The organism is Curtobacterium sp. MMLR14_010, assembly GCF_001865015.1.
Taxonomy (GTDB): Bacteria; Actinomycetota; Actinomycetes; order Actinomycetales; family Microbacteriaceae; genus Curtobacterium.
Map to the genome: position 1 here is coordinate 286492 of NZ_MJGV01000046.1, position 56462 is coordinate 342953.

At 72.4% G+C, this 56462-nt stretch carries 54 protein-coding genes and 1 tRNA gene (1 of these 55 running past the window's edge); 21 read left to right on the forward strand and 34 right to left on the reverse strand.

Annotated elements, in window-relative coordinates:
• The first annotated feature begins 288 nt into the window (after window positions 1–288).
• Window positions 289–837, forward strand: a complete 549-nt coding sequence (locus BIU98_RS09855) for a hypothetical protein (protein WP_071275417.1) — start codon at window positions 289–291, stop codon at window positions 835–837.
• 43 nt (window positions 838–880) lie between these two features.
• Here the strand turns inward: BIU98_RS09855 and BIU98_RS09860 are convergent, their stop codons facing one another.
• From BIU98_RS09860 to BIU98_RS09925, 14 genes are all read right to left on the reverse strand, one after another.
• A complete protein-coding gene (locus BIU98_RS09860; RefSeq protein ID WP_254787844.1) occupies window positions 881–3217 on the reverse strand; it encodes a bifunctional (p)ppGpp synthetase/guanosine-3',5'-bis(diphosphate) 3'-pyrophosphohydrolase in 2337 nt (778 codons plus the stop codon).
• A 45-nt stretch (window positions 3218–3262) separates the two neighbouring features.
• Window positions 3263–3613 carry a rhodanese-like domain-containing protein gene (locus BIU98_RS09865; protein WP_071275419.1) on the reverse strand — a complete coding sequence of 117 codons (351 nt, stop codon included), beginning with the start codon at window positions 3611–3613 and terminating at the stop codon, window positions 3263–3265.
• A gap of 5 nt (window positions 3614–3618) precedes the next feature.
• The gene (secF, locus tag BIU98_RS09870; protein WP_071275421.1) at window positions 3619–4632 is read right to left on the reverse strand and encodes a protein translocase subunit SecF; all 1014 of its coding nucleotides are present in this window, start codon (window positions 4630–4632) and stop codon (window positions 3619–3621) included.
• Window positions 4632–6368 carry a protein translocase subunit SecD gene (secD, locus tag BIU98_RS09875; protein WP_071275423.1) on the reverse strand — a complete coding sequence of 579 codons (1737 nt, stop codon included), beginning with the start codon at window positions 6366–6368 and terminating at the stop codon, window positions 4632–4634. The genes secF and secD overlap by 1 nt, the downstream gene beginning before the upstream one ends.
• Window positions 6369–6463: 95 nt before the next feature.
• Window positions 6464–6850 carry a preprotein translocase subunit YajC gene (gene yajC, locus BIU98_RS09880; RefSeq protein WP_071275425.1) on the reverse strand — a complete coding sequence of 129 codons (387 nt, stop codon included), beginning with the start codon at window positions 6848–6850 and terminating at the stop codon, window positions 6464–6466.
• A 94-nt stretch (window positions 6851–6944) separates the two neighbouring features.
• Entirely contained in the window at window positions 6945–7982 is a 1038-nt protein-coding gene (ruvB, locus tag BIU98_RS09885; protein WP_071275427.1) for a Holliday junction branch migration DNA helicase RuvB, read from the reverse strand.
• Complete coding sequence (ruvA, locus tag BIU98_RS09890) at window positions 7979–8599, reverse strand: Holliday junction branch migration protein RuvA (RefSeq protein ID WP_071275429.1); 621 nt, start codon at window positions 8597–8599, stop codon at window positions 7979–7981. The genes ruvB and ruvA overlap by 4 nt, the downstream gene beginning before the upstream one ends.
• The gene (gene ruvC, locus BIU98_RS09895) at window positions 8596–9261 is read right to left on the reverse strand and encodes a crossover junction endodeoxyribonuclease RuvC (RefSeq protein WP_071275431.1); all 666 of its coding nucleotides are present in this window, start codon (window positions 9259–9261) and stop codon (window positions 8596–8598) included. Before ruvC ends, ruvA begins: the two co-directional genes overlap by 4 nt.
• Before the next feature lie 4 nt (window positions 9262–9265).
• A complete protein-coding gene (locus tag BIU98_RS09900; protein WP_071275433.1) occupies window positions 9266–10030 on the reverse strand; it encodes a YebC/PmpR family DNA-binding transcriptional regulator in 765 nt (254 codons plus the stop codon).
• Between the two features lie 485 nt (window positions 10031–10515).
• Window positions 10516–11127, reverse strand: coding sequence for a pyridoxal 5'-phosphate synthase glutaminase subunit PdxT (pdxT, locus tag BIU98_RS09905; protein ID WP_071275435.1), 612 nt, complete (start codon window positions 11125–11127; stop codon window positions 10516–10518).
• Entirely contained in the window at window positions 11117–12043 is a 927-nt protein-coding gene (gene pdxS / locus BIU98_RS09910; RefSeq protein WP_071275437.1) for a pyridoxal 5'-phosphate synthase lyase subunit PdxS, read from the reverse strand. The genes pdxT and pdxS overlap by 11 nt, the downstream gene beginning before the upstream one ends.
• A 26-nt stretch (window positions 12044–12069) precedes the next feature.
• Window positions 12070–12645 carry an HIT domain-containing protein gene (locus tag BIU98_RS09915; protein ID WP_071275439.1) on the reverse strand — a complete coding sequence of 192 codons (576 nt, stop codon included), beginning with the start codon at window positions 12643–12645 and terminating at the stop codon, window positions 12070–12072.
• Window positions 12645–14567, reverse strand: coding sequence for a threonine--tRNA ligase (gene thrS, locus BIU98_RS09920; RefSeq protein WP_254787889.1), 1923 nt, complete (start codon window positions 14565–14567; stop codon window positions 12645–12647). The genes BIU98_RS09915 and thrS overlap by 1 nt, the downstream gene beginning before the upstream one ends.
• Window positions 14568–14732: 165 nt before the next feature.
• On the reverse strand, window positions 14733–15275 hold the full coding sequence (locus BIU98_RS09925) for an adenine phosphoribosyltransferase (RefSeq protein ID WP_071275441.1): 543 nt from the start codon (window positions 15273–15275) through the stop codon (window positions 14733–14735).
• A gap of 159 nt (window positions 15276–15434) precedes the next feature.
• On the opposite strand from BIU98_RS09925, the gene BIU98_RS09935 reads away from it, so the two are divergent.
• Complete coding sequence (locus BIU98_RS09935) at window positions 15435–16502, forward strand: glycoside hydrolase family 6 protein (RefSeq protein ID WP_083393151.1); 1068 nt, start codon at window positions 15435–15437, stop codon at window positions 16500–16502.
• 67 nt (window positions 16503–16569) lie between these two features.
• On the opposite strand, the gene BIU98_RS09940 is transcribed toward BIU98_RS09935, so the two are convergent.
• From BIU98_RS09940 to ybaK, 3 genes are all read right to left on the reverse strand, one after another.
• The gene (locus tag BIU98_RS09940) at window positions 16570–16812 is read right to left on the reverse strand and encodes a hypothetical protein (protein WP_071275447.1); all 243 of its coding nucleotides are present in this window, start codon (window positions 16810–16812) and stop codon (window positions 16570–16572) included.
• 695 nt (window positions 16813–17507) lie between these two features.
• Window positions 17508–20099, reverse strand: a complete 2592-nt coding sequence (locus BIU98_RS09945) for an ATP-dependent Clp protease ATP-binding subunit (RefSeq protein WP_071276439.1) — start codon at window positions 20097–20099, stop codon at window positions 17508–17510.
• A gap of 97 nt (window positions 20100–20196) precedes the next feature.
• The gene (gene ybaK / locus BIU98_RS09950; protein ID WP_071275449.1) at window positions 20197–20676 is read right to left on the reverse strand and encodes a Cys-tRNA(Pro) deacylase; all 480 of its coding nucleotides are present in this window, start codon (window positions 20674–20676) and stop codon (window positions 20197–20199) included.
• Window positions 20677–20742: 66 nt separating this feature from the next.
• Here ybaK and BIU98_RS09955 point away from each other — a divergent pair, with 66 nt between their 5' ends.
• Window positions 20743–21027 (forward strand): DUF6412 domain-containing protein, encoded by a 285-nt coding sequence (locus BIU98_RS09955; protein ID WP_071275451.1) that lies wholly within the window; start codon window positions 20743–20745, stop codon window positions 21025–21027.
• A gap of 63 nt (window positions 21028–21090) precedes the next feature.
• Entirely contained in the window at window positions 21091–21828 is a 738-nt protein-coding gene (yidC, locus tag BIU98_RS09960; RefSeq protein WP_071275453.1) for a membrane protein insertase YidC, read from the forward strand.
• Window positions 21829–21834: 6 nt separating this feature from the next.
• On the opposite strand, the gene BIU98_RS09965 is transcribed toward yidC, so the two are convergent.
• Window positions 21835–22029 (reverse strand): hypothetical protein, encoded by a 195-nt coding sequence (locus BIU98_RS09965; protein WP_071275455.1) that lies wholly within the window; start codon window positions 22027–22029, stop codon window positions 21835–21837.
• A 98-nt stretch (window positions 22030–22127) separates the two neighbouring features.
• Between BIU98_RS09965 and BIU98_RS09970 the strand changes: the two genes are divergently transcribed.
• Window positions 22128–23003 carry a hypothetical protein gene (locus tag BIU98_RS09970; RefSeq protein WP_071275457.1) on the forward strand — a complete coding sequence of 292 codons (876 nt, stop codon included), beginning with the start codon at window positions 22128–22130 and terminating at the stop codon, window positions 23001–23003.
• Between the two features lie 212 nt (window positions 23004–23215).
• Window positions 23216–24595, forward strand: coding sequence for an MFS transporter (locus BIU98_RS09975; RefSeq protein WP_071275459.1), 1380 nt, complete (start codon window positions 23216–23218; stop codon window positions 24593–24595).
• 196 nt (window positions 24596–24791) lie between these two features.
• Here the strand turns inward: BIU98_RS09975 and BIU98_RS09980 are convergent, their stop codons facing one another.
• The 5 genes from BIU98_RS09980 to BIU98_RS10000 all read right to left on the reverse strand — a co-directional run bounded on the left by BIU98_RS09980 (window position 24792) and on the right by BIU98_RS10000 (window position 30034).
• Entirely contained in the window at window positions 24792–26912 is a 2121-nt protein-coding gene (locus BIU98_RS09980; RefSeq protein ID WP_139200650.1) for a collagen binding domain-containing protein, read from the reverse strand.
• Between the two features lie 76 nt (window positions 26913–26988).
• The gene (locus BIU98_RS09985; protein WP_071275463.1) at window positions 26989–27459 is read right to left on the reverse strand and encodes an NUDIX domain-containing protein; all 471 of its coding nucleotides are present in this window, start codon (window positions 27457–27459) and stop codon (window positions 26989–26991) included.
• A 68-nt stretch (window positions 27460–27527) separates the two neighbouring features.
• Window positions 27528–28556, reverse strand: a complete 1029-nt coding sequence (locus BIU98_RS09990; protein WP_071275465.1) for an SGNH/GDSL hydrolase family protein — start codon at window positions 28554–28556, stop codon at window positions 27528–27530.
• Window positions 28557–28639: 83 nt separating this feature from the next.
• The gene (locus tag BIU98_RS09995; RefSeq protein WP_071275467.1) at window positions 28640–28996 is read right to left on the reverse strand and encodes a PRC-barrel domain-containing protein; all 357 of its coding nucleotides are present in this window, start codon (window positions 28994–28996) and stop codon (window positions 28640–28642) included.
• Between the two features lie 48 nt (window positions 28997–29044).
• Window positions 29045–30034 (reverse strand): glycosyltransferase family 9 protein, encoded by a 990-nt coding sequence (locus tag BIU98_RS10000; RefSeq protein ID WP_071275469.1) that lies wholly within the window; start codon window positions 30032–30034, stop codon window positions 29045–29047.
• A gap of 98 nt (window positions 30035–30132) precedes the next feature.
• Here BIU98_RS10000 and BIU98_RS10005 point away from each other — a divergent pair, with 98 nt between their 5' ends.
• From BIU98_RS10005 to BIU98_RS10035, 7 genes are all read left to right on the forward strand, one after another.
• Window positions 30133–30684: an HAD-IIIA family hydrolase gene (locus tag BIU98_RS10005; RefSeq protein ID WP_071275471.1), complete on the forward strand. Its 552-nt coding sequence runs from the start codon at window positions 30133–30135 to the stop codon at window positions 30682–30684.
• A 23-nt stretch (window positions 30685–30707) separates the two neighbouring features.
• Window positions 30708–31826: a glycosyltransferase family 9 protein gene (locus BIU98_RS10010; RefSeq protein WP_071275473.1), complete on the forward strand. Its 1119-nt coding sequence runs from the start codon at window positions 30708–30710 to the stop codon at window positions 31824–31826.
• A gap of 72 nt (window positions 31827–31898) precedes the next feature.
• On the forward strand, window positions 31899–32894 hold the full coding sequence (locus BIU98_RS10015) for a glycosyltransferase (protein ID WP_071275475.1): 996 nt from the start codon (window positions 31899–31901) through the stop codon (window positions 32892–32894).
• Window positions 32891–34198, forward strand: a complete 1308-nt coding sequence (locus BIU98_RS10020; RefSeq protein ID WP_071275477.1) for a glycosyltransferase — start codon at window positions 32891–32893, stop codon at window positions 34196–34198. Before BIU98_RS10015 ends, BIU98_RS10020 begins: the two co-directional genes overlap by 4 nt.
• Window positions 34195–34818, forward strand: a complete 624-nt coding sequence (locus tag BIU98_RS10025; RefSeq protein ID WP_071275479.1) for an SIS domain-containing protein — start codon at window positions 34195–34197, stop codon at window positions 34816–34818. Before BIU98_RS10020 ends, BIU98_RS10025 begins: the two co-directional genes overlap by 4 nt.
• A complete protein-coding gene (locus BIU98_RS10030; protein ID WP_071275481.1) occupies window positions 34815–36200 on the forward strand; it encodes a PfkB family carbohydrate kinase in 1386 nt (461 codons plus the stop codon). Before BIU98_RS10025 ends, BIU98_RS10030 begins: the two co-directional genes overlap by 4 nt.
• A gap of 53 nt (window positions 36201–36253) precedes the next feature.
• Window positions 36254–36958, forward strand: a complete 705-nt coding sequence (locus tag BIU98_RS10035; RefSeq protein ID WP_071275483.1) for an SDR family oxidoreductase — start codon at window positions 36254–36256, stop codon at window positions 36956–36958.
• Window positions 36959–37137: 179 nt separating this feature from the next.
• Here the strand turns inward: BIU98_RS10035 and BIU98_RS10040 are convergent, their stop codons facing one another.
• Window positions 37138–38241 (reverse strand): glycosyltransferase family 9 protein, encoded by a 1104-nt coding sequence (locus BIU98_RS10040; RefSeq protein ID WP_071275486.1) that lies wholly within the window; start codon window positions 38239–38241, stop codon window positions 37138–37140.
• A 256-nt stretch (window positions 38242–38497) separates the two neighbouring features.
• On the opposite strand from BIU98_RS10040, the gene BIU98_RS10045 reads away from it, so the two are divergent.
• Genes BIU98_RS10045 through BIU98_RS10055 form a run of 3 tightly spaced genes read left to right on the forward strand, consistent with a single transcriptional unit; the run spans window position 38498 to window position 42338 of the window.
• The gene (locus BIU98_RS10045) at window positions 38498–39985 is read left to right on the forward strand and encodes an aldehyde dehydrogenase (RefSeq protein ID WP_083393153.1); all 1488 of its coding nucleotides are present in this window, start codon (window positions 38498–38500) and stop codon (window positions 39983–39985) included.
• Window positions 39982–41475, forward strand: coding sequence for a D-glycero-beta-D-manno-heptose 1-phosphate adenylyltransferase (rfaE2, locus tag BIU98_RS10050; protein ID WP_071275488.1), 1494 nt, complete (start codon window positions 39982–39984; stop codon window positions 41473–41475). The genes BIU98_RS10045 and rfaE2 overlap by 4 nt, the downstream gene beginning before the upstream one ends.
• On the forward strand, window positions 41472–42338 hold the full coding sequence (locus BIU98_RS10055; RefSeq protein WP_071275490.1) for a glycosyltransferase family 2 protein: 867 nt from the start codon (window positions 41472–41474) through the stop codon (window positions 42336–42338). The genes rfaE2 and BIU98_RS10055 overlap by 4 nt, the downstream gene beginning before the upstream one ends.
• Window positions 42339–42354: 16 nt before the next feature.
• On the opposite strand, the gene BIU98_RS10060 is transcribed toward BIU98_RS10055, so the two are convergent.
• From BIU98_RS10060 to BIU98_RS10090, 7 genes are read right to left on the reverse strand one after another with little or no spacing between them, the layout of a single operon-like run.
• Window positions 42355–42777 (reverse strand): SIP domain-containing protein, encoded by a 423-nt coding sequence (locus BIU98_RS10060; RefSeq protein WP_071275492.1) that lies wholly within the window; start codon window positions 42775–42777, stop codon window positions 42355–42357.
• A 21-nt stretch (window positions 42778–42798) separates the two neighbouring features.
• Window positions 42799–43449 (reverse strand): TetR/AcrR family transcriptional regulator, encoded by a 651-nt coding sequence (locus BIU98_RS10065; protein ID WP_254787846.1) that lies wholly within the window; start codon window positions 43447–43449, stop codon window positions 42799–42801.
• Window positions 43446–45494 (reverse strand): CocE/NonD family hydrolase, encoded by a 2049-nt coding sequence (locus tag BIU98_RS10070; RefSeq protein ID WP_071275496.1) that lies wholly within the window; start codon window positions 45492–45494, stop codon window positions 43446–43448. Before BIU98_RS10070 ends, BIU98_RS10065 begins: the two co-directional genes overlap by 4 nt.
• Window positions 45491–47260 carry an ABC transporter ATP-binding protein gene (locus BIU98_RS10075; protein WP_071275498.1) on the reverse strand — a complete coding sequence of 590 codons (1770 nt, stop codon included), beginning with the start codon at window positions 47258–47260 and terminating at the stop codon, window positions 45491–45493. The genes BIU98_RS10070 and BIU98_RS10075 overlap by 4 nt, the downstream gene beginning before the upstream one ends.
• Window positions 47257–48120: an ABC transporter permease gene (locus BIU98_RS10080; RefSeq protein WP_071275500.1), complete on the reverse strand. Its 864-nt coding sequence runs from the start codon at window positions 48118–48120 to the stop codon at window positions 47257–47259. Before BIU98_RS10080 ends, BIU98_RS10075 begins: the two co-directional genes overlap by 4 nt.
• Window positions 48117–49187: an ABC transporter permease gene (locus BIU98_RS10085; RefSeq protein ID WP_254787848.1), complete on the reverse strand. Its 1071-nt coding sequence runs from the start codon at window positions 49185–49187 to the stop codon at window positions 48117–48119. The genes BIU98_RS10080 and BIU98_RS10085 overlap by 4 nt, the downstream gene beginning before the upstream one ends.
• Window positions 49184–50800 (reverse strand): ABC transporter substrate-binding protein, encoded by a 1617-nt coding sequence (locus BIU98_RS10090; protein ID WP_071275502.1) that lies wholly within the window; start codon window positions 50798–50800, stop codon window positions 49184–49186. The genes BIU98_RS10085 and BIU98_RS10090 overlap by 4 nt, the downstream gene beginning before the upstream one ends.
• Window positions 50801–50961: 161 nt before the next feature.
• On the opposite strand from BIU98_RS10090, the gene BIU98_RS10095 reads away from it, so the two are divergent.
• Genes BIU98_RS10095 through BIU98_RS10105 form a run of 3 tightly spaced genes read left to right on the forward strand, consistent with a single transcriptional unit; the run spans window position 50962 to window position 52648 of the window.
• Window positions 50962–51555, forward strand: a complete 594-nt coding sequence (locus BIU98_RS10095; RefSeq protein WP_071275504.1) for a molybdopterin-dependent oxidoreductase — start codon at window positions 50962–50964, stop codon at window positions 51553–51555.
• Window positions 51552–52397 carry a ferredoxin reductase gene (locus BIU98_RS10100; protein WP_254787850.1) on the forward strand — a complete coding sequence of 282 codons (846 nt, stop codon included), beginning with the start codon at window positions 51552–51554 and terminating at the stop codon, window positions 52395–52397. The genes BIU98_RS10095 and BIU98_RS10100 overlap by 4 nt, the downstream gene beginning before the upstream one ends.
• On the forward strand, window positions 52397–52648 hold the full coding sequence (locus BIU98_RS10105) for a DUF6510 family protein (RefSeq protein WP_071275508.1): 252 nt from the start codon (window positions 52397–52399) through the stop codon (window positions 52646–52648). The genes BIU98_RS10100 and BIU98_RS10105 overlap by 1 nt, the downstream gene beginning before the upstream one ends.
• A 97-nt stretch (window positions 52649–52745) precedes the next feature.
• On the opposite strand, the gene BIU98_RS10110 is transcribed toward BIU98_RS10105, so the two are convergent.
• Window positions 52746–52817, reverse strand: a tRNA-Gly gene (locus BIU98_RS10110).
• A gap of 98 nt (window positions 52818–52915) precedes the next feature.
• Between BIU98_RS10110 and BIU98_RS10115 the strand changes: the two genes are divergently transcribed.
• Window positions 52916–53131 (forward strand): hypothetical protein, encoded by a 216-nt coding sequence (locus tag BIU98_RS10115; protein ID WP_139200651.1) that lies wholly within the window; start codon window positions 52916–52918, stop codon window positions 53129–53131.
• Window positions 53132–53182: 51 nt separating this feature from the next.
• On the opposite strand, the gene BIU98_RS10120 is transcribed toward BIU98_RS10115, so the two are convergent.
• Window positions 53183–53863: a hypothetical protein gene (locus BIU98_RS10120; protein ID WP_139200652.1), complete on the reverse strand. Its 681-nt coding sequence runs from the start codon at window positions 53861–53863 to the stop codon at window positions 53183–53185.
• 93 nt (window positions 53864–53956) lie between these two features.
• Here BIU98_RS10120 and BIU98_RS10125 point away from each other — a divergent pair, with 93 nt between their 5' ends.
• Window positions 53957–54754 carry a DNA-formamidopyrimidine glycosylase family protein gene (locus BIU98_RS10125; protein ID WP_071275514.1) on the forward strand — a complete coding sequence of 266 codons (798 nt, stop codon included), beginning with the start codon at window positions 53957–53959 and terminating at the stop codon, window positions 54752–54754.
• A 21-nt stretch (window positions 54755–54775) separates the two neighbouring features.
• Here BIU98_RS10125 and BIU98_RS10130 read toward each other — a convergent pair whose 3' ends face one another.
• Window positions 54776–56462, reverse strand: partial view of a family 43 glycosylhydrolase gene (locus BIU98_RS10130; RefSeq protein WP_083393154.1) — the 3' portion only. The gene runs 212 nt beyond the window's last position; 1687 of the gene's 1899 nt are visible here — the last part of the coding sequence; its start codon lies off the right edge, out of view; its stop codon occupies window positions 54776–54778.

Genomic DNA, 56462 nt, shown 5'->3' on the forward strand with positions numbered 1-56462 from the left:
CCAGTCGGGTGGTCGGGGTCGGGTGGCCGAGTGGTCACGACACCCCGCTCACGTGCGCCGAGTGGTCATCAGACGTCGCTGCGCGCCGTCGATGACGACGGTCTGTGGCCGGTCAGCGTCGCGCCGACGGGGTGTCGTGACCGGTCGGGAGGCTCGGGTGCGGTCTCCAGGGTGGGTTCGGGGAACTTCGGGGTCCCGTCGGACTGCCATCCGGCCGCTGCCCGGCCGCTGCCGGGCCGCTGTCCACAGCGTGCCGGATCGTCCTGGCCCGTGGGGCAGGATGTGCGAGTGCCCTCCTCGCGCCTGCTGACCACGGACGACTGGCCGGAGGCGGAGCTGCGTGCCGCGACGCTGGCCGGCGACCTGGTCGAGGTCGGCGCGTGCTGGGCGTCGATCGCGGAACCGCAGGACCCGGCGCTGCGAGCGGCGTCCTTCGCGTGGAGCACCGGCGACCCGAGGGTCATCGCCGCGGGACGGACGGCAACGTGGATCTGGGGCGCCCGGTCCCGACCACCGCTCCCCCACGACGCCTGCGTGCAAGCCGGGCAGCGCATCCACCGACGGGGCGGAGAGCGCATCCGGGAGGTCGCGATCACCCCAGAGGACCTCGTCCACCTGGCCGGTGTCCCGGTGACGCCGCCGGTGCGCACCGCTCTCGACCTGCTCCGAGTGCACGGACAGGACGCCTGGGCGGCATCTGCCGAGTCGGTCGCCGGGCTCATCGCGATCGGCGAAGTCGACCCGCAGGCCCTCCGGGACCGGCTGGAGCTGCTCGGCACCGTGCCCATGGTGCGGCAGGCCGAGCGCCGCCTCGCAGAACTGCTCGGGCGGAGCTGACGTCAGCCCGAACTGAGGCCGATCACGCCCGATCGGACGATGCTCAGCCGGCGCTGACGCGGTAGACGTCGTACACGGCGTCGATGCGTCGGACGGCGTTGAGCACGCGGTCCAGGTGCGTGGTGTCGCCCATCTCGAAGACGAACCGCGAGAGTGCCAGCCGGTCCGACGAGGTCGAGACCGTCGCGGACAGGATGTTGACGTGGTGGTCGGTCAGCACCCGGGTGACATCGCTGAGCAGGCCGGAGCGGTCGAGCGCCTCGATCTGGATCTGCACGAGGAACACCGACTTCGACGACGGGGCCCACTCGACCTCGATCATCCGGTCGGGTTCGTTCATGAGCGACTTCACGTTGGTGCACGCTGCCTGGTGCACGGACACGCCCTGGCCGCGGGTGATGAAGCCCACGATCTGGTCGCCGGGCACCGGGGTGCAGCACTTCGCGAGCTTGACGAGGATGTCCGGCGCACCACGGACGAGCACACCGCTGTCGCTGTTGCGCAGCTGTCGGCTCGTGACCTGGCGCGGGAAGGCGAGTTCGGGTTCGTCCGTCTCGGTCTCCGACTGGACGCCGGCCAGGACCTTCTCGATGACGGACTGCGTCGAGACGTGCCCCTCACCGATCGCGGCGTAGAGCGCGGAGACGTCGTCGTACCGCATCGCCGAGGCGACCTCGGAGATGGAGTCCTGGCTCATGATGCGCTGCAGGGGGAGGTTCTGCTTGCGCATTGCACGGGCTATGGCGTCGCGGCCCTGCTCGATGGCCTCTTCGCGGCGCTCCTTGGTGAACCACTGCTTGATCTTGTTGCGGGCCCGCGGGCTCCGGACGAACGTCAGCCAGTCCTGGCTCGGGCCGGAGTCGGGGTTCTTCGACGTGAAGATCTCGACGACGTCGCCGCTCGACAGCGAGCTCTCGAGCGGGACGAGCCGCCCGTTGACCTTCGCACCCATCGTGCGGTGCCCGATCTCGGTGTGCACGGCGTAGGCGAAGTCGACGGGGGTGGCGCCGGCGGGCAGGCCGATGACCTTGCCCTGCGGCGTGAAGACGTACGTCTCCTTGGCGCCGATCTCGTAGCGGAGCGAGTCGAGGAACTCGCCCGGGTCACTCGTCTCGGCCTGCCAGTCGGTGATGTGGGCCAGCCAGGCCATGTCCTGGTCGGTGGCACTCGACGTGTCGACGTCCCGGCCGGCGGCGCGCTGCTTGTACTTCCAGTGCGCGGCGACACCGAACTCGGCACGCTGGTGCATCTCGTGCGTGCGGATCTGGATCTCGACCGGACGCCCCTGGGGTCCGAGGACGCTGGTGTGCAGCGACTGGTACAGGTTGAACTTCGGCGTCGCGATGTAGTCCTTGAACCGCCCGGGCAGCGGGGTCCAGCGCGCGTGAACCGAGCCGAGCATGGCGTAGCAGTCGCGCACGGTCGGCACGAGGACGCGGATGCCGACCAGGTCGTAGATCTCGTCGAACTCACGACCGCGGACGATCATCTTCTGGTAGATCGAGTAGTACTGCTTCGGTCGGCCCATCACGTCGCCGCGAACCTTCGCGGCCTTGAGGTCCTTCTTCAGCGTGCCGATGACGTTCTGGACGAACTGCTCGCGCTTGGGCTGCCGTTCCTTGACCAGGCTGTCGATCTCGACGTAGAGCTTGGGGTGCAGGACCGCGAAGGAGAGGTCCTCGAGCTCGAGCTTGATCATCTGGATGCCCAGACGGTGCGCGAGCGGCGCGTAGATCTCGAGCGTCTCCTTGGCCTTGCGCGTCGCGGACGTGGACTCGACGAACCCCCACGTGCGGGCGTTGTGCAGGCGGTCGGCCAACTTGATCACGAGGACGCGGATGTCCTTCGACATCGCGATGACCATCTTGCGGACGGTCTCGGCCTGGGCACTGTCGCCGTACTTGACCTTGTCGAGCTTCGTGACGCCGTCGACGAGCATCGCGATCTCGTCGCCGAAGTCCTGCCGGAGCTGGTCGAGCTGGTAGTCGGTGTCCTCGACGGTGTCGTGGAGGAGGGCCGCGGCGATGGTGATCGGGCCGATGCCGAGGTCGGCGAGGATCTGCGCCACGGCGACCGGGTGGGTGATGTACGGCTCACCCGACTTGCGCTTCTGGCCGTCGTGCGCGCGTTCCGCCACGGAGTACGCCCGCTCGATGAGCGTGACGTCGCCCTTCGGGTGGTGCGACCGGACCGTGCGGATCAGGGTGTCGACGGCGCCTGCTGGCTGAGCCCGTGAGAACAGCCGTGGGAGCAGGGACCGGAGGGATCCGAGGTTGCCCGTGGTGTTCAGGCCGAGCGGCGGGCTGGTCGGCTCCGACGGCGATCCCGGGCGGCTGGGCGCCGAGTCGTCCTGCTTCGAGGATTCACGGGTGTCCGTCATGCTGCGCCTCCCAGGACGTGATCCGACAACACTACGCGCGTCGGGTCAGTGCCCGTGACCGTGTCCGCCGGAGGCGGTGGCGTCGGAGTCGTCCCGGACGACCGGAGCACCCGCGGACTCCCAGGCGACCATGCCGCCGGCGAGGTTGACCGCCGGGACGCCCGCCTGTTCGAGCGCGGCCACGACACGGGCCGAGCGCATGCCCGAGTGACAGACGATGATCGCCGGCTCGTCGGTCGGCTCGATCTCGCTCCACCGCTCGGTGAACTCGGACATCGGCACCAGGGTGGCCTGCGGGGCGTGGACCTCGGCCCACTCCCCCGGCTCGCGGACGTCGTACAAGCGAGAGCCGGATGCGATGCGGGCGAGGGCGTCCTCGACGGTGATCTCCTGCACGGCGATCAGGCCTCCGCCGCTGCGTCCGCGGGCACGCCGACCTCGGCGCGTCGCTTGGCGTTGGCGGCTTCCTTCTTGGCGTCCGCCTGCTTGATCTTCGGCTCGTTCTCGCGCAGGTGCGCGTACATGGGCGACGCGATGAAGATCGTCGAGTAGGTGCCCACGATGATGCCGATGAAGAGCGCGAGCGAGATGTCGCGCAGCGTGCCGGCGCCGAGGATGTACGACCCGATGAAGAGGATCGCCGCGACCGGCAGGAGCGCCACGATCGACGTGTTGATCGAGCGCACCAGCGTCTGGTTCACCGCGAGGTTGATCGACTGCACGAAGGTGCGGTGCGACTCCATCGCGGTGTTCTCGCGGACCTTGTCGAACACCACCACGGTGTCGTACAGCGAGTACCCGAGGATCGTGAGGAAGCCGATCACCGCCGCGGGCGTGACCTCGAGCCCCACGATGCCGTAGACGCCGGCCGTGATGAGCAGGTCGTGGACCAGCGCCACCATGGCGGACAGCGACATCTTCCAGGTGCGGAAGTACAGCGCCATGAACACGGCGGCCAGGGCGAGGAAGATCACCAGGCCGCGGATGGCCTGCGCGAGGACGTCAGCACCCCAGGTGGCGCCGATGAACGTCGAGGCGACCTCGGACTCGTCGACGTCGTACGCCTTCGCCAGTGCTGCCTGGACCTCGGTGGTCTCGCGGTCCGTCAGCTGGCCGGTCTGCACGCGGATGCCGTGCGTCCCGAGCTGCGAGACGCGCGGGATCTCGTCGGACACGATGTCCTCGACGGTGTTCGTCGCGAGGTTCTGGTCGACCGACTTGACGTCGGAGATCGTGAACTCGGACCCGCCGGTGAACTCGATGCCGAGCTGGTACCCGCCGCGGAGCCACGGCACGGCCAGCGACACCACGATCGCCACGACGGCGATGAGGTACCAGGTGCGGCGGCGGCCGACGATGTCGTACGACCGCTTGCCGGTGTAGAGGTCGTTGCCGAACTTGCTGAAGCTCGCCATCAGCTGTCCTTCCCGTTCGGCGCCCCGCCGTTGCCGGCCTTGCGCTCCGCGATGGTCTGTCGTCGCTGTGCCTCACCGGCACTGCGCTGGCGCTTGCCGTCCACGACCGGCGCGCGGAACTGCGCGCGACCGCGGTAGACCGCACCGAGGGCCGCCGGGTCGAGCCCGGAGAACCGGTGCCCCTCGTTGAAGAAGCGGCGGCGGGAGATGAGCTGGAGCATCGGGTGGGTGAAGAGGATCACGACCACGATGTCGATGAGCGTCGTGAGGAGCAGCGTGAACGCGAAGCCCTTCACGTCGCTGACCGCGAGCACGTAGAGCACGATCGCGGCGAGGAAGTTGATCGAGTCGGACGCGATGATCGTGCGGAAGGCACGCTTCCACCCGGACTCGACGGCACCCTCGAGGGCCCGTCCGTCGCGAAGTTCGTCGCGGATGCGCTCGAAGTACACGATGAAGGAGTCCGCCGTGATGCCGATCGCGACGATCAGGCCCGCGACACCCGCTAGTGACAGGCGGTAGTCGACGCGCCAGGACATGATCGCGATCACCAGGTACGTCAGGACCGCTGCGACCCCGAGCGACAGGACCGTCACGAACGCGAGCGCCCGGTACTGGATCACCGAGTAGATGATCACCAGGATCAGACCGATCAGCCCGGCGACGAGGCCGCCGATGAGCTGCGCGGTACCGAGCGTCGCCGAGATGTTCTCGTTCGACTGCACCTGGAAGTTGATCGGCAGCGCACCGTACTTGAGCTGGTCAGCCAGGGTCTTGGCGGACTCCGACGTGAAGTTGCCGCTGATCTGCGCCTTGCCGTTCGTGATCGCGACGTTCGTCGTCGGCGCGGTGATCACGTTGCCGTCGAGCACGATCGCGAACTGGTTCTGCGGCTGCTGGAGCGACACGAGACGGTTGGTGACCGTGCGGAAGTCCTTGGTGCCGGCGCCGTTGAACGTCAGGTTGACGGCCCACTCACCCGTGGTGGTGCCCTGCGAGCTCGTGGCGAGGCCGGAGGTGGCGTTCGAGATGTCCGCGCCGGAGACCTCGACCGGGCCGAGGATGTACTTGCCGGCACCGTCGGCGTCGCAGGTGACGAGCGGCTCGTCGTCCGGCGCCGTGGTGACGTCGTCCGGGGCCTTGCAGTTGTAGTTCGTGAAGAGGTCCTGCAGCTTCGGCGTGACCCAGGCCAGGTCGCTCGCGTTCGACGGCTTGGTGCTCGGTGTCGCGGCGAGGGACGCGGGCGGCGAGTACGGCGTCGGCGAGGCGCTCGACCCGGAGTCCCCTCCGACAGAGGTGTTCGCGGCGGCCTCGGTGTAGAGCACCGGGCGGAAGGTCAGCTTGGCCGCTGCCTCGATGCGCTGGATCGTCTGCTGGTCGGGCTTGCCCGGGATCGACACGACGATGTTGTTGGCGCCCTGGGTGTTGATCTCGGACTCCGAGACCCCGGTGGCGTCGATGCGCTGACGGATGATGTTCACCGCCTGCTGCAGCTGCTGCGAGGTGACGGATCCACCCTCGGTGTTCTGCGCCGCGAGGGTCAGCTGTGTGCCGCCCTGCAGGTCGAGGGCGAGCTCAGGGACCCAGCTCGCGCCCTCGTACCACTTGCCCGTGTCGTCCTTGTTGGTGGCCGCGAGGATCGACGCGGCCGTGTTCAGGCCGGCGAGGATCGCGATCAGGATCACCAACCAGGTGAGCGAGCGCAGCGCCTTCTTGACGGGTGTCGATCGTGCCACCGGTCGTCTCGTCTTTCTGTCAGGACCGTCGGCGCTTGACGCCGACGGAAGAGTGTCGCCACCGGGTCACGGTCGTGACCCGGTGCCCGAGGGGTCTAGTCCTCGGTCTTGCGCTTCGCCTGCTCGGCGTCGTCCGCACGCTCGCCGTAGATGGGCTCGCCGTTGAGTTCGGTGACGTGCTTCGGCTCGTCATCGGTGGTGGTCGTCGTCTCGATGTCCGAGGCGGTGTCGTCGACGACGCGGGAGAGCGTCTGACGGTGCACGGTGACGACGGTGCCGGGGGCGATCTCGACGTCGGCGGTGACCTTCTCGTCGTCGACGGAGAGCAGCGTGCCGTACAGGCCGAAGGACAGCATCACGCGAGCACCGGGCACCATCTTGGTGGCGAGCTCGCCCTGCTGCTTCTTGCGCTTGCGGCTGTTGTAGAACATGAAGGCCGCGAACGCCACGACGATGACGATGAGGATGACTTCTTGACCCATGGTTGCATTGCCTTCTCTGGTATTTCGGTTTCGGGCCGTAGCAGTCTAGGGCACCGGGCTGTGGCTGGCGTCGCGGCCGGTTGCTGGGGCGGGATCACTCGTCGTCGAAGAGCCCCGGCATCGCCGAGGCGCCCGGCTGCCCGGGCGTGAGACCGAGGTGACGCCAGGCCGACGGGGTCGCGATGCGCCCACGCGGCGTCCTGGTGACGAGGCCGATCCGGACGAGGAAGGGCTCCACGACCGACTCGATCGTCTCGGACTCCTCGCCCACGGAGACCGCCAGGGTGTTCAACCCGACCGGCCCGCCGTCGAAGCGGGTCAGCATGGTCTCGAGCACGGCGCGGTCGAGGCGGTCGAGGCCGAACTCGTCGACGTCGTACAGCTCGAGCGCACCCTGCACCGCGGCCATGCCGTCGCCTGTGGCGTGCACGAGCTCGTAGTCGCGGACACGGCGCAGCAGGCGGTTCGCGATGCGCGGTGTCCCCCGCGACCGCCCCGCGATCTCCCGGAGGGCGAATCGGTCGAAGTCGAGGCCGAGCAGGTGGGCCGCGCGGATGAGGACCTGTTCGAGCTCGTCCCGCTCGTAGAACTCGAGGTGCGCGGTGAAGCCGAACCGGTCCCGCAGCGGGTTCGGCAGCAGCCCGGCACGGGTGGTGGCGCCGACGAGCGTGAACGGTGCGAGGTCGAGCGGGATGCTCGTCGCCCCGGCACCCTTGCCCACCATGACGTCGATGCGGAAGTCCTCCATCGCCAGGTAGAGCATCTCCTCCGCCGAACGCGCCATGCGGTGAATCTCGTCGATGAACAGGACCTCGCCCGGCATCAGGGACGAGAGCACCGCCGCGAGGTCGCCGGCGTGCTGGATCGCCGGACCGCTCGACATCCGGAGCGGCCGACCGGACTCGTGGGCGACGATCATCGCCAGGGTGGTCTTGCCGAGTCCGGGCGGCCCCGCCATCAGGATGTGGTCCGGCGTGCGGTCCTGCATCGCCGCTGCCCTGAGCAGCAGGTCGAGCTGCCCGCGGACCTTGCGCTGCCCGACGAACTCGGCCAGGGACTTCGGTCGGAGGGCGCCCTCGAACGCGAGCTCCTCGGGTGACTCGGCGTCGGCCGCGGTGATCCCGCCGCTCATCGAGCGGCTCCGGAGGGCCGGAGGGCACCGAGCGCCGCGCGGAGGAGTGCCTGCGTGCCCATCGCCGCGACGCCCGGTTCGGTGGCGATCGTGTCATCGACGGCCGTGCGAGCGGTGTCCTCACGCCAGCCGAGCCCGACGAGCGCGGTGACGACGTCTTCCGATGCCGGGTGCGCGACCCCGCCACGGGCGCCGGTGGGGGCGGTGGACGTCTCGAACGCGACGAGCTTGCCCGAGAGCGCGACGATGATGAGCTTGGCGGTCTTGGGCCCGATGCCGGACACCTTGCGGAATGCGCCGTCGTCGTCCTTCGCCACGGCGTTCGCGATCTGTGCCGGGTCCATCTGCCCGAGCACGCCGAGCGCCGACTTCGGACCGACACCGGAGACGCTCCGGAGCAGGTCGAAGACGCGCAGCGCGTCGGTGGACTCGAAGCCGAAGAGCAGGTGCTCGTCCTCACGGACGATCATCGCGGTGCGCAGGAAGACCTCGGCTCCGTGGCGGAGCGTCAGCGCGTGCGCCGGCGTCACGGTGACCAGGTAGCCGACCCCCGCGCACTCGACCACGACGCTCGATCCGGCGATGTCGATGCAGGTTCCCCGGAGGCTGGCGATCATGCCCCGAGCCTAGGGGCAGCGGCCGACGACGCCGCACGCCGCGCTGCGGCCTCGGCACGCTGGAGCGGCGAGGTCGCGCGGCTGATCGGCGAGGCCGCGCTGCGGCCGGTCGTACCTGCCTGCGCGTCCCGCCACGCGCGCTGCGCCGGGGTGAGGGTCCCGGTGCCGGCGCTGACCGCATCGGGTGCACCGAGCCTCCAGGCATGGCAGACGGCCAACGCGAGCGCGTCGGCGGCGTCGGCCGGCTTCGGGGCCTCGGCGAGACCGAGCACGCGGGCGATCATCGCCTGCACCTGGCGCTTGTCGGCGTTGCCGTAGCCGGTGACGGCCGCCTTGACCTCGGACGGGGTGTGCAGACCGACCGGGATCCCGCGGACCGCCGCAGCGTGGAGTGCGAGTCCGGCGGCCTGGGCGGTCCCCATCACCGTGCGGACGTTCGCCTGGGCGAAGACGCGCTCGACGGCGACCGCGTCCGGGTGGTGGGCCTCGATCTGCTCCGCGATGCCCGAGGCGATCAGCACCAGGCGCTGCTCGAGCGCCATGTCCGCCGGCGTCCGAACGACCGTGACGTGCACGAGGCGGGCGCGACGGTCCGGGGTGACCTCGACCACCCCGACACCGCAGCGGGTGAGCCCGGGGTCCACCCCGAGCACGCGGAGCACCGGCTCAGTCCTCGTCCTCGTCGAGCTCGGCCTGGACGTCGGCGGGGACGTCGAAGTTCGCGTAGACGTTCTGGACGTCGTCGCTGTCCTCGAGGGCGTCGATCAGCCGGAACACCTTGCGGGCGGTCTCGGCGTCGACGGGGACCTTGAGGCCGGGGACGAACTCGGCGTCGGCGGAGTCGTAGTCGATGCCGGCGTCCTGCAGCGCGGTGCGGGCCGAGACGAGGTCGCTGGCCTCGGTGATGACCTCGAAGCCACCGCCCTGGTCGATGACGTCTTCGACGCCAGCGTCGAGCACGGCCGTCATGACGTCGTCCTCGGTCAGGCCGTCGGTCTTGGTGACCGAGATGACGCCCTTGCGTGCGAAGTTGTAGGCGACGCTGCCCGGGTCGGCCATGGTGCCGCCGTTCCGCGACATCGCGGTGCGGACCTCGGCTGCTGCGCGGTTCTTGTTGTCCGTCAGGCACTCGATGAGCATCGCGACGCCGTTGGGGGCGTAGCCCTCGTACATGATGGTCGTGTACTCGATCGACTCACCGGTCAGGCCGGCGCCACGCTTGACGGCGCGGTCGATGTTGTCGTTCGGCACCGAAGTCTTCTTGGCCTTCTGGATGGCGTCGACCAGCGTCGGGTTGCCCGACAGGTCAGCGCCGCCCATCTTGGCCGCGACCTCGATGTTCTTGATGAGCTTGGCGAACGACTTCGCACGGCGGCCGTCGATGACGGCCTTCTTGTGCTTGGTGGTCGCCCACTTGGAATGCCCGGACACGGTTCTCCTTGCGTCGTGCGGAAAGTCCCGATCAGTTTACCGGCCGGGAGGCTCGGCGTGCGCCCGGCGCGCAGGCCCTGTGGACAGGCGGTCGCCCCCGGCGGTCTGTGGAGTGTTGGAGGTGCGGCGAGACGCCGGTGTCTGGCGTGGGAGGTCCGGCGAGACGCCGGTGTCTGTGCGAAACGCCTCGGGCTTCGTGAGACGCCGCGGATTTCGGCGGCGTCTCGGACACGTCGAGGTGTCTCATCGAGACGCCGGTGTCTCGCGTGAATGGGGCGGCGAGACACCGGTGTGTGTGCGAAACGCCGGTGTCTGGCGTGGAAGGTGGGGCGAGACGCCGGTGTCTGTGCGAGACGCCTCGGGCTTCGTGAGACGCCGGGGATTTCGGCGGCGTCTCGGACACGTCGAGGTGTCTCGTCGAGACGCCGGTGTCTCGGACAGCACGCACAGCGACGCACGCGCGGCGAGGTCGTGGGACGCTCGGGTCAGGCGTGCCGGACGAGGTCGAGGAAGCGGCGGTGGAAGCGGTCCTCCCCCGCGACCTCCGGGTGGAAGGCGCTCGCGATGACGTTGCCCTGCTGCACCGCGACGACCTGGCCGTCGGACAGCGCCCCGAGGACGTGGACGCCGTCGCCGTGCTGCTCGACCACGGGCGCACGGATGAACACCGCGTGCACCGGGGCATCGCCGAGGTCGGGCATCGGGATGTCCGTCTCGAAGGAGTCGTTCTGGCTGCCGAAGGCGTTGCGACGGACCGTCGTGTCAAGCACACCGAGGGTCTGCTGCCCGCCGATCGCGTTCGTGATGCGCTCGCTCAGCATGATCATCCCGGCGCACGTGCCGTAGGTGGGCAGCCCGCTGCGGATGGCCTCGGCGAGGGGCTCAGCGACACCGAACGCACGGGACAGCTTGTCCATCACGCTCGACTCGCCGCCGGGGATCACGACACCGTGCAGTCCGGCGATCTCCTCGGGCCGACGGAGCGGCACCACCTCGGCGCCGAGCTCCGTCAGCGAGGCGATGTGCTCGCGGAAGTCACCCTGCAGCGCGAGCACCCCGATGCGGGGCGCCGCGCCCGTGGTCGGACTACCAGCCACGCTCGGCGAGGCGGTGCGGCGCGGGGACGTCGGCGACGTTGATGCCGACCATCGCCTCTCCGAGACCACGCGAGACCTCGGCGATGACCTTGGGGTCGTCGTGGAAGGTCACGGCCTTGACGATCGCGGCGGCGCGCTTGGCCGGGTCGCCCGACTTGAAGATGCCGGATCCGACGAAGACGCCGTCAGCGCCGAGCTGCATCATCATCGCGGCGTCGGCCGGGGTGGCGACGCCACCGGCGGTGAACAGGACGACGGGGAGCGTGCCGGTGCTGGCGACTTCCTTGACCACGTCGTACGGCGCCTGGAGCTCCTTGGCGGCGACGTAGAGCTCGTCGTCCTTGAGGTGACGGAGCGCCGCGATCTCCTTGGCGATGGTGCGGATGTGGCGGGTGGCCTCCGACACGTCACCGGTGCCGGCTTCGCCCTTGGAGCGGATCATGGCCGCACCCTCGGTGATGCGACGGAGCGCCTCGCCGAGGTTGGTGGCACCGCAGACGAAGGGGGTCGTGAAGTTCCACTTGTCGATGTGGTTGACGTAGTCGGCCGGCGAGAGGACCTCGGACTCGTCGATGTAGTCGACGCCGAGCTCCTGCAGGACCTGGGCCTCGACGAAGTGGCCGATGCGGGCCTTCGCCATGACGGGGATGGACACCGCGGCGATGATCTCCTCGATCATCGAGGGGTCCGACATGCGGGCGACACCACCCTGCGCACGGATGTCGGCGGGCACACGCTCGAGGGCCATGACCGCGGTGGCGCCGGCTTCCTCGGCGATGCGGGCCTGCTCGGCGTCGATGACGTCCATGATGACGCCGCCCTTGAGCATCTCTGCCAGACCGCGCTTCACGCGGGACGAGCCGGTGATGGAGGTGCCGAGAGTGCTGGTGCCGGGGGTGCTGGTGCTGTCGCTCATGATCCCCCCATCCTAGTGCCGAGCGCTCAGGACTGCTGGGCGGACCAACCGTCTGCGACCAGTCGTCGGGTGTCCCCGAGCATCTGGGACATCGACTTCGTCCTGGCGATGATCGGGAAGAAGTTGGAGTCCGACTCCCACCGCGGCACGACGTGCTGGTGCAGGTGCCCGGCGACGCCCGCGCCGGCGACCTCGCCCTGGTTCATGCCGATGTTGAAGCCGTCGCAGTGCGACACCTGCCGCAGGACCCGCATCGCCGTCTGGGTGAGCTCGCCGATCTCGCGGAGCTCCTCGGGGGTCGCCTCGTCGTAGAGCGGGACGTGGCGGTACGGGCACACGAGCAGGTGGCCGTTGTTGTACGGGTACAGGTTGAGCAGCACGTAGGCGTGCTCGCCCCTCGCCACGATGAGGGCGTCCTCGTCCGACTTCTGGGGAGCCTCGCAGAACGGGCAGTCGTCCTTGTGTCCGCGGCCCTCGCCGGCGCGGCCGGAGTCGATGTACGCCATCCGGTGCGGGTTCCACAGCCGCTGGAAGGCATCCGGGACCGCGGCCTGCGTGGCCGCGTCCCGGATGACCAGCGGGTCGTCCTCGGCGTCGTGCATCAGACCTGCGCGCGGTCGCGGATCGCGGTGAGGATGCGGTCGACGGCCTCGTCCACGGGCACGGCGTTGTCCTGGCGCCCGTCGCGGAAGCGGAAGCTCACGGCACCGGCGTCACGGTCGTCTCCGCCCGCGATGAGCTGGAACGGCACCTTCTGCTTGGTGTGCGTGCGGATCTTCTTCTGCATCCGGTCGTCGGAGTGGTCGACCTCGGCACGGACGCCCTCGGCGCGGAGCTTGGCGATGACCTCGTCGAGGTAGTCGCCGTACTCCTCGGCGACGGGGATGCCGACGACCTGGACCGGGGCGAGCCAGGCGGGGAACGCACCGGCGTAGTGCTCGGTCAGGACGCCGAAGAAGCGCTCGATGGAGCCGAACAGCGCGCGGTGGATCATCACGGGGCGCTGACGGGTGCCGTCGGCCGCCGCGTACTCGATGCCGAAGCGCTCGGGCAGGTTGAAGTCGAGCTGCACGGTCGACATCTGCCAGGTGCGGCCGATGGCGTCTCGGGCCTGCACGGAGATCTTCGGGCCGTAGAAGGCCGCACCGGCGGGGTCGGGCACGAGTTCCAGCCCGGACTCCTCGGCGACCTCGCGCAGGGTGTTCGTGGCCTCGTCCCAGACGTCGTCGTCACCGACGTACTTCTCCGGGTCCTTCGTGGAGAGCTCGAGGTAGAAGTCGTCGAGCCCGTAGTCGCGGAGCAGCGACAGCACGAACTCGAGGGTCGTGGTCAGCTCCTCCTTCATCTTCTCCTTGGTGGTGAAGATGTGGGCGTCGTCCTGGGTCATGCCGCGGACACGGGTGAGGCCGTGGATCACGCCGGACTTCTCGTTGCGGTAGACCGTGCCGAACTCGAACATCCGGAGCGGCAGGTCACGGTAGGACCGGGGCTGCGAGCGGTACGCCAGGATGTGCATCGGGCAGTTCATCGGCTTGAGGTAGTAGTCAGCGCCCTGCCGGGTGACGTTGCCGTCCTCGTCCGTCGCCTGGTCCATGTGCATGGCCGGGAACATGCCGTCCTTGTACCAGCCGAGGTGCCCGGACTGCTCGAACAGGTCGCCCTTGGTGATGTGCGGCGTGTAGACGAACGAGTAGCCGTTCTGCTCGTGCCGACGGCGCGAGTAGTCCTCCATCTCACGACGGATGATGCCGCCCTTGGGGTGGAAGATCGCCAGCCCCGACCCGATCTCGTCGGGGAACGAGAAGAGGTCGAGCTCGGCACCGAGCTTGCGGTGGTCGCGCTTGGCCGCTTCCTCGAGCCGCACCAGGTACGCCTTGAGCTGGTCCTTGTCGGGCCACGCGGTGCCGTAGATACGCTGCAGCTGGGGGTTCTTCTCCGAACCACGCCAGTACGCGGCCGCGACGCGCATCAGCTTGGCGGCGTTGCCGATCCAGCGGGTGTGTGGCACGTGCGGGCCGCGGCAGAGGTCCTGCCACACGACGTCGCCGGACTTCGCGTCGACGTTCTCGTACACGGTGAGCTCACCGGCGCCGACCTCGACGCTCTCGCCCGAGTCGCCGTCGGACGCTGCGCCCTTGAGCCCGATGAGCTCCTGCTTGTAGGGCTCCCCCGCCATCAGCTCGCGGGCTTCGTCGTCCGACACGACCCGGCGACGGAAGCGCTGGGCCTGCTTGACGATGCGGTCCATGCCCTTCTCGATGGCCTTGAGGTCCTCGGGCGTGAAGGGCTCCGCGACGTCGAAGTCGTAGTAGAAGCCGTCGGTGACGGGCGGGCCGATCCCGAGCTTGGCGTCGGGGTTGATCTGCTGCACGGCCTGCGCGAGCACGTGCGCGGCCGAGTGGCGGAGGATGTCGAGGCCGTCCTGCTCGTCGAGGGTGACGGGCTCGGCGGTCTCGCCGTCCTGCACCTCGGCGGCGAGGTCCTTGAGCACGCCGTCGACACGGATCGCGACCACACCGCGCACGCCGTCGAAGAGCTCGGTGCCCGTCGTGGTCGTCGTCGCGGTGCGGGGCTCGGGTGCCTGGGGCACGTCTGCGGGCTGGCCGGCTTCCGGCGATGCGACTGACTCGGTCACGATGGTGGGACTCCTCGATCGAAATGGTGCGTCAAGACTAGTGCGCGGGCGTGCTCAGGCGGGGACGGCGCCGAGCGTGGTGACGGGCAGGCGGGACTCCAGACGTTCCCGGCCGGAGAGCCCGTCGAGCTCGAGCAGGGCGGCGAACCCGATCGCCTCGTACCCGGCTCGTTCGAGCAGCGTGATGGTCGCGGCACCGGTGCCGCCGGTCGCGAGCACGTCGTCGACGACCAGGACGCGGGTGCCCGCCGGGAGCTGGGCGGGACGGAGCTCGAGCTCGGCCTCGCCGTACTCGAGCGCGTACTGCTCGCTGAGCACCTCGCCGGGGAGCTTGCCGGCCTTGCGGACCGTCAGCACGCCGACCTGGTGCTGCGCCGCGATCCCGCCGGCGAGGGCGAACCCGCGGGCCTCGATCCCGGCGACCGCGGCGAACCCACCGCCGACGGCGAACGGCGCCGCGAGCGCTTCGCAGACCCGGCCGAACGCGACGGCGTCGGCGAACACCGGGGTGACGTCGCGGAACAGGATGCCCGGCTTCGGGAAGTCCGGCACGATCGCCGTGAGTCGCTGGACGAGGTCGGACGCGGTTTCGGTCATGCACCAACCGTACGGTCCAGCAGACCCCCGGACGGACACCACCGACACGGTCAACCCCTCGTTCTGGTCCTGGCAGGCGACGCCTCCGGCGGGTTCCCCTGGAGGGGTCGGGACACGGGCGTACAGGGCGCCCGCCGCCACGGACAGGGGACGCACACCATGCAGGAACGCACCAGGACGAAGACCAGCACCAGGACCAGGACCAGGACCAGGACCACGACCAGGACGACGACCAGGACCGCCCTCGCCGCGCTGCTCACCGCGGTCGCAGCCGTCACCAGCGTCGTCGCCACGGTGCCGGCCCACGCAGCTCCGACGACCACGCCCGTGACGACCGACACCATCCGCACCGCGACCACCGGCCAGGTCTTCGCCGGTGGTCTCTTCGTCCAGCCGGACAGCCAGGCGGCGCAGGCTGCCACCGCACTCTCCGCGTCCGGCGACACCGCGGGTGTGGCGGCAGCGCGCACGATCGCCGCGCAACCGGTCGCGATCTGGCTCGGCGAGTGGTTCCGGGGCGACATGCTCGACCGGTACCTGGCGCGCAACCTGGCAGCGGCCGAGGCGGCCGGTCGGACCCCGGTCTTCGTCACCTACGCCATCCCGAACCGGGACTGCGGCGGGTACTCGGCCGGTGGGCTCTCCGCAGCTGACTACGTCGCGTGGAACCAGCGGGTCGCGGACGGCCTCCGCGGCCACCGCGCCGTGGTCCTCGTCGAGCCGGACTCGCTCTCGGCGCTCCCCCGGTGCACGAGCGAGGCCGCGACACGTCCACCGCTGCTCGCACAGGCCGTGTCGGCGCTGTCAGCAGCCGGGGTGCCCGCCTACCTCGACGGCGGCAACAGCACGTGGAACACCGCCGAGGCGCAGGCGACACTGCTGCGCTCCGCCGGCATCAGCCAGGCACGGGGGTTCTTCACGAACGTCGCGAACTTCCAGCGGGTGGACCAGGAGCGCGCCTACGGCGACCGCGTCAGCGCGCTGACCGGCGGGTCGCACTACGTCGTGGACGTCTCGCGGAACGGGCGCGGGTGGAAGGGCACCTGGTGCAACCCGACCGGTGCCGGGCTCGGGCAGACGCCGCACGTCAGTGCCGGCACGACCGCGATGGACGCACTCCTCTGGGTGAAGACGCCCGGGTCGAGCGACGGCACGTGCAACGGCGGTCCGGCTGCCGGCAAGTGGTGGTCCGCGTACGCCCAGGCGCTCGTCGCGAACCGACGGTAGCCGGACGGGGAACGGGTGGTCCGACCGTCGACACGGTCGGACCACCCGTCGGTGGGGTCTGGTGCGCTCATCGCCACAGGTGCATCGTGGCGCCGAGCAGCACCCACTCGGCCTCGCGGGCAGCACGCTCACGGCGGAGCTGCTGCTGCAGGGACGGGTCGAGGGGCGGCCGCTGGGTGCGGGTGCGCCGACTCCAGATGACGAGAGCCATCCCGAGGCGCATCGCGAGCCGGTCGGTCAGGGCGACCGAACGAGCTGCGGGGGGCGTCGGGGGACGGCGGAGGACGGACTTCGTGGGCATGGTGGTCACCGGTTCTTCGTGCAGGTCTGGCAGGGATCCGGGCGCGACGGAGCGTCACGACCGGACGGGATCCGGGCGCGACGGGGCGTCACGACCGGACGGGATCCGGGCACGACGGAACAGCCGCGCCCGGGCAGGGGAATCGACCGTCATCAGGTGCAGAGAATGCACACGAAAATGCGTCGAGAACGTGGTCCGACATTCCGTGGCGACGACCCGCCAGCACGGTTGATCGACATTCCTCGTCACGGAGCGGTCACCGCACGACGTCGGTCGTGGAGATGGGTGCCGTGCGAGGACACCGCCGGCCAGGGTCGGTCAGCGGCGGAGGACCACTGCGCGGGGCATCATCCCGGCGCGGGCGTGGTCATCAGGACCAGCGGCCCGTCGAGGAGACGGACCAGTGCGTGGCGGACGCGGTCGTGTCAGCGGGACCCGGCGACGGAGCCGGTGGTCCCACGGACTGCACGGAACGGCGTCTGCGTGGTGTTGGTGATGATGATCGGGATCATGGTCGGCCCCCTTTCGGCGCGGGTCAGGAATTCCACTGGTGTGAATCGCGAACTGTGTCCGCGACGTGAGAACAGTAGCGACATTCTCCCCGACCGCGCAACCCCTTTCACGGAATGACTCGGAATTGCAGGAATGAACACGCGAGAACGCCCCGGGACCGATCGGTCCCGGGGCGTTCTGCTCGGTGGTGGCTAGACGGCTGCCGGCGTGGTCGCCCGGGCCTCGAGCGACCCGTCGGCGACGGTGATCCGGACGGTGTCACCGGCCTGCACGGCACCCTCGACGACGAGCGTCGCGACGCGGTCGTCGACCTCGCGCTGGATCAGGCGACGGAGCGGTCGGGCGCCGTACTCGGGCTCGTACCCGTGCTCGGCGAGCCAGTCCACCGCGGCCTCGTCGACCGAGAGCACCATGTCCTGCGCGATGAGGCGCATCGAGCTCTCGGCCAGCAGCAGCGACACGATCGAGCGCAGTTGTGTCCGGTCGAGCTTGCGGAAGAGCACGATCTCGTCGATGCGGTTGATGAACTCGGGGCGCATCGACTCCCGCAGCTTGCCCATCACCCGGTTCCGGAGGTCGTCCTCGCCGTAGCCGCCGTCCGCCGACGCGGAGAACCCGAGGGCGCCGGAGCGCGACGCGAGGAACTCCGACCCGATGTTCGACGTCATGATGACGACCGTGTTCCGGAAGTCGACCGTGCGGCCCTGTCCGTCCGTGAGCCGACCGTCGTCGAGCACCTGGAGCAGCAGGTTGAACACGTCCGGGTGCGCCTTCTCGACCTCGTCGAGCAGGATCACCGAGTACGGGTTCCGACGGACACGCTCGGTCAGCTGGCCGGCCTCGTCGTAGCCGACGTACCCGGGAGGGGCACCGACCAGCCGCGACACGGTGTGCCGCTCGCCGAACTCGCTCATGTCGAAGCGGAGCATCGCCGACTCGTCCCCGAACAGCGACGACGCGAGGGCCTTCGCGAGTTCGGTCTTGCCGACACCGGTCGGTCCGAGGAACAGGAAGCTCCCGACCGGACGACGCGGGTCGCCCATCCCGGTCCGGCTGCGCCGCACCGCGGTCGCGATGGCGCGCACCGCATCCTCCTGTCCGACGACCCGCTGGTGCAGCTCGTCCTCCAGTCGGGCGAGACGGGTCCGGTCACCCTGGGTGAGCCGGGCCGCGGGGATGCCGGTGGCGCGGGACACGACGGCGGCGATGTCCGCCTCCGTGATCTCGTCCCCCGCCTGGTCCGGACTGGAGGCTCGCCCAGCGTCCGCCGATCCGGCGGCGGTGATCCGGGCCTCCAGGTCGGCGGTCTGGTCGCGGAGGCGAGACGCCTCCTCGTAGCGCTCCTCGGAGACTGCGCGGTCCTTCTCCGCCATCAGCTCGGCGAGCTGGTCGCGGAGCGCCTCGATGTCGACATCCCCCGATCGGAGGAGGCGACGCCGGGCACCGGCCTGGTCGATGAGGTCGATGGCCTTGTCGGGCAAGTGGCGGTCGGTGACGTAGCGGTGCGAGAGCTCGACCGCGGCGCGCAGTGCACCGTCCGTGTAGGTGACGCCGTGGTGGTCGGCGTACCGGGGGCTGAGGCCGGTGAGGATCGCGACGGCGTCCTCGACGCTCGGCTCCCCCACCGTGACCGGCTGGAAGCGGCGCTCGAGGGCGGCGTCCTTCTCGATCCGGCGGTACTCCGAGAGCGTGGTGGCGCCGACCATGTGCAGGTCGCCGCGGGCCAGGCGCGGCTTGAGGATGTTGCCGGCGTCCATCGAGCCGCCCTCACCGCCCCCGCCGGCTCCGACGACGGTGTGCAGCTCGTCGACGAACACGATGAGCTCGTCGGCGTGGGCCGTGATCTCGTCCATGGCCGTGGTCAGGCGTTCCTCGAAGTCGCCGCGGTAGCGGGTGCCGGCGAGCATGCCGGGCAGGTCGAGTGCGACGACGCGCTTGCCCTGCAGCAGGGCGGGGACGTCGCCGTCGACGATGCGCTGGGCGAGGCCCTCGACGATCGCGGTCTTGCCGACGCCGGGCTCACCGATCAGGACGGGATTGTTCTTGGAGCGTCGGAGCAGGATCTCGACCGTCTGCTCGATCTCGTCCGCACGGCCGATCACGGGGTCGATGTGGCCGTCGCGGGCGCGCTGGGTGAGGTCGGAGCCGAACTGGTCGAGGGTCGGCGTCTCGGAAGCGGTCTCGGTGGTGTCGGTGTCTGCGTGGGTCCCTGGCATGGGGCGCCCCTCTCGTGCCGCGTCGGCGGCCTGCTGTGCGTAGGACTGCATGACGGCCGGGGTGATCCCGGCGTTCGCGAGGAGCTGGCCGGTGACCGTCTCCTGGTCCATGACGAGCGCGAAGAAGACGTGCTCGGGGTCGGTGTAGGTGCTGCCGAAGCCCCGCGCGGCCTGGGTGGCCTCGACGAGGATCCGCTGCGCGGAGGGCGTCAATGCGGGACGGCCCTCGACGGGCTCGGACGACGGGGCGGGGAGGCGCTGTTCGACCTCGGCCGCGAGGCGTTCGGGGTCGACACCGGCGGACCGGACGACGGCGTCGAACGGCTGGGTGCGGACGAGCACGTGCAGGACGTGCAGGGCGTCGATCTCCCGCTGTCCCTGCTCGACCGCGTACTCGGCGGTGCGCTGGAGCATCTCGTGGGTCCGACGGCTGAGCAGTCGGGTGATGTCGACGGGACGGCCGAACGGCATGGAGCGCTGCTGGCTCGTGTCCTGGGCGGCGAGGAGGCGTGCGAGGAACTCGTCGAACGAGTCACGCCCGCCGATGGGGCCGGATGGTTCTGGCAACGGGACCTCCTGGGGGTACTTGAGTGCCTTCGACTCAATGCAACGCAGGAGGGACCGGGGCATTCCCGGTCGTGGGAAGAAGTTGCGCCGACCCGACTCAGGTCCGCGCGATGGCTGCCGTGGACGCTTCCGTGACGCGCAGGAGGTCCGCCGGCGCGATCTCGATGTCGAAACCGCGACGACCACCGGAGACGAAGATCGTCGGGTAGTCGGACGCCGACGCGTCGAGCACCGTGGGGATCTTCGAGCGCTGCCCGACGGGACTGATGCCACCGACGACGTACCCGGTGCGCTTCTCCGCCAGGGCAGGGTCGGCGAGGCTCGCCTTCTTGCCGCCGACCGCCGCGGCGATGGCCTTGAGGTCGAGCCGGTTCGCCACGGGGACGATCGCCACCGCCAGTGCGCCGTCGACGGACACGACGAGCGTCTTGAACACCTGCTCCTCGCGGAGTCCGAGCGCGGCGGCCGCCTCTTCGCCGAAGTTCGTCGCCGTCTCGTGGTGCTCGTACACGTGTGGGACGAACGGCACGCCCGCACGCTCCAGCGCCAGCGTCGCGGGGGTGCTCGGGGAGGTCATGCGGCGATCCTCCCGCGCCGGACCCACGAGCGGACCACGGCACGCGGGGCTTACGCTGAACGGACCATGACCGTCATCGAGGTGATCCTGCGCGCAGTCGCCGCGCTGCTCGCCGTCGACCCCGCCACCGGTGTCCTGCCGCTGTTCGCCGTGGCCGCGCTCGGCGTCGCGGCCGTCGCCGCCGCGGTGGTCGTCGCGCAGCTGGTCGCCCTGGCACTCGGGATCCGGGTCGGTCCCGGTCCGTCCGTGGTCGACCGCCCCGTGGACGCCGTCACGCGGATCGCGTGGAGCCACCCCGACGCCGCCGGACACGCGCGTCCACGGGCTCCCGGAGTCGTCCGCGCGACCTGACGCCGATCGATCGGTGGCGGGTCGCCCACATGACCCCGACCACCCCACTCGAACGGAACCGTCATGGACCTCTCCACCCTGCCCGTCATCGGCACGCTGCTGCAGCTCGGCGCCGACCTGCTCGCCACGCTCTCCGGAGCGCTCTCCCCCGTCGCCGGGACGCTCGCCGCGGCGCTGGCCGTCGTGCTCGTGACCCTGGCGGTGCGCGCCCTGCTCGTGCCGCTGTCCGTCCTGCAGGTCCGGGCCGAGCGGGACCGGCGCCGGCTCGCCCCGCAGCTGGCCGCCCTCCGGAAGCGCCACGGTGCCGACCGGGAGCGACTGCAGCGTGCCGTGCAGGAGCTGTACACCGCCGAGCGGGTGTCCCCGCTCGCCGGCTGCCTGCCCGTCCTCGCGCAGGCGCCGGTCGTCTCGCTGCTGTACACGCTCTTCACGCACACGACCATCGCGGGGGCGTCGAACGTCCTGCTCGAGGCCACGCTCGCCGGGGTGCCGCTCGGGCAGTCCCTCGTCGCGGTCGTCACCTCGCCGCTGTGGGTGCACGCATGGGTGGTGGTCGTGCTGCTCGTCGTGCTCGCCGTCGTGGTCGAGGCCACGCGCCGGTCGGCCCTGCACTGGAACCCGGTGGCGACACCGGACGCCGAGGTGCCCGGCGCCGCTGCCACGACGGCGATCGGACGGTGGGCACCGTTCCTGACGGTCGGGTTCGCGGCGATCGCCCCGCTCGCCGCCGCGCTCTACGTCGTGACGAGCGCCACGTGGACGTACGGCGAGCGGGCGGTGCTGCGGCGGCTGGCGCGCTGAGGCGGCTCAGCCCTCGTGCTTCGGGCCCTCGTCGACGGGGTCGTACTCGGTGTCGCGTCCCTGCTCCTCTGAGGGGAGCGGGACGTGGCGCTCGGTGCCGCTGCCGCCGGGGCTCGTCGCGACGTAGTCCGCCTCGCCGGACTGGGTGTCGTGGCTGAGCGGTTCGAGGGTCTCGGGGTCTGGCTCGCGTGCGTCGGTCATCCTCCCGGCGTACTCCCCCCGATCTGGGTGCGCGCCGGAGCAGTCCGAGTGCCAGCATGAGAACCGACGAGAGCAACGACCGGAGCCCGGGAGTGCGCATGGCCGACGACGACCGCGACACCGCGATCGAACGCGCGCGCCTCGAGGGCATCGCCTGGGGTGCCGGGTCGAGCGAGGCCGAGGCGGCTCGGGCACGTGTCGCGCTCGGGGACCTGCAGCGCGGGCGCGGACGGATCCGCGTCGCGGTGACCCCTGCGGCCACCGGTGCGGCGAAGGCGACCGGCGTCGTGGCGGCGGCCAGTGTCGCGGAGGCGCCCGGTGTCTTGGAGGGGCCCGGTGTCGTGCAGGCGGAGCGGCGGGACCAGGCCGACCCGAGCCTCCAGGCCGACCCTGGTGACGTGCCGGACCGCGAGCCGGTCGACCGAGGCGACCAGGACACCGAGCCAGCGGCAGCCGGACGCCCGTGGGCCAGGCCGCTCCGCCTGGCGCGGTGGGCGCTCGCACGGCCGTGGGTGGCGGGCGGGGTCGCGGCCGTCGTGGTCGTGGCGTTCGGGACGGGACTCGCCGTCGGCACCGCGCACCCGGCCACGCCCTCGTCCCCGTCGGTGACGCCGACCGCCGGGGCCGTGACGCTCGAGCAGCTGCTCGACGCTCCGCAGACCTACGCCGACCAGCTGCCGGGAGCGTTCGACGCGCCGGTCAGCCTGCACACGACGCGCCTCGTGTTCACGAACCGGTCCCTCAGCGGGGACGACGCCGCGACGCCCTGGACGGTGTGGGCCGGGGTCGGCACGGACCGGGCGACCATCTGCCTGGTCGCGACCGCCGACCGTCGACACGCGACCAGCGCCTGCTACCCCCGGCAGGACGCGCTGCACGGGTCGGTGTCGCTGTCGGCGTCGTCGCTGAGCGGCACGCTGACGGTCGACCTGGTCGGCGGCGGGGTGCGCGGCACGGTCACGAACGAGTTCTGACGCCGGGTGGGTTGGAGCGCTCCTTCGAAGTTCCTCCGTGCCCTCGCGGTCCCGCGTGGTCGCGTGCGACACTGGATGGATCGCACTCGCCGTGGAGTGACCAACACACAACCAACCACCGCGAGCGCGCACTGCCCGACCGACCAGGTCGTGGTGTCGTCGACGTGACGAACCCGTCGCGCGCTCCACCACGTCCCGAGGAGGTCAGCCCCGTGTCCACGAGCACCGCGTCCGTCACCACCACGTCGACCGCGTCGACCACGTCCGTCACGACGTCCGTCCTGACCTCGAAGGCCGTCGTCGGCATCGCCGTCCTCGGCCTCGCCACGTTCTTCGCCATCACCACCGAGCTGATGCCCGTCGGACTGCTCGGCACCATGAGCACCGACCTGGGCGTCACCGAGTCGCAGATGGGGATCGTCATCACCGTGTACGCCGCGGCCGTGGCGATCCTGGCACTGCCGCTGACGTCGTTCACCGCGCGGCTGCCGCGGAAGGCCGTGCTCGTCGCGACCCTGGTGGGCTACGCCGTGTCGAACCTCATGGTCGCGCTCGCGCCCTCGTTCGCCGTGGTCTGCGCGGGTCGTGTGGTCGGCGGCGTCGCGCACGCCCTCTTCTTCTCCGTCGCGTCGGCCTACGCCACCCGGATCGTCCCCCCGCGCCTCGCCGGCCGGGCGATCGCGTTCGTGTACTCGGGCAGCTCGCTCGGCTTCGTGATCGGTGTACCGCTCGCCACCGGGGTCGGGCAGTCGATCGGGTGGCGTCCGGCCGTCGGGTCGGTGGCCGTGTGCGCCGCGGCACTGGCCGTCGTCGCGGCCCTGTTCCTGCCGGCCGTCCGCGGCACGTCGTCGCCGCACATCGGGTCGCCGCGGGCGTGGGCGCGCACCGGGCTGCTCGCCGTGGTGGTCGCCGACCTGCTGCTCTTCGCCGGGCACTACATCGTCTACACGTACGTCGGCCCCTACGCGATCGACGCCGGGCTCGACACGGGCCTGGTCAGCGGGGCGCTGCTGGTCCTCGGCGGCACCGGCGTCATCGGGCTGTGGCTGGCCGGCGTGTTCGTCGACAGCGCGCCCCGGCAGACGCTCATCGTGGCCGTCGCGGTGATGGCGGCGTCGTTCGTGGCGCTGCCGTTCGTGCACGGCTCGATCGTCGGGACGATGGTCGTCGCCGGCGTCTGGATGGCGGCGAACGGCACCACGGGCACGCTCTTCATGGCGGCGGCGATCCGGGCCGGGGGCGTCTCCCCGGACATCGCCGGGGCCCTGGTCAACGGGGCGTCGAACATCGGCATCGCGGGCGGTGCGGCCATCGGCGGGCAGGTGCTCGGGATGACGGGCATGCAGACGCTGCCGATCGCCGGGGCCGTCGTGCTGCTCGGGTCCCTCGGCGTGGTGGTCGCGGCGCGTCGGGGCTTCCCGGTGCACTCGTCGCACCAGGAGCACCTGTCGACGTCGTCGATCGAGGCGATCACGTCCTCGCTCGCCGTCGTCACCACGTCGATCCCGACGATCAGCCGGGCGATCCAGACGATGACGGGCTCGGTCGCCACGGTGACCGGGTCGCAGCGGACGCGGCGCGTGCACGAGTAGCGAGGCCGCGGGCGCGGTGCGGACGCGGGCGTGGGCGGGTGCTACCCGTGCGCCGCCGTGCGCCGCCCGTGCCCGACCGGTCACGACACCCCGGGTGCGCTCCACCGACCGGTCACGAGTCGTAGCAGTCGAGCGGCCGAGGAGACGATCCTCGGCCGCTCGGCAGCAGTGAGCGGGGTGTCGGGACCCCTCGGCCTCAGTCCTGCAGGTGCTGCGTCCGGCGACGGTTGCGGACTGCGCGGAAGGTCAGCAGCCCTGCCCCGAGGAGCACGAGCACACCGGCCGCGATGGCCGCGGGGGTGATGTCCGCGCCGGTGTAGGCGAGCGGTCCGTTCGAGCCGCTGCCCCCGGTCGAGGACACCGGGGTTGACCCGGCTCCACCGCCGGCGGACGGCACCGGTGCGACGGTCGGCGTGGGCGACGGCGACGCGGTCGGGACCGGCGTCGGGGTCGGCGTCGGCGTCGGGGTGGGAGTCGGCACCGCGGCAGCCGGGACGACGAGCGCGAGCGGCGCGGCCGACCCGGTCTCTGGCGTCACGACGGTCTGCGGCTCCCCGGCGGTGTCACCCGCGCCGGCGACGACCTCGTAGGACGTGGTCGGCTCCAGGCCGGTCAGGTCGAAGGTGCCGTCCCTGCCCGTGGTCGCGGTGACCGCGGCGCCGGAGTCGGGCTCGGTCGGGGTGGCGACGACGGTGACGCCCGCGACGGGGTCGCCGTTCGTGTCCGTCACGGTGCCGGGCTGGTCGACGACCACCTCGGCGGGGGCCTGCGGCGTCGCGAACGGCAGGTCCGCCGTGACGTCACCGGCGGTCGAGTCCGCCGGGACCGTCGTCGGTCCGGTCGCACCGGGCACGGGCGTCGTCGTGCGCACCGAGTACGCGCCGGGCGCCGCGGCGAACAGGTAGGAGCCCGCGGCGTCGGTCTCGGTCGACCCGACGAGCACACCGTCGGCGTCGAGGAGCTCCACGACGACCCCGGCGGGCACGGAGGTGCCGTCGATGGTCACGGTGCCGGTGATGGTGTTCACGGCACTTGGCGCGGCGATCGGTGCCTGCGGGACCGGCTGGGTGTCGGCGGCGCCGGTCGTGATGGTGGTCGGCGCCTCGTCACCCACGGTGACGCTGAGGTCGGTCGACGCCGGCAGGTCGGATCCGGTGTAGACGCCGTCGCTGTTGGTGACGACCTCGACGGGCGGCTCGTCCGGCGCGGCCGGGTCGGTGATGACGACGGGGACGTTCGCGGCGGGGTGGCCCTCGCCGTCGGTCACGGTGCCGATCACCGACGTGGTCGCGGGAGGCGAGGTGAACGGGAAGTCCACGGTGCGGTCGACGCCGCCCGGCGTGGTGTTCAGCGAGACGTCGGGGACGGACGCGGTGCCGGTGGCCCCCGACGGCGCGGTGACGTCCACGCGGTAGCCGTTGATCACGGGCAGCTGCGGGAAGACGTAGCGTCCCTCTGCGTCGGTCGTCGTGGTGTAGCTCGTGCCGCGCAGCGCGGTGACGGTGACCGTCGCGCCCGGGATCGCCGCACCGTCGAGCGTCGCGACGCCCGAGATCGCGGCCGTGCGGTTCGCGAACCAGGTCTGGTACACGGGGAACCCGCTGCGCTGCTGGTAGGTGATCGTCAACGAGTCCAGCGGCACGGTCGGGGTGAACCAGGCCGTCGCGCCGGCGGTGTCGTTGGCGGCCGCGTTGCCCGTGAGCGTGCGGGTCGCCGGGTCCCATGTGGGGACGTCCTGGCCCGCCGTCACGCCGCCGGGGTCGGACGGGCAGGACCATCCGCCGGGCGAGACCGAGGAGCAGGAGTTGTAGCCGCTCTGGAACCCGAGCTGCGCCGCCGTCGCGGTCCCGCCGCCCTGGGTGGTGGCGGAGATCGTCGCCTGGTCGGCGTCGACGTCACCGAGCACGAAGGACCAGCTGGAGGCGCCCGGCGTCGGCGTGGCGAACGTGTAGGTGGTCGTCGACGACCCCGCGGCCGTCGGCGAGTCGGTGTTCGGACGCTGGTTCATGTACGTGGAGCCGCGGCTCGACCCGTACACCGCGCCGGGGGCCGTCGACGGTCCCTGCCAGGTCGAGGCACCGCTGATCACCGTGGACTGCCGCGAGTTCGACGTGAACGTCGTCTCCGGGAACCCCGGCAACGTCATCGTCCCCGTGTAGGCCTTGCTCGCCCCGCTGAGCGTGAACGTGCCCCAGTGCCCGTTCGGCTCAGCCGATGCGCTGGTCGCTCCCCCGAGTGCCAGCCCGGCTCCGAGCACGATCCCGGTCAACCCGGCTGTCATCATCCGCCAGCGGCGCATGCGTTCTCCCCTGTTCACGCGTCGAGCCGTCTGCCTTGACGCTCCCTCATGCTATCCGCGGAACGAACCTGCGGGACGGATCGAGACGTGTTCGTCACGTCTCGCGGCCACCGGCGAGCAGGTCGGCCACCGCGTCGAGCGCCGGGACCTGTCCGGCGACGAGCATCTCCCGCGCGTCCTCGCGGGCGACCCACCGGGCGTCGTCGACCTCCGGCACCTCGACGAACCGCCCGGAACCCCGCGGGAGCTCGAGCCGGACGGTGTTGCTCCGCACCACGTCGACGGAGAAGGACGGCGCCGCACCGGCGAACACGATGACGCGTTTGCCCGAGGCCTGCCGGAACTCCCCCAGCTCGGTCCACGGCACGTCGGGTGCCGGGACGCCGATCTCCTCGTGGAACTCCCGCAGCGCGGCCTCGAGCGGCGGCTCGTCGGTGTACTCGCCCTTCGGGATCGACCACGCCCGCTCCCGCCGCCGCCAGAACGGGCCGCCCATGTGCGCGATGAACAGCTCGGTCCCGGACGCGCCGGTCCGGTACAGCAACAGTCCCGCGCTCCGCACCACGGCCCGAGGCTACGCTCGCCGCGCGCGCGTGGAGAGAGGGGTGGGGTGGAGCGATCGGCTCGGAGCGCTCAGCCGGCGACGGTGCGCAGTTCGGCCGCGACCTGCCGTGCCAGGTACGCGACACCCCGGGTGTTCGGGTGCAGCGCGCCCGGCTCCAGGTCGATGCGTCGGAAGCCGCTCGTGGAGTCGAGCGTGACGCCGGACACGTACGCGCCGGACCGCGCGCAGCCCGACCGGCCCTGCGTCGCGCGGAAGACGTCGAGGTAGCGGACACCGGCGGCCGTGGCAGCAGACCGGGCGACGTCGTCCAGCTCCTCCTGCACCCCGTGCAGGTAGCGCACGTCCGTGTCGGTGAACGGGTAGGTGTCCTCCGGGAACGACCCGGTCAGCGTGCCGAGGTCGAGTCCGGCGCGGAAGCACCCCTTCGCCGGGGTGTGCTCGGCGTCCGGGAAGATCGCCGGGTACCCGAGGAACAGCACGCGGGCGTTCGGCGCGGCACGTCGGATCGCTGCGAGGGTGTCGGCGATGCCGAGCGCCACGCGGGACTGGATCTTGGCGCCGAGCTGGTCCTCGCCGTCGTGCACCAGGGTGCTGCGGCAGGAGGAGGCGTCGCGGCCGGAGAACACCGGGCCCTTCGCGGTCAGGGCCAGGCAGGACGCCGCCGTGCCGAACAGGTCGGCGTCGTTGCCGCCGATCGTGAGCGTGACGAGCCGGGTCCGCGTCGAGAGGGCCTCGATCTGCGGGGGGACACCTTTGAACTGGTGCCGGTCGGTGACGTCCTCGCTCGTGGCCCCGCCGCAGGTGACGTCGTGCAGCGCGAGGCCGAACCGGGCGGCGATCCGGTGGGGGTAGTCCCTGGCCGACTGGCCGCACGCGGAGGCCGGCAGCCGGGTGGGGTCGGGCAGGCCGTACCCGGCCGAGTACGAGTCTCCGAGGGCGACGTACTCGCTGCCGGGCGGCAGGCCGTCGAGCACCTCGGTGGGCGGGGACGACACCCGGTAGGGCTGCGGCACGGGCCAGGACGGGGCCGCCGAGGCCGGCGCCGGAGCGACCGCCCCGACCGCGAGCACACCGACGAGCGCCAGGGCGGCGAGCAACGTCGAGCGGGCGGAGCGGTACAGGGCGGGTCCCTCGGGTGCGGGTCGGGTGGTCGGGGACGATCACCCTACCCGTGGGGTCCTCAGCGTCGGCCGAGTCGCCGTTCGCCGCCGCTGCCCGTGCGGTACTCCATGCCGTAGTGCGCGAACACCTCGGGCTCGAGCTCCGCCGTGAGCTCGCCGTCCGTCGCGATCGTCGGGGCGTCCTTGATGAGCTTCTTGCCGAAGGTCACGCTGAGGTGCTTCGGGGTGACGGTCGCACCGACCAAGGGCACGAACACGAGCTTGGTGAAGCCCATCACACCGGTGGTGACCGAGCCGAACGCGGGCTCGGACGTCGCGGTGTCGTAGTAGATGCTCTCGAGGTTGCCGACCTTGTCGTCGCTCTCGTCGACGACCGGCAGGCCGATCCAGTCCCGGATGTTGGCCGCTTCGAACACGGGTGCTCCCTCCGCGGCCGCCGGACGATCCGGTGCCGCCCCTCGACGCTACCGGTCGGTCGTCGCCGTCGTCCGCAGGTCGGGCGCGACGCCGAGCTCGTCCACGGCACCGAGCACGTCGGCGGCGTGCACGGCGAGGATCGCGGGGTCGGGGTCCTCGGCGAAGACGTCACCACGGCGCACCGACGCGTCCGTGAGCACGATGTGCGGTCCCGTCGCCGGCGGCCCCCACGACTCGGGCGGGGCCGGGCCGAAGAGGACCACGGACGGGACGCCGTAGGCGGACGCCAGGTGCGCGGCGCCGGTGTCCACGGTGACGACGAGCCGCGCGGCGGCGACCACGGCGGCGAACGGCTGCAGGTCCAGAACGCCGGCCAGCACCGCCTCGGGTGCCAGGCCGACCGCGTCGGCGACGGCGGCCGCGCGCTCGACGTCCGCCGAGCCTCCCGTCAGGACGACGTGGAAGCCGCGCTCCTGGAGCCCGCGCACCACGTCGGCGAAGCGGTCGACGGGCCAGTGCCGCGCACCGTGGAAGGCGCCGACGTGCACGACGGCCGCGTCCTCGACGACGGCGGGCTCGGCCGGACGCGCGATGGCGACGTCGTCGGCGTCGGCGTCGTACCCGTGCGCGGTGAGCAGTCCGGCCCACCGCTCCCGCTCGTTGACCGGACCCGTCTCCCATGCCGGACCCTCGGCACCGCCGTGGGCGATGACGAGCCGGGCACCGAGCGCGTCGACGAGGTCCTGCGACTCCGGGCCGGCGCCGTGCAGGTTGACGGCGACGTCGGTGACCCCGGCAGGGACGCCGATCGGGTGGTCGAAGCCCTGCTGCGCGAGGTGCACGTCGACGTCCGGGATGAGTTCGACGACGGGTGCGAGCCAGGCGGTGGTGGCGAGGCTGATGCGGTGGTCGGGGAAGGCCCGGCGGATGGCGTGCAGCGCGGGGACCGCCACCAGGAGGTCGCCGAGTTTGATCGCGCGGAGCACGACGAGCTCGGGGCGGCCGTCGGACGGGGGCAGGGCTTCGAGGGCGGTCACGCGGTCGACGCTAGCGGCACGGCGGCAGCCACGCCCGGGACGCGCGGTCAGCGGCCTTCCTGCCGCCGGCGTCCGACGTCCTTGGTAGAACTCAGGGCATGGCTCTCTCCGTGGACCGTGTCGTGCGCGGTCTCCTCTTCGACCGCGACGACACCCTGGTCATCGACGTCCCCTACAACGCCGACCCGCACAAGGTGGTGCCCGTCCCCGGTGCGCACCGGGCGGTCGAGCGTGCCCGCGCCGCCGGGCTGCCGGTGGGGGTCGTCACGAACCAGTCGGTCATCGCCCGGGGCGGGGCCACCCGGGAGCAGGTGGACGCCACGAACGCCCGCGTGGACGAGCTCGTCGGGCCCTTCGACGTCTGGTGCGTCTGCCCGCACGGCTCCGCCGACGACTGCGTCTGCCGCAAGCCCCGACCCGGCCTGGTGCTCGAGGCCGCCGAGCGGCTCGGGGTGCCGGCGTCGGAGCTCGTCGTGATCGGCGACATCGGCGCGGACGTCGGTGCGGCTGCGGCTGCCGGTGCGCAGTCGATCCTGGTGCCGACTCCCAGGACCCGGCAGGAGGAGGTCGACGCGGCCCCCACCGTCGCGGACACCATCGAGGACGCCGTCGCGATGGCGCTCGCCCGCGCGGCTTCGGCCAGCACGTGAACCCGCGTGGCAGCGGCGCGCGCGTGAGCGACGAGGACCACCGCACCGGCCCCCGGGTGCTCGTCGCCCGGCTCGACTCGTTCGGGGACGTCCTGGTCACCGGTCCCGCCGTCCGCGCCGTCGCCGTCGGCGCGTCCCACGTCACGATGCTCTGCGGTCCGCAGGGCGCCCCGGCCGCCGACCTGCTGCCCGGCATCGACCGGGTCCGGGTCTGGGCGGCGCCGTGGGTGACGGAGACCGCCCGGCCGCTCGATGACGCCGTGCTCGCCGAGTTCCGCGCGATCGTCGCCGAGGAACGGATCGACGAGGCCGTCGTGCTCACCTCGTTCCACCAGTCGCCGCTCCCCCTGGCGATGCTGCTGCGCCTGGCCGGCGTCGCGCGCGTCTCCGGAGCGTCCGTCGACCACCCCGGCTCGCTGCTCGACGTCCGGCTCCGCCCCGGCGAGGACCTGCCCGAGGACGTGCCGGAACCCGAGCGCGCGCTCCGCATCGCCGAGGCGGCCGGGTTCGCGCTGCCGTCGGACGACGCCGGGAGGCTCGTGGTGCGTCACGACGCCGTCGCACCTGCCGAGGTGGCCGCGCTGGAGCGCTACGTGGTCGTCCACCCCGGCGCCAGCGTCGAGGCGCGGTCGTGGCCGCCGGAGGCCCACCGCGCGCTCGTGGCCGCGTACCGCGACCTCGGCGTGCCGGTCGTCGTCACCGGCTCCCCCGGGGAGCGCGAGCTGACGGCGTTCGTGGCCGGTCCCGACGGTGCCGCGGACCAGGCCACCCCCGTGCTCGACCTGGGCGGGCGGACCAGCCCGGCCGAGCTCGCAGCGGTGCTGGCGGGGGCCGAGGTCGTCGTCGTCGGCAACACCGGACCCGCCCACCTGGCCGCAGCGGTGGGCGCCAGGATCGTCAGCCTGTTCTCGCCGGTCGTGCCCGCCGTGAAGTGGGCGCCGTACGCCGAGCACGTCGAACTGCTCGGCGACCAGGACGCCCCCTGCCGCCTCAGCCGGGCCCGCGAGTGTCCCGTCCCGGGGCACCCGTGCCTGACCTCGGTGACCCCCGACGACGTCCTCCGAGCCCACGAGCGGCTCACCGGTTGCGCTCTGCGGACGAACCAGAGCACCCTGCGAACTGCTGCAGCCGACAAGCAGTAGCGTGCGGCACTGCTCCTCCTTCTCCTGCTCCTCCGGTCGACGGTCCACCCGCTCGACGAACGAAAGGCCTGCATGCGCATCCTCCTGTGGCACGTGCACGGCGGCTGGATGGACGCCTTCGTCCGCGGGCCGCACGAGTACCTCGTCCCGACCACCGCGGCCAGGGACGGCTGGGGCCTGGGAGCGGGCGGCCGGGAGTGGCCGAACGTCGTCGAGATCGCCCCGGAGGACGTCGCCGAGGCCGAGGTCGACCTGGTCGTGCTGCAGCGCACCGAGGAGGCAGCCGTCGCCGCGGAGCTGCTCGGCGGCCGCGACGTCCCCACGGTCTTCGTCGAGCACAACGCCCCGCGGGTGGACGTCCCGAACTCCGTGCACCCCCTCAAGGACCGCGACGACCTGACGATCGCGCACGTCACGCACTGGAACGCCCTGATGTGGGACTGCGGCACCACGAGGACCACCGTCGTCGAGCACGGCGTCGTCGACCCCGGGCCGCTGTACACGGGCACCCTCGAGCGCTTCGGCGCCGTCATCAACGAACCCGTCCGCCGCAACCGCGTCGTCGGCACGGACCTGCTCCCCCGGTTCGCCGAGGTCGCCCCCGTCGACGTGTTCGGCATGGGGACGGACAAGCTCGCCGACCTGGGGCTCGGCGACCGCCTGGTCGGGCTCGGCGACGTCAAGCCCGACCCGATGCACGCCGCCCTCGCGGAACGCCGCGCCTACCTGCACCCGAACCGCTGGACCTCGCTCGGCCTCTCCCTCATCGAGGCGATGCACATGGCCATGCCGGTGCTCGTCCTCGCGACGACCGACGCGTCGCGCACCGTGCCAGCGGAGGCCGGCGCGATCGCGACCGACGTGACGGAGCTGACCCGGGCCTCCCGGCTGCTCCTCGACGACCCGGACGAAGCGCGCCGACGCGGTGCCGTCGCCCGGGAGGCCGCGCTCACGCGGCACTCGCTCGCCCGGTTCCTCGGCGACTGGGACGAGCTCCTCGACGACGCCGTGACGCGCCACCGGCGCACGCGGGGCCAGAGCCCCGCCCTCGAAGGGAGCACCCGATGAAGATCGCGATGGTCTCCGAACACGCCAGCCCGCTCGCGGTGCTGGGCGGTGTCGACGCCGGCGGGCAGAACGTGCACGTCGCCGCCCTGTCCGGTGCCCTGGCCGACCGCGGCCACGAGGTCACGGTCTACACGCGTCGCGACGACCCCGAGCTCGCCGCCCGGGTGATGCTGCGTCCCGGAGTCGAGGTCGTGCACGTCGACGCCGGCCCCGCCCGCGCCGTGCCGAAGGACGACCTGTACCCGTACATGGCGACGTTCGCGCAGGTGCTGGCCGCCGAGTGGTTCCTCGACCGCCCCGACGTGGTCCACGGCCACTTCTGGATGTCCGGCCACGCCGCGCTCGAGGCCGTCACGCAGGTGCAGACGCGCACCGGTGGCACCAGGATCCCGATCGTGCAGACCTTCCACGCGCTCGGTGTCGTGAAGCGGCGCCACCAGGGCTCGGCGGACACCAGCCCGGCCGAGCGCGAGTGGCTCGAGCCCGCCGTCGGCCGCGGCGTCGACCAGGTCGTCGCGACCTGCTCCGACGAGGCCTTCGAGCTCAAGGCCCTCGGCGTCCCCCTGCAGGCGATCTCGGTCGTGCCGTGCGGGGTCGACGTCGACCGCTTCCGCCCGGACGGCCCCGTGGAGCAACGCGGACGGACCGAACGGGTGCTCACCGCGTCGCGCCTGGTGCGCCGCAAGGGCGTCGGCACGACGATCGCCGCGCTGGCTGCGCTCGTGGCGGCTGGTCGGGACGTCGAACTCGTCATCGTGGGCGGCGCCGGCACGGCTGGGGCCGACCTCGCCGACGACCCGGAGTACCAGCGCCTCGACGCCCTCGCCCGCTCGCTCGGCGTGCGGGACCACGTGTCCTTCCGCGGCCAGCTCGGCCAGGACGCCATGCCCTCGGTCTACCGGAGCGCCGACGTCGTCGTCTGCGCCCCCTGGTACGAGCCGTTCGGCATCGTGCCGCTCGAGGCGATGGCGTGCGGCCGCCCCGTCGTGGCGTCCCAGGTCGGCGGCCTCATCGACACCGTCGTCGAGGACGCGACCGGGCTGCACGTCCCGCCGCGGGACGAGGCCGCCGTCGCGGCGGCCGTGACGGCGCTGCTCGACGACCCCGAGCGCCGCGAGGCCTACGGCGCAGCAGGACGCGAGCGGGTCGAGTCCCGCTACGCGTGGACCCGGGTCGCCGCGGACACCGAGCGGGTGTACGAGCGACTCATCAGCGGAGGGGCCACCACGGCGCCGCGGACACGGACGACCACGACGTCGCGCGCCACCCGCGCCGTGCGTGCGACGGAGAGGACGGCACGATGACCATCGAACAGACCGGGATCGGCGCGACCGAACAGATGAGCGACAGCGCCAGGGCGGTGCTCGACCACGTCACGGCGTCGGTGCCCGTCATCGCCTCGCTCGTCGACCACCACGACCACATCGCGGCCTGGGCGGACGACATCGCGTCGCGGCTCGTCGCCGGACGTCGGCTCCTCGCCGCCGGCAACGGCGGTTCGGCTGCCGAGGCCCAGCACCTCACCTCCGAGCTGACCGGCCGCTTCGACGGCGACCGGCCCGCGTACTCGGCGATCTCCCTGCACGCCGAGACCTCCGCGGTAACGGCCATCGGCAACGACTACGGCTTCGAGGAGGTGTTCGCCCGGCAGGTCCGCGCGCACGCCAGGACCGGGGACGTCGTCGTGCTTCTCAGCACCAGCGGCAAGAGCCCGAACCTGCTCGCCGCCGCCGCTGCCGCACGGGCCGTCGGTGCCCGGGCGATCGCCCTGACCGGCGCCCGCCCGAACCCCCTCGCCGACGCCGTCGACGACGCCATCTGCATCGAGGGCCCGTCCGCGAACGTGCAGGAGGCCCAGCTGGTCCTCGTGCACGCGCTGTGCCGTGCGATGGAACCCGCGCTCCGGCACGGGGTGCGCCGATGAGCGCCCGGCTCCGCATCGCCGTCGTCGGCGACACGCTGCTCGACGTGGACGTCTCGGGCACCAGCGAACGCCTCAGCCCGGACGCCCCCGTCCCGGTCGTGGACGTCCGCACCGACGACCGTCGCGCCGGTGGTGCCGGACTCGTCGCGACGATGCTCGCCAAGGACGGCCACGACGTCACGCTCGTCACCGTGCTCGGGGACGACACCCGTGCGACCGAGATCCGCGACCTGCTCCCCGGTGTCCGCATCGTCGCCGGTCCCTCCGGTGTCGTCACGCCGGTGAAGACCCGCGTGCGCGTCGGCGACCACGCCCTCGTCCGGATCGACGAGGGCTGCGACACGCCCCCGGTGCCGTCCGCGACGGCCGAGATGACCGCGGCGCTCGACGACGTCGACGCCGTCATCGTGGCCGACTACGGGCGCGGGGTCGCCGCGGCACCCGCCGTCCGCGAGGCCATCGCCCGTGCCACCGAGCACACCCCGGTGGTGTGGGACCCGCACCCCAAGGGCGCCGTCCCCGTGGCGGGCATCACCGTCGCCACGCCCAACGCCTCCGAGGCCCGGCGCTTCACCGAGCTCGGCGGCGAGGGCGTGCCCTTCGCGACCGACGCGGCCGCAGCCCTGGTCGACGCCTGGGACGTCCGCGCCGTCGCCGTCACGCTCGGCGACCGCGGTGCGCTCGTCGGCCGCCGCACCGCCCGCGGCCTCGACTCCCGCTTCCTGCCGGCGCCCTCCGTCACCGCCGGTGACCCCTGCGGTGCCGGTGACCGGCTCGCCGCCGGTGTCGCCGTCGCGCTGGCCGGCGGGTCCGACGTCCCGGACGCCGTCGCGGCCGGGGTCGCCGACGCCTCCGCGTACCTCGCCGCCGGCGGGGTCACCTCGCTCCTCGCCGACGCGCCCGCGCCGGTCGAGGTCCCCGGCGTCGACCGGGACGCCCTGCGGCTCGTGCACCGCGTGCGGAGCGGCGGCGGGACCGTCGTCGCGACCGGCGGCTGCTTCGACCTGCTGCACGCGGGACACGCCAGGACGCTGTCGGCAGCGCGGGCGCTCGGCGACTGCCTGGTCGTGTGCCTCAACTCGGACAGCTCGGTGCGCCAGCTCAAGGGGCCCGAGCGGCCGTTCATGACGCAGGACGACCGCGTCGAGCTGCTGCTCGCGCTGGACTGCGTCGACGCCGTCGTGGTGTTCGACGAGACGACGCCCGACGAGGCGCTCCGCCGCTTCCGCCCCGACGTGTGGGCGAAGGGCGGCGACTACACCGCGGACGAACTGCCCGAGGCCGTCACGCTCGCCGAGTGGGGCGGGCGCGTCGTCACCGTGCCGTTCCACCCGGGCCGCTCCACCACCCGGCTCGCCGCCGCGATCGAACGCGTCAGCTGAACCGCTCCCTGCTCGTCCCTCCCCACACCAGCACCACAACGCAAAGGACATCCATGCCCGTCCCCACCACCCCCATCGGCCGCGTCCTCGTCACCGGCGGCGCATCCGGACTCGGCGCAGCCGTCGTGGCCGCCGTCACCGAGGCCGGCGGCACCCCGATCGTCCTCGACCTGCGCATCGACGCCGTCCCCGAGGGCGTCGACGCCGTCGCCGTGGACGTCTCGGACACCGACGCCGTCGAGCAGGCCGTGCGCGAGGCCGTCGAGCGTCACGGTGGCCTGGACGCCGTGGTCACCGCCGCCGGCATCGACACCCCTGCCCCGATCGACGCGATCTCGTCCGGCAACTGGGAGAAGATCGTCGGCGTCAACCTCATCGGCACCGCGTCGACGGTGCGCGCCGCACTCCCCGCACTCGAGGCGACGCACGGCCGCATCGTGACGATCTCCTCGTCGCTCGCCCTGCGCGGCGTCGGTCACGGCACCGCGTACTCGGCGTCGAAGTTCGGCGTCCGCGGGTTCTCGCAGGCCCTGGCCGCCGAGACGGCCGGGCGCGTCGGCGTCACGAACGTGATCCCCGCCGGCATGCGCACGAACTTCTTCGCCGACCGGACCGAGCAGTACAAGCCGGGCCCCGACGCGCAGCTCATCGAGCCCGAGTACGTCGCGAACTCGATCATCTTCGCGCTCTCGCAGCCGGCCGGCTGCGAGATCCGCGAGCTGTCGATCATGCCGGCCACGGAGCCCAGCTGGCCGTGACGCGCTGACGCGGACGGGAGGCTCGGTGCCAGCTGGCACCGGGCCTCCCGTCTGTCTCGGTGCGGGTCCGCACGCGCACGGTGCGCGGTCTGTCGGCTGGTGCGAGGTTGCCCACCCGGTGCGAGCCCGTGGCACCGCACGGAGTGGGCAACCTCGCACCGGGGTCGTCCGGCGCAGCGCTACCGGCGCGGCGCCGTGCGCAGCAGGTCCTCGACGTCGGCGAGCACCTGCTCCGGCGTGACGTGGTCGACGTAGGACGGGTCGTGCTCGCAGCGCTCGGCGGTCCAGCCGACCTGCGTGACGTCGATCCCGCACACGGGGCAGCGGGTGACGAAGGACATCAGGACGCGGTGCCGACCGCGGTCGAGCGGTCCGGCGTTGATGACGTTGCCGAACCAGAACACGCCGACCGTGCGGGTGCCGACGGCCAGGGCGAGGTGGCGCGGCCCGGAGTCGTCGCCGACCATGACGTCCGCGGCGCCGAGCACCGCGGGCAGCTCGCGCAGCGGGAGCGACCCGACGACGTCGTGCAGCCGCTCAGTCGAGCCGAGGGCGTCCTGCACGGCCGCGGTGATCCGGTCGGTCGCCGGACGGTCGGAGTCGTCGCCGACCACCACCACGTCGTCGCCGGCGCGGAGGCGGGCGATGGCCACGGCGGCGAAGTGCTCCGGGCTCCAGCGTCGGCGCGGGTCCGTGGCGCCCGGGTGCATCGCGACGAGGTGCCGCGTGACGCCGAAGCGGGCCCGCACGGCGGCGCGTTCGTCGTCGGTGACGGCGAGCCGGGGGTCGAGCGTGACGGGCTCCGCACCGGCGAGGGCGGCGACCTCGAGCCCGCGCAGGACCTCGTGCTGGTAGTAGACGTAGCGGACCCAGCGCTCCAGGACCTCGGCGTCCTCGGTGGCGGTCCCCACGGTGTGGCGGGCACCGAGGCGGAGCAGGAAGGGGTTCGAGTTGCGCCCGCCGCCGTGCAGCTGCACCGCGAGGTCGAACCGGCCGTGCAGGCGCTCGAAGAAGTCCTCCGCCGTCGGGGCGCCGTCGCCGGCGTCACGGACACCGGGCACGACGGGGAGTTCCTCGACCGCGTCCACGGCGTCGCTCCGGCCGTCGAGCAGGGCCGCCGCCGCGGGCGTGCCGAGCAGGGTCAGTCGGGCGTCGGGGTAGGCGGCAGCGAGTGCCTCGATCGCGGGCATCGCGAACATCAGGTCGCCGAGGCCACCGCCCCGCAGGACCGCGACCTCGCGGACCCCCTCGAACCGTTCGCCGCCCTCGCCGATGCGCACCACGTCCGCTGTCTCCTGTCGTCATGCCGACCAGGACGGTCAGCGTCGTGCCGGTCGAGATCGACCGACGTACGTCGTCCTGTCTACCGAGCATCGCTGGCAGGTGTGCTGCCTGACCGCGGAGCGCAGTGCCGCGACCACGTCCAGAGAAGAAGGAGCAGTGTCGTACTCCTCATGACCATCGGCCCGGGACACCGGCACCGATCCACGAGCACCGCCCCATCAGCACTGACCCATCAGCACCACCGGAAGGACGCGCATGACGCTCGAAGCCCCCACCGCCACGGACGAGGTCGTCGTCCTGGACCCCGTGACCGGCGACGTCGCCTCGACCACCCCGGTCGCAAGCCCCGACGCCGTGCACGACGCGGTGGCCCGGGCACGAGCGGCGTTCCCGGGCTGGGCCCGCACCGCCCCGGCCGAGCGCGGCTCGGCGCTGCGCGCGGCCGCCGAGCACCTCCGGGCGCACGCCGACGAGCTCGCCGAGCTGAACACCCGCGAGACCGGCAAGGTCCCCGGCGACGCGGCCGGCGGCGTCGAGGCCGGCATCGGCACGCTGCTGCAGTACGCCGAGCTCGGCCCGCTGCACCGCGGTGAGTCCCTCCGCGGCCAGCACGGCGCCGCGGACTGGACCGTGCCGCACCCCCGCGGCGTCGTCCTGGCACTCACGCCGTGGAACGACCCGGTCGCCGTGGCGCTCGGCATCATCGGCGCCGCCGTCGTCACCGGCAACACCGTGGTGCACAAGGGCAGCGAGCGGTGCCCCGCGACCTTCGCGCGGCTCAACGAGCTGCTCGCCGAGGCCCTGCCCGACGGCGTCTTCGTCGGGGTCGACGGTGACGCCTCCACCGGCGAAGCACTCCTCGCCGAGGACGGCATCGCCGTCTACGCGCACGTCGGCTCCACCGCGACCGGGGACCGGCTCAGCGAGGTCGCCGCCGGCACCCGCGCGCACGTCATCCGCGAGAACGGCGGCAACGACGCGCTCGTCGTCGACGCCGGCGTCGACCCCGTGTGGGCCGCCGGTCAAGCCGCGCTCGGGGCCTTCGCGAACACCGGCCAGATCTGCACGAGCGTGGAGCGCGTCTACGTGCACCGCGACGTCGCCGACGCCTTCGTCGAGGCCCTCGTCGCCGAGGCCGAGGCGAAGACAACCGCCCCTGCCGCCCAGTACGGCCCGCTCGTGGACGACCGCCTCCGTGCCCTCGTGCAGCAGCACGTGGACGACGCGGTCGCCAAGGGCGCCGAGATCCGCACCGGCGGCGCCGTGCCGGACGGCGCCGGGACCTTCTACCCCGCGACCGTGCTCACCGGCTGCACGGACGACGCGCTCGTGCTGACCGAGGAGACCTTCGGACCGATCGCCCCCGTCCGCGTGGTCGACTCCTTCGAGGAGGGCCTCGAGCTCGCCGCGGCCGACCGGTACGGCCTGGCCGCCTCGGTCCTGACGAACGACACCGCGCACGCGCTGCTCGCCGCCGCGACGCTCCCCGTGGGCACGGTCAAGGTGAACGCCGTGTTCGGTGGCGCTCCCGGTGGCAGCGCCGAGCCCCGCGGCGCCTCGGGCTCCGGGTTCGGGTACGGCCCGCACCTGCTCGACGAGATGACGACGACCACGGTCGTGCACCTCGAAGCGGCCCCCACCGCACCCGCTGCACCCGCGGCCCCGGCCGCACCGGCCGCAGCCGCAGCGTCGTCCGCGTCCGACGAGGGCGTCACCGCACCCGCCGAGGGCTTCGACCGATGACCGCCGACGTCCGCCTGGTGCGCGACCTGATCGGACGCATCGACGACCACGAGCCGCTCGTCGTCGTGATCGGCGACTGCATCTTGGACCGCTGGACGATCGGCGAGGCCGAACGCGTCTCCCGCGAGGCCCCGGCCCCCGTCGTCCGCGTCACCGAGACCATCGCGGTCCCCGGTGGCGCCGCGAACACCGCCGTGAACGCCCGCGCCCTCGGAGCCCGCGTCCGCATGGTCGGGCTGCTCGGGGACGACGAGGCCGGCGCGGTCCTCCGCCAGCGCCTCGACGCCGCCGGGGTGGACACGTCGTACATGGTGACGATCCCGGGCGCGACGACCACGTCGAAGTCGCGGATCGTCGGTGGCGACCGGGTGGTCGTCCGCGTGGACGAGCTCGCCGCGATGCCGACCGACGGCCACACCGAACAGCTCGCCGCCGCCGTCGCCCGCGCGATCCGTGCCGCCGACGCCGCGGTGGTCTGCGACTACGGCCTCGGGGTCACCCCGGAGAGCGTCCTGCCCGTGATCGACCGCGACCGCCCCGACGTGGTCGTGGTGGACGCCCACGACCTCGGCGGCTGGCGCGAGCTGCGTCCCGACCTCGTCACGCCGAACGCCGGTGAGGCCGCAGCGCTGCTCGGTCGGCCACTCGGCGACGGGGTCGAGCGCGCCGCGACCGTCGTGGCCGCGCGCGACGAGGTCTTCGCCGCCACCGGTGCCCGCGCCGTCGTCGTCACCCTCGACCGCAACGGCACCGTGCTCCTGGAGCCGGGCGAGGACACCGGGTTCCGCACCCGGGCGACCCCCGCCTCCGAGCAGCAGGCGTCCGGCGCCGGCGACACGTTCTGCGCCGCCGCCTCCGTCGCCCTGGCCGTCGGTGCCCCGGCCCGCGAGGCCGTCTCCTTCGCCCAGGCCGCCGCCGACGTCGTCGTCCGCGAGGCCGGCACGTCCACCTGCGACGCCGCCGCCCTGCTCCGCTCCGTCGAGGCCCCCGCGGAGACGGTCGTCGACCACGACGACCTCGCCGCCGCCGTCGCCGTCGCCCGCAGCGAGGGCCGACGGGTCGTCTTCACGAACGGCTGCTTCGACGTCGTGCACCGTGGCCACACCTCGTACCTCCGGCAGGCCAAGGAGCTCGGCGACCTGCTCGTCGTCGCGCTCAACGACGACGACTCCGTGCGCCGGCTCAAGGGCCCGGAGCGACCGATCAACACCGCCGAGGACCGCGCCGGCGTCCTCGCAGCACTCGCCTGCGTCGACCTGGTGACGGTCTTCGCGACGGACACCCCCATCCCGCTCATCGAGCGCGTCCAGCCCGACGTCTACGTCAAGGGCGGCGACTACTCCCCCGAGATGCTCCGCGAGACCGAGGTCGTGCGCAGCTACGGCGGCGAGGTCGTCATGGTCGACTACGTCCCCGAGCACTCCACCAGTGCCGTGGTCCGACGCATCCGTGAGACGTCGGGAGGGGCGACGGGAGGCGAGGCCGTGTGAGCACCGCCCGTTGGTCAGGCGCCTGGGCGCGCGACGGTCGACCCGACGACGCGCCGGACGTCGACGTCCTCATCCCCACCGTGGGGCGCACCGCGGAGCTGGCGACGACCCTCGCCGGGCTCGCCGCCCAGACGGACGCCTCGTTCCGCGTCGTCCTCAGCGACCAGTCGGAGACCAGCGACGTCGCGTCGCGTCCGGCGGTCGCCGCCATGGTGCGCGTCCTGGAGGCCCAGGGCCGGCCCGTCACGCTGCTCACCCACCCGGAACGGCGTGGCCTGGCCGAACACCGGCAGTTCCTGCTGGATCGTGCCTCCGCCCCGGCCGTGCTCTTCCTCGACGACGACGTGTGGCTCGAGCCCGGATCGGTGTCCCGGATGTTCGACGCCCTGCGGACGCTCGGCTGCGGCTTCGTCGGCAGCGCCGTGCAGGGGCTGTCCTACCTGGCCGACCGGCGGCCGCACGAGACGAGCCCGTTCGAGCCGTGGGACGGGCCGGTGGTGCCCGAGGTGATCCGGCGCGGTTCCCCCGGCTTCGAGCGGTGGTCGCTGCACAACGCCGCGAACCTCGCGCACGTCGCCGCGGACCTCGACGTCGAGCCCGGCGGGTGGGTGCCCTACCGCGTCGCCTGGGTCGGCGCCTGCGTGCTGTACGACCGCGCCGCGCTCGTCGAGGTCGGCGGCTTCGAGTTCTGGGACACGCTGCCCGTCGGACACGCCGGCGAGGACGTCGTCGCGCAGTGGCGGGTCATGGAGCGCTTCGGCGGCGCGGGCATCGTGCCGTCCGGGGCCGTGCACCTCGAGGCGCCGACGACCGTCACCGACCGCTCGGTGGACGCGCCGGACGTCGTGCTCAGACCGGCCTGACCGGTCGGACGAGCGCTCAGCCGCCGAACTCGACCTGGACGTCCTGGCCGGCGGCCGTGAGCTCGACCTGGACGGCTGCCCGGGTCTGATCGATCCAGGGGCTGTCCGAGCAGCCGATCCACACGGACGTCGTGGGTTCGGAGTCAGCCAGACACCACTCCGCCGTCCACGCGAGCACGGCGGCTGCCAGGGCCTCGCCGTGGTCCGCGAAGCAGAGCGACGGGACGTCCGAGGGACGCTCGCTGCGCACGAGCCACGACACCGTGACGTTCGGGGGCGCCGGCAGGATGCGGACCTGCTCCTCGAGCGCGACCTCGACGAAGACCTGGCCGTAGGCGGTCTCGGGCAGGTCCTCGAGCAGCCGGTGGATCTCCGGCAGGTCCTCGACCGCGCCGGCGATCAGGACGCGATCGCTGGGCTGCTGTCGCGAGGGGGCCATGTGCCAACGGTAGGCCCCGCCTCAGGTCAGGACAACCCCGAGTTGCTGGGAGAGGAACTCCCACATCCAGGTCAGTGCCACGGCGTCGGTCAGACCCGGGGCGTTCTGCGCGATCTGGGTCGCCACGCCGTCGCTGTACGCGGCGAGCTTGAGCGCCACGACCGACGGGTCGATGCCGTCCGGCGCCGTGAACGTGCCGTCGGCGACCCCGCGGCGGACGACCCGAACCAGGCAGGCCTCCCACACGCGGATGCGCTCGGCGTACTCCTCGGCGACCTCGGGCCGACGGGCGACGGCGGTCCAGTAGTCCGACCAGATGCGCCAGTGCTGCCGGACCTCCTCGCTGTCGTCGAAGAGCGGCTCGACGAGCATCCGCAGGGCCACGACCGCGTCGGGCTCGGCGTCGACCGCCTCCACGATCGCGCCGTAGAACCGCTCGGTCTCGAGCACGACGACTTCGTTGAGGATCTCTGCGACGCTCGCGAAGTGGTACGTCACGGTGCCGACCGAGACACCGGCCTCGGCCGCGATGTCGCGGAGCCCGGTGGCCCCGAGGCCCTGCCGGACGATGACCGCGCGCGCGGCACGGACGATCATCGCGCGGCGGACCTCCGGACGCTGCCGGACCCGGGGCGCTGGAGACCCCGAGGGCGTGGGCACCGTCGCGCTCACGCGGAGGTCCTCGGGACCTCGTCGTGGTGGGTGTGCTCGGCGACGAGCTGCTCCGGTGAGCCGTCGGCGCCGTCTCGCGCCCAGGCCCGGACGGTGTTGACGACCGTGAACACGTCGGCCGTGGCGGACACGCGCGACGTGGTCTCGAGCCGTGCGGCCCAGTCCGTGTGCGTCAGCCCGATCGCCCAGCGCGACTCGGCGACGGCGGAGGTGGGGTCGCCGCTGCGGATCCGGTAGGTCTCGCGGGCGTCCTCGTGGAACACCAGGCCGTCCGGGTACACCCGACCGCCGCCGTACCCGGGGTCGACGTCGAGCGTCCACGTCCCCGTCTCGACGTCGTGCGTGACGGTGCGCTGCGGCAGCGGCTCGGTCGGCTCGACGCGCGTGATCGCGAGCGGCGTCGACCGGGTCGGCTCCTCGAACTGGACGCCGTCGTCGGTCGAGCGTGTCCAGACCGGCAGCGTCACGGTGCTGGCGGCGGGGTCCACCGTGACGGTCGCCGCGGTGCCGTGCGGCCAGACCCAGGGCCAGTAGGCGGTGGAGACGGCGAGGCGCAGGCGGTGTCCGGCGACGAAGCGGTGCCCGGTCGACACGAGCCGCACGGGCAGGGTCGTCGACTCCCCGGGGACGAAGGGCACCGAGGAGTCCATGCCCTCCCGTCGCAGCCCGTTCAGCACGCCGCGGGTGACCAGGGTGGAGCTGCCGTCCGGGGCCACGTCGCACAGCCGCACGGTGACGGTCGCCCGGGGCTGGTCGCTCGTGACGACGAGGTCCACCAGGACGTTCCCGAGCAGGTCGAACGACGTCTCGACGGGCAGGTCGAAGCACACGGAGCGGCCGTCCTCGGCGCGCTGGTCCGGCGGCAGGTCGGTCTGGTTGCCGAACGGGAAGAACCGTCCGGCGTCCGCACCGGTCTCCTGCGGGGACGCGACGACGACGGGGCCGTCCCCGCCGCGCAGGGCGTCGAGCGCGAGGGTCCTCGGCGCCGTGGCGTCGTCCGGCCACGACGAGGCACCGACCCAACGCCCCGAGCGCACCGGGTAGTACGTGGCGGGCGGCTCGGGGTCGTTGATCCACGCACGGAGTGCCGGCTCGTCCTCGACACCGGTGTCGATGCCGCGCAGCCAGCGGTCCCACCAGCGCAGCGACTCCTGCAGGAACCCGATCGACGGCCCCGGAGCGAGTCCGCGGTCCGGGTACTGGTGCGACCACGGTCCGACGATGCCCTTGACCGGGGCGTCCACGTGCTCCACGAGGCGGAGCACGGCGTCCCGGTAGGGGTCCGCCCACCCGCCGACGGCGAGCACCGCGGCGCTGATGCCCGCGTAGTCCTCGGCGGCGCTGCCGTGGCGCCAGTAGTCGTCCCGCTCCTGGTGCGCGAGCCACACCGGCGTCATCGGCCGGTTCTGGGCCAGACGGGCACGCCACTGCTCCACCCACGACGGCCCGACGACCTCCGGGCGCGGGGGTCGCGCGTTGAACGCGAACATCGTCCCGCCCCACGCCGCCATGTCGATCCCGAGGACCGCACCGCCGACGTAGTGCACGTCGTTGTCGTAGCGGTCGTCGGTGGAACACACCGTGACGATGGCCTTGAGCGCCGCCGGCGCCCGGGCCGCCAGCTGCAGGGCGTTGAACCCGCCCCACGAGATGCCGAACATGCCGACGGCGCCGGTGGACCACTCCTGCTCGGCCAGCCAGGCAATCACGGCCTCGCCGTCGCGGAGTTCCTGCTCGCTGTACTCGTCGTCGAAGGTGCCGTCGGAGGACCCGGTGCCACGGATGTCGACCCGGACCGAGGCGTACCCGTGCTCGGCGTACCAGGGGTGCCGCTCCGAGTCCCGCGGTGCCGTCCAGTCGTCGAGCCGGTACGGCAGGTACTCGAGCAGCACGGGCACGGGGGCGTCCGGCCCGGCGGTGGCCGGCGCCCAGATCCTGGTGTGCAGGCGCACGCCGTCAGGCATCGGGATCCAGGTGTCGCGGACGGTCACCCCGTCGGGCAGGTCGACCGGCACCCCGATCCCTGTGAACGAGCCGTCGGTCATGCGTCCTCCCAGTTGCGGATCCGGTGCCCGTCGCCGTGGTCGGTCCACCCGTCAACGTGTCGCCAGTGCTGCACGCCGTCGTCGACGTCCGGCAGGTCGGTCACGCCGGGTTCGAGCGTCGCGGCGAGCAGCGTCCGCGTGTACGGGTGGTTCGGGCCGGTGAAGACCCGCTCGGTCGGCCCGATCTCGACGATCCGGCCGCCGGTCATCACGGCGACCCGGTCGGCGACGCCGCGGACCACGGCGAGGTCGTGGCTGATGAACAGGCAGCTCAACCCGTTCTCGCGCTGCAGGTCGGCGAGCAGCGACAGGATGCCGGCCTGCACCTGCACGTCGAGCGCGGTGGTGATCTCGTCGGCGATCACGAGCCGGGGTCCGGCGGCCAGCGCCCGGGCGATGCCGACGCGCTGCCGCTGCCCGCCGGAGAGCTGCGCGGGCAGCCGGGTCGCGAACTCCGGCCCGAGGCCGACCTGGGTCAGCAGGTCCGCCACCCGCGCGCGGGACGACGACCCGGTGAACAGCCGCAGCGGCCGGGCGATCGCGGCGCCGACGGTCCGCCGGGGGTTCAGGGAGGTGTCGGCGTTCTGGAACACGAGCTGCACGGCACGGCGGAGCTCCGGGGAGCGTCCGGCGACCGGCTGACGCAGGTCGCCCGTCGCGGTGTCGTCCGCGTACGTGAAGGTGCCGGACTCGGCGGGTACCAGACCCGCCATCGCCGTCGCGAGCGTCGACTTGCCGCTGCCGGACTCGCCGACCACGGCGAGCGTCTCGCGCGCCCCGATGTCGAAGGACACGCCGTCGACGGCGGCCGGCAGGCCACGTCCGTAGCGGACCACCAGGTCGCGCGCGGTCACGACCGGACGGCCTGGAGGCTCGGTGTGCGCAGCCGTGTCGGTGACCGTCCCGGGGACGGTCACCTCCTGGTCGTGGTGATCCGGGCCTCCCGTCCGGGTGCGGCCGTCGGGGACGGCTGCCAGCAGGGCGCGCGTGTACTCGTGCTGCGGGTCGGCGAAGAGCGCGGCGGTGTCCCGGTGCTCGACCACCTCGCCGTCCCGCATCACGGCGATCTCGTCGGCCATCGCGGACACGACGCCCAGGTCGTGGCTGACCAGGAGGACGGCCATGCCGAGCTCGCGGCCGAGGTCGGCGACCAGGTCGAGGACCGCCGCCTGCGTGACGACGTCGAGCGCGGTGGTCGGTTCGTCGAGGACGAGCACCCGGGGCCGCGCGGCGACGGCCATCGCGATCGCGACGCGCTGCTGCTGCCCGCCGGAGAGCTGGTGCGGGTAGCGGCGGACGATCGTGTCCGGGTCGGGCAGCCGGACCAGCCGGACCAGCTCGGCGACGCGCTCCGGGGAGTCGGGCTCGCCGTGGGCGTTGAGGGCCTCGCGGATCTGGGCGCCGACCCGCATGGACGGGGTCAGGGCCTGTCCCGCGTTCTGCGCGACCACCGACGCCGTGCCGCCGCGGAGGGCTCGCGTGGCCGACGGCGACAGCGCGAAGACGTCCTGGTCGGCGACGACGACCGAGCCGCGGACGATGCGCGACCCGGTGCGGAGGTGCGCGAGCAGCGTCCTGGCGACGGTGGACTTGCCGGAGCCGGACTCGCCGACCAGGCCGAGGGTACGGCCGGCCTGGATGGTGAACGAGACGCCGCGGACGACGGGGACCTCGGTGCGGCCGGCGGCGTAGGAGATCGCGAGGTCGTCGACGCGGACGGTGGCGGTGGCGGTCGCGGTGGTGGTGGCTGGTGTCTCGGTGGTCATGCCCTGGTCGCTCCCTGCGTGGCGCGGTCGACGCCGAGCGACTTGCTCAGTCCGTCGGCGGCGAGGTTCAGGCCGACCACGAGCGTCGCCAGCGCCACGATGGGCGCCAGCGTGCCGAGCGGCACGACGGTGAGTGCGGTGCGGTTCTCCTGCACCATGAGGCCCCAGTCGGGCGTCGGCGGGTTCGCCCCGAAGCCGAGGAAGGACAGCGACGCCACGAGCAGCACGATCCACGACGCCCGCATCGCGTACTCGACGAGCACGACGTCGAGGACGTTCGGCAGGATCTCGCGGAACACGATCGACAGCGGCTTCTCGCCCCGGGCCCTGGCCGCCGTGACGTAGTCCTGCGTGATCACGGTGCGGGCGGCGCCGCGGACGACCCGGGTGACGGCCGGGGCGTAGACGACCGTGACGGCGAGGACGATGACCCAGAGCCCGGCGTCGAAGACGGTCACGACGACGAGCAGCGCCAGGATCGACGGCACGCTGAGCAGGGCGTCGACGACGCGCATCACGACCTCGTCGAACCAGTTGTCGGCGTAGGCGGTGACCGCACCGAGGACGGTCCCGACGGCGACCGCGATCGTCGTGGCGAGGAACGTCACGAGCAGCGCGTACCGGCCGCCGTTCAGCGTGCGGGACAGGATGTCGCGGCCGTACTGGTCGGTGCCGAGCCAGTGCGTCCACTCGGGGCCGGCGAGCACGTTCGCGGAGTCCGTGGCGACGGGGTCGTGCACGCCGATGACGGGGGCGAGGACGGCGAGCACGAGGTGCAGGGCGATGAGCCCGAGCCCGACGGTGAGGGCGGTCGAGCTGCGGAGCGGCGCGACGACGGTGCCGAGGACGCTGGTGCTCATGCGGAGACCTTCCGTTCGGGTGCGACGGCGCCGCCCGGTGCGACAGCGCCGCCCGGTGCCGTCGGCGTCCCCGGGGTGCGGCGTCTCCGGGCCGGCGGGCGGACACGGGTCCGGCGCTGGCGGGTGCGGAGCCGCGGGTCGAGCGCGAGGGCCACCAGGTCGGCGGCGAGGTTGCACACGACGTAGACGACCGCGCTGAGGAGCGCGATGGCCTCGATCACGGGCAGGTCCCGGTTGAAGACCGACTCGAGCATGAGCTTGCCCATGCCCGGGTAGTTGAAGACGTTCTCCACGACGACCACGCCGCCGAGGAGCCACGCCACGTTGAGCGCGACGACGTTGAGCGTCGGGAGCAACGCACTCGGCACGGCGTGCTTCCACACCACCCGACGCATCGTCAGGCCCTTCAGCTCGGCGGTCGTGACGAACTCGGACGCCATCACGTCGATCGTCGACGAGCGGGCGGTGCGCAGGATGTACGCCGCCATCGCCATGGTCAGCACGATGATGGGCAGCCAGATCGTCGGCAGCAGCTCCCCCACCGTCGCGTCGCTGCCGCGGAGGACCACGGCCGGGAACAGCGGGATGCCGATCGCGAAGAGCAGCACGAGCACGGTCGCGACCATGAACTCGGGGACGCTCATCACGACCAGGCTGACGATCGAGATGACCCGGTCGGTCGGACGCCCACGACGGACACCGGCGACCACGCCGAGCGTGAGCGACAGGGTCACGCCGACGAGCATCGCGGGCACGGCGATGAGCATGCTGTTTCGGAACGCGGTGAACAGCGTCGGGGCGACGGGCTCCCCGCTGACGAGCGACGTGCCGAAGTCACCGTGCGCCGCGCCGACGAGCCACTGCCCGTACCGCAGCCACACGTTCTGGTCGAGCCCGAGCGTCTCGCGGAGCTGCTTGACGGCCGCGGGCGTGGCGTTCTGCCCGAGGAGCTGCTGCGCGACGTCGCCGGGCAGGGCCTGCACGGCGAGGAACACGAACAGGGACGCCAGGACCACCGTCAGCAGGGCGATCCCGACGCGCCGGAGCACAGGGAGGAGGACGTTCATCGGGCCAGTCCGATCTTCAGGTAGTCGAACTCGAAGCCGAACTCCGCGTAGTTGACGACGTCGCGGGACAGTCCGACCAGGCGGTCGCCGAACATCGGCGTCATGTCCGCGCCGTCCGCGACGACGAGCCGCTGGGCGTCCTGGTACAGCGTCAGCCGCTTGGCGTCGTCCATCTCGGCACGGGCGTCGTCGAGGAGCGCGTCGAACGCCGGGTTCGCCCAGGCGCTCTCGTTGTACGAGGACCCGGAGCGGAAGATCTGGTTGAGCAGCTGGTCGATCGGCCGCCCGGTGAAGAAGTAGCTCACCATGAGCGGCTTCTGCAGCCAGATCTGCGTGTAGTACGAGTCCGCGGACGCGTTCTTCACGGTCAGGTCGATGCCGGCCGCCTTGACCTGGTCGCGGTAGGCGACGGCGAGGGGCGTGAACACCGACTCGTAGCTCGACGTGTAGATCGACGCCTGGAACCGGTCGTGGCCGGCCCGCTTGAGCAGGCTCCTCGCCTTGTCCGGGTCGTGTTCGCGGGGTTCGTCGAGGAACGCGGCGAGCTGCGGCGGCACGGGGTTGTCCCACCCGGGCGAGCCGGTGCCCTGGACCGCCGTGTCGACGATCTTCCGCGGGTCGTAGGCGAGCTTCATGGCCTGGCGCACCAGCGGGTCGGAGAACTGCTCGCTCGTCGCGAGCATCGGCATCGTGTACCACTGCGCGTTCACGACCCGGGCGACGGTGGCTCGTTGGGACGCGGCGACGACCCGCGCCGTGGCGAAGTCGAGGTTCGTCTGCGAGATGAGGTCGATCTGGCCGGCGAGCAGCGCGTTCACCCGTGCGGTGGTGTCCTGGATCGAGAAGAAGTCGATGCCGTCGAGCGCGGGACGGCCGGCGAAGTGGTCGTCGAAGGCCTCGATGCTGCCGGTGCCGGCCGGCGCGAAGGACGACAGCTTGAACGGGCCCGTGCCGATGCCGGTCGTGCCGATGGTGTCGATCGCTCCGGCGGGGACGATGTAGCACTGGTACGCCGTCAGCAGCGAGGGGAACTCCGCGTTCGGCTTCGTCAGCTCGAACCGCAGCGTGTACGGGTCGACCGCCCGCATCGAGTCGGCGGTCATCACCTCGCCGAGCACCCCGGCCTGCGGTGAGGCGGTCTTCTCGTCGAGGATGTGCCTGATGCTGGCGATCGCGTCGTCCGCGGTGAACCGGGAGCCGTCGTGGAAGCGCACCCCGCGGCGGAGCGCGAACGTCCACTCGGTGCCGTCGGCGTTGCCGGACCACTCGCGCGCCAGGTCGGGGACGGTCTGCCCGGACTCGTCGAGCCGGACCAGGCGGTTGTAGAGGGCGCCGAGGTACTCGTAGGCGGAGAGCGAGCTCGCCGAGTCGAGGGTCTCGGCGGCGGACGCGGCGGGCCGGGCGATGCGCAGGCGACCACCGCGGCGGGCGACGCCGGTGGCGGCCTGCTCCGGGATGGTCACGGCGCCAGCACCGGTGCTGCACCCGGTGAGGGTGAGGAGACCGAGGCCGGCGAGCCCGGCGGCCCCGGTGAGGAGCGCGCGGCGGCTGGGACCACGGCCGTCTCGGGCGGCGCGCTGGTCGGGATGGTGCTGCTGGACGACGTGCTGCATTCGGGGTGACCCCTCCTGGTAATCGTTCCGGTGAACGATAGAGGGCTTCGTGCTCCCTGGCCAATCGCGTGACGCGTCCCAACGCGAAGATTCACGAACCCGTTACACGCCGACGGCGTCGAGGGGCCAGGATCGACAGGAGCAACGACGAGGAGCAACCGATGGCGACCTTCACCCGCGGGTTCGGCGGACGACGACGCAACGAGGACGACGACCGCACGCCGCCGGGGCAGACGCTCGTGCGCGACTGGCCCGTGCTGTCAGCCGGCGCCACCCCGGACATCGCCCCCGCGGACTGGAGCTTCTCCATCCAGACCGAGGCCGGCCTGCACGAGTGGACGTGGGACGAGGTCCAGGCGCTCGGCGTCGAGGACGTCACGGTCGACATCCACTGCGTGACGCACTGGTCGAAGCTCGACATGCCGTGGCGCGGGGTCCCGCTCGACGCCCTGTTCGCCCAGGTGGAGACCTCGCTCGACTACTGCATGGTGCACAGCTTCGGCGGCTACACCACGAACGTCCCCCTCGACGAACTGCTCGGCGGCAAGGCCTGGGTCGCGTTCGAGGCCGACGGCGAACCCCTCGAGCCCGAGCACGGTGGCCCGGCGCGGCTGCTGGTCCCCGCCCTGTACTTCTGGAAGAGCGCGAAGTGGGTGCGCGGCATCGTCATGCAGGCCGACGACGAGCCGGGCTTCTGGGAGAACGCCGGCTACAACATGCACGGCGACCCCTGGAAGGAAGAGCGGTACTGGTGAGCGCACCAGTGTCCGTCGAGTCCGCGTCAGTCCGGTCCGCGGAGACCCCGGAGACCCCGGAGACCGGCCAGGAGGCTCGCCCCTCGCCCGCCAGGCCCGCTCGCGTCCGCAGGCGGCCGGCCTGGCACGCCGCGACCGTCGCCGCGGTCAGCACCGAGAGCCCCACCGCGCGTCGCCTGGTGCTCGACGTCCCGACCTGGCCGGGCAACGACCCCGGGCAACACCTCGACCTGCGGCTCACCGCTGAGGACGGCTACCAGGCGACCCGCTCGTACTCCGTGGCGTCCGCCGGCGACGATCCGCGCGTGACCCTGGCGGTCGACCGGGTCGACGACGGCGAGGTCTCGCCGTTCCTGGTCGACGCGATCGAGGTCGGCGATGCCCTCGAGGTGCACGGTCCCCTCGGCGGCTGGTTCGTGTGGCGCCCGTCCGCGGAGTCGACCAGGCCCGTGCAGCTCATCGCGGGCGGGTCCGGGATCGTGCCGCTCGTGGCGATGGTGACGGCACACGCCGAGGCCGACGACCCGACGCCCTTCCGGCTCCTCTACGCCGTCCGCACCCCCGAGGACGTCTTCTTCCGACCGGAGCTCGACGCCGCGCTCGAGGCCTCAGCCCCGCTCGACGTCACGGTCGTGTACAGCCGGACGGCACCGCCCGACGCGACCGTGCCGGCGGGTCGGCTCACGAAGGACTCCCTGGCCGCCGCGGTGCTGCCGCCGGAGGACGGGGCACTGGTCTACGTGTGCGGGTCGACGCCGTTCGTCGAACAGGTCCTCCGCTGGCTCGGCGAGCTCGGGCACGACGTGGCGGACGTCCGCGCGGAACGGTTCGGAGGCAGCTGATGACCCTGTTCGACGGCAACGCCCTGGCCGGGGAGCTCGCGGACGTGCTCGGCGCCGACCCGACGACGGCGCGCCTGCGCTGCACCGGGTGCGGGTCGCTCGGGTCCCTCGGCGAGACCCGGGTGTACCGCACGGCGATGGGGTCGGTGGCCCGGTGCCACGGCTGCGACACGGTGCTCGTCACGGTGGTGTCGGACGGGGTCCGGCGTCGTGTCGGACTGCCGGGGGTACGGGCGGCCTCGATCGGCTGAGCGCCCGCCCGCGGGTCTGCCGGTACGGGCCCGGGAACCAGAAAACCCCGACCGAGGTCGGGGTTGTCCAGGGGCCGGGTGGAGCCGGTTGTTCCCGAGCGGATGACGAGATTCGAACTCGCGACCCTCACCTTGGCAAGGTGATGCGCTACCACTGCGCCACATCCGCATGCGCTGCCTGACGGCCGCGCTCGGATGACGATACCAGTGTTCTCGGGTGCGGCCGTCGCACGGCCGGTGCCGGGCGTGTCCGTGTTGGATGGACGCATGAGTGACTTCGTGAAGGAAGTGCCGGCCCAGAGCCCGGACGAACCGGACGCCCACGGCGTCGACCTGGTGGACGGGGACGAGCCGGCGGTGCGCATCCTGGTCCGTGGCGCCCTGCCCGCGACGCTCGAGCACGACGGCCGCACGTGGGCAGCGACCGACGAGACGCACGACGCCGGGGACGCCCCGGCGATCTCGGTCTACCGTCCCGCCTGACGCAGCGACGCCCCGGGGTTCAGCGCCCGCGTGGAGCTCAGGGCCCGGAGCTCAGAGCCCGGCGCGGGGTTCGGCGTCCTGCCTGACCCCTGCCGCCACGGCGACCGTGCGGACGCGGTCGGAGAGCTCCTCTCCGCGGAGCGTCTTCGCGAACCCGATGACGGTGCGGTAGAGCGGCAGGTCGACCGCCGTCCACTGGCCGTTGTCGACCGTCACCCGGAGGGCGTCGACCGTGCCGAACGCGTACCGTCCCGCGGCGCTGGTCTCGCCGTTGCCGACGGACCGCACGGCGGAGCGCGGGATGCCCAGCAGCAGTCGCGGCGTGCGTCCACCGACGTAGAGGCCCAGCCCCTGGTGGTCAGCGACGAGCGTGGCGAGACCGCGGCGTGGGACGTCTCCGTCCGGCGCGGTCCCGAGCATCCCCGCCGTCCGTCGGATCTCCACCACGAGGTCCCGCTTCAGCTGCACCGGGACCAGGGTCGCGCCGGGGTGCAGCTGCGCCAGGGCCGTCTCCCGCTGCCGGGTCCTGGCGTTCTGGATGCCCAGGACGATCTGCAGGACCACGAAGATGCCGACCGCGTACAGCGCCAGCGTGCCGATGACACCGGCCGTCGACATGCCGGCCTCGTGCTCCCGCCAGGCGACGAACCCGAAGCGCAGCACGAGGTACCCCCCGACCACGACCATCGTGATGAGTCCCCCGCGGCGTCCACTGCTGTTCCCGTTCCCCATCCTCGACACCCTAGGTCGCCGGGTGCCGACGGACGCGCATCCTGCACGGCCTCTCAACCGCGGGCTGTCGGCGGTCCTCGGTAGCGTGCCACCGTGCCAGAGGGTGACTCCGTCTTCCGCCTCGCCGCACGCCTGCGCCAGGTCGACGGCGCCCGGGTCTCCAGCGGGGAACTCCGCTCCGGCGGGGCCGCCGGTCGTTCCCTGGCCGGGCTGCGGGTCGTCGGCCACGCCACGCACGGCAAGCACCTGCTGACGCGCTTCGACGACGGCACCACCCTGCACACCCACCTGCGGATGCAGGGCTCGTGGACGGTCACAGCCGCGGGCCGACGGCTCCCCGCGGTGGCCGCTCGTGGTGCCCGGGTGCGCCTGGCGCTCGAGGACGGCCGCACGGTCTGGGGCCTCGACCTGCCCGTCGTGGACCTCCTCCACACCGCGGACGAGTCCCGGGCGCTCGGCCACCTCGGCCCGGACCTGCTCCACGACGACTTCGACGCGGAGGCCGCCGCCGCCCGGGTCCTCCGCGACCCGGCGGCATCGGTGCGGAGCGTCCTGCTCGACCAGCGGAACGTGGCCGGGCTCGGCAACCTCTGGGTCAACGAGCTCGGGTTCCTCCGCGGCCTGCACCCCGACCGACCCGTCGGCACCGTGGACGTCCCGGCGCTGCTCGACCTGGCGCGCCGCATGCTCGTGCGCTCGGCCACGGTCCCCGACGCCTACCAGGTGACGACCGGCTCGCGGCGACGCGGGGAACGGCACTGGGTCGTCGGCCGCGCGGGGCGTCCGTGCCTGCGGTGCCGGACGGCAGTGGTCGGCCGTGACGCCGTCGAGCTCGTCGGCTCGGCACCGCGGCGCACCTGGTGGTGTCCGCGGTGCCAGCCGACGACCTGACCGACCGGGCGTGGCGGTGGCTCAGCGGTGCGAGGACCGCACGGTGCTGACCCGCAGGTCCTCGAACGTGCTGGTGAACCCGGAACCGCCGAGCGAGATCAGCCCGACACGCGGGCTGGCGCCGAGGTCCGCCGTCCACGTCCCACCGCGGACGAAGTGCCGGCCGTCGACGCTCGTGTACGCGGTGTAGTGCCCCTCGCCCCGCACGGTGCGGTGGACGATCCGCAGCGTCGTGGTGTCGCCGACCGGGCCGACGACCATGTTGCCGTAGGTGGGCGCTCCCGCCGGCTGCCCGGACACCTGCTTGCCGAACTCCGTCTGCCGCGTGTTGAAGATCGAGTTCGACACCAGCCGGACGTAGTTGCCGTCGTCGCCGTACACGATGAGGCCGCCCTGGACGTAGTTCACGCCGTCGCCGTTGGCCGGGGTGTCGACCGCGACCGTCGTCTGCAGGACCCAGTCGCCGCGCGGTGCGGGCTCGGTGAGCACGGAGGCGAGCGGGGTCTGCGGCGGGTGCAGGTCAGCGTCCTGCGTCTGCCAGCGGAACGCGCCGTCACCGACCGAGTACGTCGAGGCGTCGGGCTCCCGCGTCCACGTCAGCCGGGCCGGCAGCGCCGAGCCGTCGAACCCGGTCGAGGCCGAGCGGATGAGCCGTCCCGGAACGTCGACGGGCGCACGGGCCGGTCGGTACGAAGGACGCTGGCCGGGCTGCGCGACCGGACCTGCCTGCTTCGTGTCGGACGGTCCCGCTCCCCCGCGTACGACGGGCCAACCACCCCGCCAGTCCAGCGGGTCGATGAGCACCGGACGCTTCGTGTAGGTGGCCTGCCCCGCGTAGTACGGGTCGTTCCGGTCGACCGCGTGGTAGATGATCCAGTCCTGTCCCGCGTAGTCCGTGACCACGGTGTTGTGGCCCGTACCCACCCAGCGGTTGCCGTTCTGCGCGAGCAGGGGCGAGCCTCCGACCCGGGTGCTGGTGATCGCGACCCCGTCGCGGTCGACGAAGGGTCCCAGGGGGCTGCGCGACCGGGCGACGAACACGCCGTAGCCGGTGAGCGACCCGGCGCAGCAGTTCGTCGCCGACCCCATGAAGTACCACCACCCGCCGTGGCGCATCAGGTAGGCGCCCTCGTATCGGTTGTCGATCGCGATCTGGCGCTCGCTTGCCGGGTCCGAACGGAGTCCGTCGGCGCTCAGCGTCCGGACGACCACGCCGCCGAAGTAGCTGCCGAAGTACAGGTAGGTGGTGCCGCGGTCGGTGATGACCTCGGGGTCGAACTCCCACCGGTCACCACCGGTCGGTCCGGATCGCGGTGCCACGACCGGCCCGCCCGAGTCCGTCCACGGGCCGGTCGGGCTCGAGCTCGTCGCGACGCCGACGGCCGACCCGCCACCCGTCGGAGCCGTCGCGCTCGGGGTGTCCGAGGCGGCGTAGTAGAGGTACCAGGTCCCCGTACGCCCGTGAGTACCAGCGCGGTACACGACGTCCGGGGCCCAGATGCCGTTCGCGTCGCCGACCCACGCGGGCTTGGCGTCGAAGGCGTCGCCAACGTACGTCCAGTGCGTGAGGTCCGTCGAGCGGTACGTCGGCACGGTGTGCTGCACGAGCGTGCCGTCGGGGTTCGTCTCCGTCGCCGACAGCGCGTCGGTCGTGCAGTACAGGTACCAGTTCCGGTCGCGTCCGACGCCGTGGATCGCGGTCGGGTCG

What these genes read in the sequence shown, in the direction of transcription:
- BIU98_RS09860 (WP_254787844.1), bottom strand. Translation starts at nt 3,217, where the DNA reads ATGACGGACACCCGTGAATCCTCGAAGCAGGACGACTCGGCGCCCAGC.
- secF (WP_071275421.1), bottom strand. Translation starts at nt 4,632, where the DNA reads ATGGCGAGCTTCAGCAAGTTCGGCAACGACCTCTACACCGGCAAGCGG.
- yajC (WP_071275425.1), bottom strand. Translation starts at nt 6,850, where the DNA reads ATGGGTCAAGAAGTCATCCTCATCGTCATCGTCGTGGCGTTCGCGGCC.
- ruvB (WP_071275427.1), bottom strand. Translation starts at nt 7,982, where the DNA reads ATGAGCGGCGGGATCACCGCGGCCGACGCCGAGTCACCCGAGGAGCTC.
- ruvA (WP_071275429.1), bottom strand. Translation starts at nt 8,599, where the DNA reads ATGATCGCCAGCCTCCGGGGAACCTGCATCGACATCGCCGGATCGAGC.
- pdxS (WP_071275437.1), bottom strand. Translation starts at nt 12,043, where the DNA reads ATGAGCGACAGCACCAGCACCCCCGGCACCAGCACTCTCGGCACCTCC.
- BIU98_RS09915 (WP_071275439.1), bottom strand. Translation starts at nt 12,645, where the DNA reads ATGCACGACGCCGAGGACGACCCGCTGGTCATCCGGGACGCGGCCACG.
- BIU98_RS09925 (WP_071275441.1), bottom strand. Translation starts at nt 15,275, where the DNA reads ATGACCGAAACCGCGTCCGACCTCGTCCAGCGACTCACGGCGATCGTG.
- BIU98_RS09935 (WP_083393151.1), top strand. Translation starts at nt 15,435, where the DNA reads ATGCAGGAACGCACCAGGACGAAGACCAGCACCAGGACCAGGACCAGG.
- ybaK (WP_071275449.1), bottom strand. Translation starts at nt 20,676, where the DNA reads ATGACCTCCCCGAGCACCCCCGCGACGCTGGCGCTGGAGCGTGCGGGC.
- BIU98_RS09955 (WP_071275451.1), top strand. Translation starts at nt 20,743, where the DNA reads ATGACCGTCATCGAGGTGATCCTGCGCGCAGTCGCCGCGCTGCTCGCC.
- yidC (WP_071275453.1), top strand. Translation starts at nt 21,091, where the DNA reads ATGGACCTCTCCACCCTGCCCGTCATCGGCACGCTGCTGCAGCTCGGC.
- BIU98_RS09965 (WP_071275455.1), bottom strand. Translation starts at nt 22,029, where the DNA reads ATGACCGACGCACGCGAGCCAGACCCCGAGACCCTCGAACCGCTCAGC.
- BIU98_RS09970 (WP_071275457.1), top strand. Translation starts at nt 22,128, where the DNA reads ATGGCCGACGACGACCGCGACACCGCGATCGAACGCGCGCGCCTCGAG.
- BIU98_RS10005 (WP_071275471.1), top strand. Translation starts at nt 30,133, where the DNA reads ATGGCTCTCTCCGTGGACCGTGTCGTGCGCGGTCTCCTCTTCGACCGC.
- BIU98_RS10015 (WP_071275475.1), top strand. Translation starts at nt 31,899, where the DNA reads ATGCGCATCCTCCTGTGGCACGTGCACGGCGGCTGGATGGACGCCTTC.
- BIU98_RS10020 (WP_071275477.1), top strand. Translation starts at nt 32,891, where the DNA reads ATGAAGATCGCGATGGTCTCCGAACACGCCAGCCCGCTCGCGGTGCTG.
- BIU98_RS10025 (WP_071275479.1), top strand. Translation starts at nt 34,195, where the DNA reads ATGACCATCGAACAGACCGGGATCGGCGCGACCGAACAGATGAGCGAC.
- BIU98_RS10030 (WP_071275481.1), top strand. Translation starts at nt 34,815, where the DNA reads ATGAGCGCCCGGCTCCGCATCGCCGTCGTCGGCGACACGCTGCTCGAC.
- BIU98_RS10035 (WP_071275483.1), top strand. Translation starts at nt 36,254, where the DNA reads ATGCCCGTCCCCACCACCCCCATCGGCCGCGTCCTCGTCACCGGCGGC.
- BIU98_RS10045 (WP_083393153.1), top strand. Translation starts at nt 38,498, where the DNA reads ATGACGCTCGAAGCCCCCACCGCCACGGACGAGGTCGTCGTCCTGGAC.
- rfaE2 (WP_071275488.1), top strand. Translation starts at nt 39,982, where the DNA reads ATGACCGCCGACGTCCGCCTGGTGCGCGACCTGATCGGACGCATCGAC.
- BIU98_RS10060 (WP_071275492.1), bottom strand. Translation starts at nt 42,777, where the DNA reads ATGGCCCCCTCGCGACAGCAGCCCAGCGATCGCGTCCTGATCGCCGGC.
- BIU98_RS10070 (WP_071275496.1), bottom strand. Translation starts at nt 45,494, where the DNA reads ATGACCGACGGCTCGTTCACAGGGATCGGGGTGCCGGTCGACCTGCCC.
- BIU98_RS10075 (WP_071275498.1), bottom strand. Translation starts at nt 47,260, where the DNA reads ATGACCACCGAGACACCAGCCACCACCACCGCGACCGCCACCGCCACC.
- BIU98_RS10080 (WP_071275500.1), bottom strand. Translation starts at nt 48,120, where the DNA reads ATGAGCACCAGCGTCCTCGGCACCGTCGTCGCGCCGCTCCGCAGCTCG.
- BIU98_RS10085 (WP_254787848.1), bottom strand. Translation starts at nt 49,187, where the DNA reads ATGAACGTCCTCCTCCCTGTGCTCCGGCGCGTCGGGATCGCCCTGCTG.
- BIU98_RS10090 (WP_071275502.1), bottom strand. Translation starts at nt 50,800, where the DNA reads ATGCAGCACGTCGTCCAGCAGCACCATCCCGACCAGCGCGCCGCCCGA.
- BIU98_RS10095 (WP_071275504.1), top strand. Translation starts at nt 50,962, where the DNA reads ATGGCGACCTTCACCCGCGGGTTCGGCGGACGACGACGCAACGAGGAC.
- BIU98_RS10105 (WP_071275508.1), top strand. Translation starts at nt 52,397, where the DNA reads ATGACCCTGTTCGACGGCAACGCCCTGGCCGGGGAGCTCGCGGACGTG.
- BIU98_RS10115 (WP_139200651.1), top strand. Translation starts at nt 52,916, where the DNA reads ATGAGTGACTTCGTGAAGGAAGTGCCGGCCCAGAGCCCGGACGAACCG.
- BIU98_RS10120 (WP_139200652.1), bottom strand. Translation starts at nt 53,863, where the DNA reads ATGGGGAACGGGAACAGCAGTGGACGCCGCGGGGGACTCATCACGATG.